Annotated in this window: 53 protein-coding genes and 1 pseudogene (1 of these 54 cut by a window edge); 23 read left to right on the top strand and 31 right to left on the bottom strand. The window is 73.7% G+C overall.

Annotation, left to right across the window (positions count from 1 at the left end; all coding sequences use genetic code 11):
* Both sigJ and ACFWIA_RS22490 read right to left on the bottom strand, forming a co-directional pair.
* Positions 1-96, bottom strand: the beginning of a protein-coding gene (gene sigJ, locus ACFWIA_RS22495; protein ID WP_387007812.1) for an RNA polymerase sigma factor SigJ. 786 nt of this gene lie to the left of the window's left edge; the window shows 96 of its 882 coding nt (coding positions 1-96); its start codon is at positions 94-96; its stop codon lies beyond the left edge, outside the window.
* Between the two features lie 65 nt (positions 97-161).
* The gene (locus ACFWIA_RS22490) at positions 162-1154 is read right to left on the bottom strand and encodes a DMT family transporter (protein ID WP_387007810.1); all 993 of its coding nucleotides are present in this window, start codon (positions 1152-1154) and stop codon (positions 162-164) included.
* Positions 1155-1201: 47 nt separating this feature from the next.
* Between ACFWIA_RS22490 and ACFWIA_RS22485 the strand changes: the two genes are divergently transcribed.
* From ACFWIA_RS22485 to ACFWIA_RS22470, 4 genes are all read left to right on the top strand, one after another.
* The gene (locus ACFWIA_RS22485; protein WP_387007808.1) at positions 1202-2674 is read left to right on the top strand and encodes a PLP-dependent aminotransferase family protein; all 1473 of its coding nucleotides are present in this window, start codon (positions 1202-1204) and stop codon (positions 2672-2674) included.
* A 145-nt stretch (positions 2675-2819) separates the two neighbouring features.
* On the top strand, positions 2820-4241 hold the full coding sequence (locus ACFWIA_RS22480; protein WP_387007806.1) for an SWIM zinc finger family protein: 1422 nt from the start codon (positions 2820-2822) through the stop codon (positions 4239-4241).
* Between the two features lie 68 nt (positions 4242-4309).
* The gene (locus tag ACFWIA_RS22475) at positions 4310-7114 is read left to right on the top strand and encodes a DUF6493 family protein (protein ID WP_387007804.1); all 2805 of its coding nucleotides are present in this window, start codon (positions 4310-4312) and stop codon (positions 7112-7114) included.
* 93 nt (positions 7115-7207) lie between these two features.
* Positions 7208-8668 carry a GNAT family N-acetyltransferase gene (locus ACFWIA_RS22470; protein ID WP_387007802.1) on the top strand — a complete coding sequence of 487 codons (1461 nt, stop codon included), beginning with the start codon at positions 7208-7210 and terminating at the stop codon, positions 8666-8668.
* Between the two features lie 34 nt (positions 8669-8702).
* On the opposite strand, the gene ACFWIA_RS22465 is transcribed toward ACFWIA_RS22470, so the two are convergent.
* Positions 8703-9233, bottom strand: coding sequence for a hypothetical protein (locus tag ACFWIA_RS22465; RefSeq protein WP_387007801.1), 531 nt, complete (start codon positions 9231-9233; stop codon positions 8703-8705).
* A gap of 269 nt (positions 9234-9502) precedes the next feature.
* Between ACFWIA_RS22465 and ACFWIA_RS22460 the strand changes: the two genes are divergently transcribed.
* Together ACFWIA_RS22460 and ACFWIA_RS22455 are read left to right on the top strand one after the other, a co-directional pair.
* Positions 9503-11194 (top strand): DUF885 domain-containing protein, encoded by a 1692-nt coding sequence (locus tag ACFWIA_RS22460; protein ID WP_387007799.1) that lies wholly within the window; start codon positions 9503-9505, stop codon positions 11192-11194.
* Positions 11195-11247: 53 nt separating this feature from the next.
* Positions 11248-12144, top strand: a complete 897-nt coding sequence (locus ACFWIA_RS22455) for an ATP-grasp domain-containing protein (RefSeq protein WP_387007797.1) — start codon at positions 11248-11250, stop codon at positions 12142-12144.
* 10 nt (positions 12145-12154) lie between these two features.
* On the opposite strand, the gene ACFWIA_RS22450 is transcribed toward ACFWIA_RS22455, so the two are convergent.
* Entirely contained in the window at positions 12155-12682 is a 528-nt protein-coding gene (locus ACFWIA_RS22450) for a GNAT family N-acetyltransferase (protein WP_387007795.1), read from the bottom strand.
* Between the two features lie 133 nt (positions 12683-12815).
* Between ACFWIA_RS22450 and ACFWIA_RS22445 the strand changes: the two genes are divergently transcribed.
* Positions 12816-13610: an ATP-grasp domain-containing protein gene (locus ACFWIA_RS22445; protein WP_387007793.1), complete on the top strand. Its 795-nt coding sequence runs from the start codon at positions 12816-12818 to the stop codon at positions 13608-13610.
* Positions 13611-13653: 43 nt separating this feature from the next.
* Here ACFWIA_RS22445 and ACFWIA_RS22440 read toward each other — a convergent pair.
* Together ACFWIA_RS22440 and ACFWIA_RS22435 are read right to left on the bottom strand one after the other, a co-directional pair.
* Positions 13654-13917 (bottom strand): annotated as a pseudogene (locus ACFWIA_RS22440) (SAM-dependent methyltransferase); the annotation flags it as partial.
* Positions 13918-13983: 66 nt separating this feature from the next.
* Positions 13984-14472, bottom strand: coding sequence for a rhodanese-like domain-containing protein (locus ACFWIA_RS22435; protein ID WP_387007792.1), 489 nt, complete (start codon positions 14470-14472; stop codon positions 13984-13986).
* Positions 14473-14632: 160 nt separating this feature from the next.
* Here ACFWIA_RS22435 and ACFWIA_RS22430 point away from each other — a divergent pair, with 160 nt between their 5' ends.
* Complete coding sequence (locus ACFWIA_RS22430) at positions 14633-15079, top strand: Lrp/AsnC family transcriptional regulator (RefSeq protein ID WP_387007790.1); 447 nt, start codon at positions 14633-14635, stop codon at positions 15077-15079.
* A gap of 17 nt (positions 15080-15096) precedes the next feature.
* Here the strand turns inward: ACFWIA_RS22430 and ACFWIA_RS22425 are convergent, their stop codons facing one another.
* On the bottom strand, positions 15097-18186 hold the full coding sequence (locus tag ACFWIA_RS22425) for an AAA family ATPase (RefSeq protein ID WP_387007788.1): 3090 nt from the start codon (positions 18184-18186) through the stop codon (positions 15097-15099).
* On the bottom strand, positions 18183-19346 hold the full coding sequence (locus ACFWIA_RS22420) for an exonuclease SbcCD subunit D (protein ID WP_387007786.1): 1164 nt from the start codon (positions 19344-19346) through the stop codon (positions 18183-18185). The genes ACFWIA_RS22425 and ACFWIA_RS22420 overlap by 4 nt, the downstream gene beginning before the upstream one ends.
* A 204-nt stretch (positions 19347-19550) precedes the next feature.
* On the opposite strand from ACFWIA_RS22420, the gene ACFWIA_RS22415 reads away from it, so the two are divergent.
* The gene (locus ACFWIA_RS22415; protein ID WP_387007784.1) at positions 19551-20636 is read left to right on the top strand and encodes an NAD(P)/FAD-dependent oxidoreductase; all 1086 of its coding nucleotides are present in this window, start codon (positions 19551-19553) and stop codon (positions 20634-20636) included.
* Here ACFWIA_RS22415 and ACFWIA_RS22410 read toward each other — a convergent pair.
* The 4 genes from ACFWIA_RS22410 to ACFWIA_RS22395 all read right to left on the bottom strand — a co-directional run bounded on the left by ACFWIA_RS22410 (position 20609) and on the right by ACFWIA_RS22395 (position 24183).
* Positions 20609-21115, bottom strand: coding sequence for a MarR family winged helix-turn-helix transcriptional regulator (locus tag ACFWIA_RS22410; protein ID WP_387007782.1), 507 nt, complete (start codon positions 21113-21115; stop codon positions 20609-20611). The two genes, ACFWIA_RS22415 and ACFWIA_RS22410, sit on opposite strands and share 28 nt — an antisense overlap.
* A 287-nt stretch (positions 21116-21402) precedes the next feature.
* A complete protein-coding gene (locus tag ACFWIA_RS22405) occupies positions 21403-22491 on the bottom strand; it encodes an SDR family oxidoreductase (protein ID WP_387007780.1) in 1089 nt (362 codons plus the stop codon).
* A gap of 105 nt (positions 22492-22596) precedes the next feature.
* Positions 22597-23460 (bottom strand): helix-turn-helix domain-containing protein, encoded by an 864-nt coding sequence (locus ACFWIA_RS22400; protein WP_387007778.1) that lies wholly within the window; start codon positions 23458-23460, stop codon positions 22597-22599.
* A 96-nt stretch (positions 23461-23556) separates the two neighbouring features.
* Positions 23557-24183 (bottom strand): YigZ family protein, encoded by a 627-nt coding sequence (locus ACFWIA_RS22395; protein ID WP_387007776.1) that lies wholly within the window; start codon positions 24181-24183, stop codon positions 23557-23559.
* Between the two features lie 117 nt (positions 24184-24300).
* Here ACFWIA_RS22395 and ACFWIA_RS22390 point away from each other — a divergent pair, with 117 nt between their 5' ends.
* A complete protein-coding gene (locus tag ACFWIA_RS22390; RefSeq protein WP_387007774.1) occupies positions 24301-24708 on the top strand; it encodes a CoA-binding protein in 408 nt (135 codons plus the stop codon).
* Positions 24709-24723: 15 nt separating this feature from the next.
* On the opposite strand, the gene ACFWIA_RS22385 is transcribed toward ACFWIA_RS22390, so the two are convergent.
* From ACFWIA_RS22385 to ACFWIA_RS22375, 3 genes are all read right to left on the bottom strand, one after another.
* The gene (locus ACFWIA_RS22385) at positions 24724-25281 is read right to left on the bottom strand and encodes a YbaK/EbsC family protein (protein ID WP_387007772.1); all 558 of its coding nucleotides are present in this window, start codon (positions 25279-25281) and stop codon (positions 24724-24726) included.
* Positions 25282-25310: 29 nt separating this feature from the next.
* Positions 25311-25883 carry a helix-turn-helix domain-containing protein gene (locus ACFWIA_RS22380; RefSeq protein WP_387007770.1) on the bottom strand — a complete coding sequence of 191 codons (573 nt, stop codon included), beginning with the start codon at positions 25881-25883 and terminating at the stop codon, positions 25311-25313.
* A gap of 197 nt (positions 25884-26080) precedes the next feature.
* Entirely contained in the window at positions 26081-26845 is a 765-nt protein-coding gene (locus ACFWIA_RS22375; protein WP_387007768.1) for an acyltransferase, read from the bottom strand.
* Between the two features lie 156 nt (positions 26846-27001).
* Between ACFWIA_RS22375 and ACFWIA_RS22370 the strand changes: the two genes are divergently transcribed.
* On the top strand, positions 27002-27577 hold the full coding sequence (locus ACFWIA_RS22370; RefSeq protein WP_387007766.1) for a gamma carbonic anhydrase family protein: 576 nt from the start codon (positions 27002-27004) through the stop codon (positions 27575-27577).
* A gap of 47 nt (positions 27578-27624) precedes the next feature.
* Here ACFWIA_RS22370 and ACFWIA_RS22365 read toward each other — a convergent pair whose 3' ends face one another.
* Entirely contained in the window at positions 27625-28077 is a 453-nt protein-coding gene (locus ACFWIA_RS22365; RefSeq protein WP_387007764.1) for a DUF4442 domain-containing protein, read from the bottom strand.
* A gap of 119 nt (positions 28078-28196) precedes the next feature.
* Between ACFWIA_RS22365 and ACFWIA_RS22360 the strand changes: the two genes are divergently transcribed.
* Both ACFWIA_RS22360 and ACFWIA_RS22355 read left to right on the top strand, forming a co-directional pair.
* Positions 28197-29228, top strand: a complete 1032-nt coding sequence (locus ACFWIA_RS22360) for a hypothetical protein (protein WP_387007763.1) — start codon at positions 28197-28199, stop codon at positions 29226-29228.
* Between the two features lie 127 nt (positions 29229-29355).
* Positions 29356-30696: an MFS transporter gene (locus ACFWIA_RS22355; RefSeq protein WP_387007761.1), complete on the top strand. Its 1341-nt coding sequence runs from the start codon at positions 29356-29358 to the stop codon at positions 30694-30696.
* A gap of 15 nt (positions 30697-30711) precedes the next feature.
* Here ACFWIA_RS22355 and ACFWIA_RS22350 read toward each other — a convergent pair whose 3' ends face one another.
* Positions 30712-31557 (bottom strand): spermidine synthase, encoded by an 846-nt coding sequence (locus ACFWIA_RS22350; RefSeq protein WP_387007759.1) that lies wholly within the window; start codon positions 31555-31557, stop codon positions 30712-30714.
* A 75-nt stretch (positions 31558-31632) separates the two neighbouring features.
* Positions 31633-32802, bottom strand: coding sequence for an elongation factor Tu (gene tuf / locus ACFWIA_RS22345; protein WP_387007757.1), 1170 nt, complete (start codon positions 32800-32802; stop codon positions 31633-31635).
* Positions 32803-33204: 402 nt separating this feature from the next.
* Between tuf and ACFWIA_RS22340 the strand changes: the two genes are divergently transcribed.
* The 4 genes from ACFWIA_RS22340 to ACFWIA_RS22325 all read left to right on the top strand — a co-directional run bounded on the left by ACFWIA_RS22340 (position 33205) and on the right by ACFWIA_RS22325 (position 36990).
* The gene (locus tag ACFWIA_RS22340) at positions 33205-33933 is read left to right on the top strand and encodes a TVP38/TMEM64 family protein (RefSeq protein WP_387007755.1); all 729 of its coding nucleotides are present in this window, start codon (positions 33205-33207) and stop codon (positions 33931-33933) included.
* A gap of 97 nt (positions 33934-34030) precedes the next feature.
* Positions 34031-35260, top strand: coding sequence for an FAD-dependent monooxygenase (locus ACFWIA_RS22335; protein ID WP_387007754.1), 1230 nt, complete (start codon positions 34031-34033; stop codon positions 35258-35260).
* Positions 35261-35566: 306 nt separating this feature from the next.
* Positions 35567-36439, top strand: coding sequence for an undecaprenyl-diphosphate phosphatase (locus tag ACFWIA_RS22330; RefSeq protein ID WP_387007753.1), 873 nt, complete (start codon positions 35567-35569; stop codon positions 36437-36439).
* A 374-nt stretch (positions 36440-36813) separates the two neighbouring features.
* A complete protein-coding gene (locus ACFWIA_RS22325; RefSeq protein ID WP_385494723.1) occupies positions 36814-36990 on the top strand; it encodes a hypothetical protein in 177 nt (58 codons plus the stop codon).
* Here the strand turns inward: ACFWIA_RS22325 and ACFWIA_RS22320 are convergent.
* A complete protein-coding gene (locus ACFWIA_RS22320) occupies positions 36977-37672 on the bottom strand; it encodes a hypothetical protein (protein ID WP_387007751.1) in 696 nt (231 codons plus the stop codon). The two genes, ACFWIA_RS22325 and ACFWIA_RS22320, sit on opposite strands and share 14 nt — an antisense overlap.
* Positions 37673-37790: 118 nt before the next feature.
* On the opposite strand from ACFWIA_RS22320, the gene ACFWIA_RS22315 reads away from it, so the two are divergent.
* Together ACFWIA_RS22315 and lnt are read left to right on the top strand one after the other, a co-directional pair.
* Complete coding sequence (locus ACFWIA_RS22315; RefSeq protein ID WP_387007749.1) at positions 37791-38273, top strand: nuclear transport factor 2 family protein; 483 nt, start codon at positions 37791-37793, stop codon at positions 38271-38273.
* A 121-nt stretch (positions 38274-38394) separates the two neighbouring features.
* Positions 38395-40005 carry an apolipoprotein N-acyltransferase gene (lnt, locus tag ACFWIA_RS22310; RefSeq protein WP_387007747.1) on the top strand — a complete coding sequence of 537 codons (1611 nt, stop codon included), beginning with the start codon at positions 38395-38397 and terminating at the stop codon, positions 40003-40005.
* Here the strand turns inward: lnt and ACFWIA_RS22305 are convergent.
* Complete coding sequence (locus ACFWIA_RS22305; protein WP_387007745.1) at positions 39926-40834, bottom strand: Gfo/Idh/MocA family protein; 909 nt, start codon at positions 40832-40834, stop codon at positions 39926-39928. The genes lnt and ACFWIA_RS22305 overlap by 80 nt on opposite strands.
* A gap of 12 nt (positions 40835-40846) precedes the next feature.
* A complete protein-coding gene (locus tag ACFWIA_RS22300; RefSeq protein ID WP_387007743.1) occupies positions 40847-42046 on the bottom strand; it encodes an FAD-dependent monooxygenase in 1200 nt (399 codons plus the stop codon).
* A 79-nt stretch (positions 42047-42125) separates the two neighbouring features.
* Between ACFWIA_RS22300 and ACFWIA_RS22295 the strand changes: the two genes are divergently transcribed.
* A complete protein-coding gene (locus tag ACFWIA_RS22295; RefSeq protein ID WP_387007742.1) occupies positions 42126-42758 on the top strand; it encodes a TetR/AcrR family transcriptional regulator in 633 nt (210 codons plus the stop codon).
* Between the two features lie 9 nt (positions 42759-42767).
* Here ACFWIA_RS22295 and ACFWIA_RS22290 read toward each other — a convergent pair whose 3' ends face one another.
* From ACFWIA_RS22290 to ACFWIA_RS22265, 6 genes are all read right to left on the bottom strand, one after another.
* Entirely contained in the window at positions 42768-43283 is a 516-nt protein-coding gene (locus tag ACFWIA_RS22290; RefSeq protein WP_387007740.1) for a hypothetical protein, read from the bottom strand.
* 239 nt (positions 43284-43522) lie between these two features.
* A complete protein-coding gene (gene ung / locus ACFWIA_RS22285) occupies positions 43523-44206 on the bottom strand; it encodes a uracil-DNA glycosylase (RefSeq protein WP_387007738.1) in 684 nt (227 codons plus the stop codon).
* 105 nt (positions 44207-44311) lie between these two features.
* Positions 44312-45889, bottom strand: a complete 1578-nt coding sequence (locus tag ACFWIA_RS22280; protein ID WP_387007737.1) for an ABC transporter substrate-binding protein — start codon at positions 45887-45889, stop codon at positions 44312-44314.
* 255 nt (positions 45890-46144) lie between these two features.
* Positions 46145-46906, bottom strand: a complete 762-nt coding sequence (gene fabG, locus ACFWIA_RS22275; protein WP_387007735.1) for a 3-oxoacyl-ACP reductase FabG — start codon at positions 46904-46906, stop codon at positions 46145-46147.
* 222 nt (positions 46907-47128) lie between these two features.
* Positions 47129-47512, bottom strand: coding sequence for a DUF3037 domain-containing protein (locus ACFWIA_RS22270; protein WP_387007733.1), 384 nt, complete (start codon positions 47510-47512; stop codon positions 47129-47131).
* On the bottom strand, positions 47509-48375 hold the full coding sequence (locus tag ACFWIA_RS22265; protein ID WP_387007731.1) for a HipA family kinase: 867 nt from the start codon (positions 48373-48375) through the stop codon (positions 47509-47511). Before ACFWIA_RS22265 ends, ACFWIA_RS22270 begins: the two co-directional genes overlap by 4 nt.
* A 176-nt stretch (positions 48376-48551) precedes the next feature.
* Between ACFWIA_RS22265 and ACFWIA_RS22260 the strand changes: the two genes are divergently transcribed.
* From ACFWIA_RS22260 to ACFWIA_RS22250, 3 genes are all read left to right on the top strand, one after another.
* Positions 48552-49316 (top strand): helix-turn-helix domain-containing protein, encoded by a 765-nt coding sequence (locus ACFWIA_RS22260; protein ID WP_387007729.1) that lies wholly within the window; start codon positions 48552-48554, stop codon positions 49314-49316.
* 236 nt (positions 49317-49552) lie between these two features.
* A complete protein-coding gene (locus ACFWIA_RS22255) occupies positions 49553-50134 on the top strand; it encodes a peptidoglycan-binding protein (protein ID WP_385494738.1) in 582 nt (193 codons plus the stop codon).
* 140 nt (positions 50135-50274) lie between these two features.
* Complete coding sequence (locus ACFWIA_RS22250) at positions 50275-51483, top strand: hypothetical protein (RefSeq protein WP_387007727.1); 1209 nt, start codon at positions 50275-50277, stop codon at positions 51481-51483.
* Positions 51484-51495: 12 nt separating this feature from the next.
* Here ACFWIA_RS22250 and ACFWIA_RS22245 read toward each other — a convergent pair whose 3' ends face one another.
* The 4 genes from ACFWIA_RS22245 to ACFWIA_RS22230 form a co-directional block, all read right to left on the bottom strand.
* Entirely contained in the window at positions 51496-52437 is a 942-nt protein-coding gene (locus ACFWIA_RS22245; protein WP_387007725.1) for a GNAT family N-acetyltransferase, read from the bottom strand.
* Positions 52438-52480: 43 nt separating this feature from the next.
* The gene (locus tag ACFWIA_RS22240; protein ID WP_387007723.1) at positions 52481-53554 is read right to left on the bottom strand and encodes an alkene reductase; all 1074 of its coding nucleotides are present in this window, start codon (positions 53552-53554) and stop codon (positions 52481-52483) included.
* A gap of 30 nt (positions 53555-53584) precedes the next feature.
* Complete coding sequence (locus ACFWIA_RS22235) at positions 53585-54580, bottom strand: LLM class flavin-dependent oxidoreductase (protein WP_387007721.1); 996 nt, start codon at positions 54578-54580, stop codon at positions 53585-53587.
* Positions 54581-54794: 214 nt separating this feature from the next.
* On the bottom strand, positions 54795-55559 hold the full coding sequence (locus tag ACFWIA_RS22230) for a hypothetical protein (RefSeq protein ID WP_387007719.1): 765 nt from the start codon (positions 55557-55559) through the stop codon (positions 54795-54797).
* Positions 55560-55888 lie beyond the last annotated feature (329 nt).

Here is a 55888-nt window from a genome sequence, read left to right as displayed (position 1 = left end):
CTCGGCGTCGACCACCCGGCCGAGCATGCGGTACGCCACGCCCGTCAGGACGGAACGGTGTTCCTCGAAGACCTCGGTCGCGGTGTCGGCAGCCACGCCCCCATCCCACCTCGCGGTCCGACCCGCTGTCCAGCCGGTACCGGTCGGCTCAGGTGCCCTGGTCAGGGGCCGTCGACACCGGTGGGGTCCACCGACCGCCGGGCCGCCGCCGGGGCCTCACCGGTGGACCGGACGCCCCCGGCACCCCTCGGGTCGGGCGGCCCGGCCGTCGCCCCGCCCCGCCGTCCATCGAGGAGGCCCGCCCCGACGGCCACCCCCACCGCCACCAAGCCGCTGCCGACGGCCTGGGCGGTGCCGTAGGCCCCGGCTCCGACCAGGGGTGCGGTGGCGGCGGCAGCGACCGGGATCAGCCCGGAGAACAGCGTGGCCCGCTCCGCCCCGATGCGCTGCACGCCGGCGTACCAGCAGACGAAGCCGATCACCGTGACGACCGCGGCGACCCACCCCAGGGCGAGCGCCTCCGTCAGGTCGGGCATCCGCAGCCAGGCGCCGCCGTCCACCAGCACCCCGAGGAAGGCGGACTCGACGGTGGCGAGCGCGCACACCACCGCCGACAACAGTTTGGGTCCCAGCGGGCGCAGCACGGGCACGGCGAGCACCGCGAACCCCACCTCGCCGAGCAGCGCGCAGACAGAGAACGCCAGCCCGGCCGCGTCGGTGCGCCCCCAGCCCTGGACCGTGAAGGCGCCCACCGCGACCAGGAGGGCGCCGTACAGCGCCGCCCGGCCCGGTCGGCGCCCGGCGAGCGCCGGCACCAGGACGGCGACGACGATCGGCGCGCAGCCGACGAGCACCCCGGGCACCGCGGGTTCGGCGGTGCGCTCGGCCGCGAGCACGGCGAAGTTGAACCCGACCATGCCGACGGCGGCGAGCAGGAGCAGCAACAGCCACTGACGGGCCGCCAAGCCGCGGACCGCGGCCGTGGCGCCCGGTCCCACCAACGGGAGCAGCAGCAGGAAGGCGAGCCCGTAGCGAAGGAACAGGCCGCCCGCGTAGGGGTAGTCCCCGAGGAGGCTGTTGGCGGTGAAGGAGCCGCCGACCAGGACGCAGGCGAGGGCGGCGGACAGGGCTCCGCGCACGGAGTTCGCGTTCATGGGACCGACGTTAGGGACGTGGGTGGACCGGATTAAGGTCCACTTCCATGAGCGTATCGGGGACCACTTCCGGTGACGGTGCGAAGGGCCGGAGCGGCGGGCCCGGTAGCGCCGCGTGGGAACTGCTGCGGCCCGCGGTGGCGGCGCCGGCCCGGTCGCGGGGGCGGGCCCTGCGGTCGGCGCTGCGCGAGGCGGTCCGCAGCGGCCGGTTGGCCCCGGGGACCCGGCTCCCGTCCTCCCGGGACCTCGCCGGTGACCTGGGGGTGTCGCGCGGGCTGGTGACGGAGGCGTACGAGCAGTTGACCGCGGAGGGGTACCTGCGCAGCGACCGCGGGGCCGGCACCTGGGTGGGTGGTGCGGCGCGGGCGGCCCGTCCAGCGGCCCGGGACCGTGCCCCGCGCCGGCCCGGCCCGGGCATCGACTTCCTGCCCGGCACACCGGACCTGTCGCTGTTCCCGCGCGCGGGCTGGGCGACCGCCTACCGTGCGGTCCTGGCGGAGGTGCCGCACGGGGCACTCGGCTATCCCGACCCCGGCGGGTTGCCCCGGTTGCGTACGGCCCTCGCCGGGTTGTTGGCCCGCAGGCGCGGGGTGGTGGCCGATCCGCAGCGCCTGGTGGTGTGCTCGGGCGTCGCCCAGGCCCTGACCCTGCTCGGGCTCGTCCTGCACGCGCGCGGGGAGCGTGCGGTGGGGGTCGAGGATCCGGGCAGCCCGCCGCACGGTGCGCTGTTCGCCGCGACGGGGGTGCGTGCCGTGCCCCTGCCGGTGGACGGGGAGGGGGTGGCGCTCGGTCCCCTCGCGGCGTCGGGGGTGCGCTGCGTGGTGACCACGCCCGCGCACCAGTTCCCGTTGGGGATCGCGTACTCGGCGCGGCGGCGGGCCGATCTGCTGGAGTGGGCGCGTGCGGTGGACGGGCTGGTCGTGGAGGACGACTACGACGGCGACTTCCGGTACGACCGCTCCCCCGTGGGCGCCCTCCAGGGCCTCGACCCGGAGCACGTGCTCTACACGGGTTCGGTGAGCAAGTCGTTGGCCCCCGGGCTGCGGCTGGGGTGGCTGTTGGCACCGGAGCGGCTGGTCGACGCGCTGGTGGAGCGAAAGCGGACCATGGACCTGGGCAATCCCGCCGCCGACCAGGAGGTGTTGGCGCGGTTCGTGGAGAGCGGGGCGTACGACCGTCAGTTGCGGCGGTGCGGGCGGGCCTACCGGGAACGACGGGACGCCCTGGTCGGGGCGGTGCGGGAGGGCTTCCCCGGTGCTCGGGTGACGGGGATCTCCGCGGGGCTGCACGTGATCGCCGCGCTCCCCGGGCGGTTCGGGCCCGAGGCGCGGTTCCTGGGCCGGGCGGAGGCCGCCGCCGTTGCCGTCCGGCCCCTGTCCTCGTACGCGGAGCACGCGTCCTCGGTGCCCGATGACGGCGCGGTGCGTCTGGTGTTCGGTTACGCGCACCTGCCCCCGGCGCGGATCGTCGACGGGGTGCGGCGACTCGCCGCGGCGGTGGGGGCGGCTGACGGGGCGTGACCCCGCCCGGGGTGGGTCGACGGGGCGTGACCGCGCCGGGGCGGCCGGATCGCGGGGGTGCGTGGAGTGGGTCCGCGATCGGCCCGGAGCCCAACGTCCCCGCAGGTCAGGCCGATTGTCAGTGGGGAGACCTACCGTTTTCCCCATGACCCGTTCACTGCACGCCCTGGCCTACGCACGCCCTTCTTCGCTGGAGTCGGTGCCCGGTGGTCGGCGCCTCGGCCTGGAGACCTCCCAGGGCGCGACGCCGACCGGCCGGGAGGCCCACCCCCGGTTCTTCACCGGCTTCCTCACCTCGCCCCAGATCGCTTCGGCCGCCCTGCTCGCGGTGGCCGACGTGGCGGCGGCCCGGTACTACCAGCCGCAGATGCGGGGCTTGCTCGACCCGGTGGTCACGGGCAACGGCGACCGCATCCGGTTCGAGTCGTTCTCGGGGTGCGGCGGGGTGTACGCCCGTCTCGACGTCCTGGCGCCGGGGCTGGACGGCGGCGAGATCGGGCACGGCACGACGAACGTGGACGTGAACAACCCCCTGCGCGAGGCGCTTTCCCGGATCGGCTCGGACGACCCCCTGCACCTGCGGGTCGGCCCGGACGACCTCGCGGTCACCACCCTGGACGGGCCCGTGGTGGAGAAGAAGGTACCGCTGCCGGACCGCTGGCTGCGGGGATTCGCCGAGGCACAGGTGATAGCGGCCGGTTTCGAACTGCGGGCCGAACTGCCCGCCGGCGAGGCCGTGCGCTTCCTCCGGTCGCTGCCGAAGGGCAGTGGGCGGGCGCGTCCGCCGCTGTGGGTGGTGCCCGCCGGCCGGAGCCTGCGGCAGACCACCCGGCCGGTGCCGGGCGCCGTGTGCCTGCCGGGTCCCGATCGGCTGGTCGCCCTCCAGCGGGTGCTGCGGCACGCCACGGCGCTGCGGATCTACGGTCCGGCGGCGGTCGGGGAGGCGGCGGTCTCGGCCGCCTGGGAGGTCGTGCTGCCCGGCATGCGGCTGACGCTCACCCTGTCGCCCGAGGCGTCGCGCGGGTTCTCCGGCGAGGGCGGGGTGTTGGAGGCGCTGGCGACGGACGAGGCCGGGGAGGACGCGGAGCTGATCGGGGTGCTGCTGGCCTGGGAGCCCCGGATCGAGATCGCCGATCTCGCGGCGTCCTCCGGGCTCACCCCGGAGCGGGTGCGGGCCGCCCTGGTGCGGCTCGGCACCTCGGGCCGGGTGGGGTACGACACCGCGGAGGCCGCCTACTTCCACCGCGAGCTGCCCTACGACGCGGCCCGCGCCGAGCGCCACAATCCGCGGCTGCGGTCCGCGCGCGCCCTGCTGCGGGCCGGGGCCGTGACGTGGGAGGGCGCCCTGGGCACGGTCACCGCCGAGGACGGCCATGTGCACCGGGTGCGCGAGGACGGCGGCCGACTGAGCTGCACCTGTCAGTGGTGGGCCGCTTACCGGGGCGGGCGGGGCCCGTGCAAGCACGCCCTGGCGGTACGGATGGCCCGCCGGGAGGTCACGGCCCCCGTCGGCACCGGGCGGACGGCCCCGGCCCCCGCGGTGGAGACGGACACCGGCGTCCGATGACGACCGGCCAGGCAGCGGTGACGAATCCGGTGAACCTCCGACACGACACGACGAAGGCAGCAGGAACGATGAGCACGCAGACGGCACGGACCACGTCATCCCACGACCCGGCGGACCGGCCGGCGCAGGCGGGGCAGTCGGGTCAGGCGGCCCGGACGCCGCAGCAGGCCACGGACGCACTAGTGGCGGCCGTGCGGGACGGAAACGTGTCCTCGGTGGTCACGCTGACCCGGGCGATGACGACGGGCGAGCGCCGTGCGGCACTGTCCGGGCTGAAGGCGCTGCGCAAGGAACTGCGGACGGACTCGTGGTCGCGCCGGTCCCGGCGGACGTACCCGGCCCTGCACGCGGCGGGCGCCGCCTGCCACACCGGCGCGGTGGCCACGGCGACCTGGCTGACCGGCGCGGACATGCGGTGGTCCCCGGCCCCGCCCAAGCTGCTGCTGGAGGTGTTCGCCGACCGCGGTCCCGAGTGGCAGGGCGAAGTGGCCCGGCGGCTCGCGGAGCGCCCGCCGTCCGCGAGGGTGGCGTACGAGTTGATGTCCGGGCTGGTCCGGCTCGCCGACTGCGCGGTGCCCACGACCGAGAGCTACGTGCGCGGGTGGATGGACGAGGTCAGACGGCATCGGTTGGCCGCCGGTCCCGAGCTGCTGGGCCGGCTGCGCTCCGATCCGCATCTGGTGACCATGGTCACCGCCCTGTTCGAGCTGGACGACATCGGCGCGCAGTTGGAGTGGAGCTACGGCAGGGACGGCACCGAGGGCTGGATACCGACGCTGACCTGGCTGACGGCCGAGGGCGCCCTGGAGCGCACGGCGATGCTGGACGCCTGTGTGGCCTGGCTGCTGCGCGGCGGCAGGACCGCCGACCAGCGGGCCTTCCTCACCCTGCTGGGGAAGTTGGCGCCCACGCGGGACGAGGAGCGGCAGCGCACCGCGGACTGGACGGCGCTGGTGGCGGACGCCGGGCCCACGGTGGCCGCACACGCCCAGGCGGTCCTCGGTGCGATGGCGCTGGACGGTGAGTTGACGGCCCGACAGCTGGCGGAGGTGTCGCGGGGCGCCCTGTTCCGTCCGGAGAAGAAGCTCGTACGGTCCCAACTCATCCTGCTCGGCAAGGTGTTCGGCGCCTCGTCGGAGCTGCTGCCGGAGCTGTTGCCCGCGGTCGCCGACGCCTTCGGGCACCAGGACACCGACCTCCAGGAACGCGCCCTCAAGCTGGTGGAGAAGTACGCCGCCCAGGTGCCCGACTCCGTCCGGGAGGAGATTCTGGCGGCGGCCGAGCAGCTGAGCGCTCCTCTGCGCCCGCGCGCCGCCCGCGCCCTGGGCGGTGCGCCCCGGGCCCTGGAGTCCACGGACACGAACACGGAACCGTACGAGGAGTTCCTCCCGCCGGTGCCCGAGCCCGGCCGGCCGGTCCCGCCGATCGGGTCGGTGGCGGAGCTGACGGAGGAGGTGAGCGCCCTCCTGCTGGCGAGCAGTGGCCGCAGCGACGCGGTGACCTTCGAACGCGTCCTTGACGCTCTGGTGCGGTACGCGCACACGGACCGGGAGGCCCTGGTCGAGGCGGTGCGCCCGGTCGTCGTACGGCGCTGGTGGTACCCCGGGGCCTCCGAGCACGGACGGCCCAACATCAACTTCGGTGTGGACACGTACGGGATCGAGGTGGTCCTCGCGAGCCTGTTCGAGGTGGTGCGGACCGCCACGCTGCACACGGCGGCGCGCAGGAGCGCGCAGGGCCTGGACTGCTGCGTGCACGCGGTGCTGGAGCAACCCCGTCAGGCCCGGCTGTGGGAGGCGGCGTACCGGGTGGCCAGCGACCGGCCGCCGTTCCTCCTGGCCACCCCGTCCTGGACCTCGGGGCAGGTCGATCCGGCGGAACTCGTGGCCCGGCTGGACGCGTACCGGCGGCTGGGGGTGAGCCCCGGCGAGGTGGACTTCGCACAGGCGCTGCTACGGGTGCGCCGGGACGAGCGGGCGCAACCCGGGACGGCCACGGGCCCGTCCCCGGAGGCCGCCGCTGCCGTGACCGCAGCTACCGGGCTCGGAACGCCGGAGGGCGACCGTCTCGCCCGCTGGCTGGCCGACGGCGAGCCCCCGCTGCCGTCGCTGCAGGTCGTGACGGACCAGGAGAGCCAAGCCCTGTTGGTCGAGGTGGGCCAGGCGCACAGCCTCTTCGAAGGCCTTCCGGCCGTGTTCCACGCCATGGGCGCCCCGTTGGAGGCCGACACCCACGCGAGCCGGTCCTGCTACCACTGGACCGTCGAGCGCGAGGGCCACGAGCTGCTGGCCGTGCCGGGCCGGCGGGAGCTGGTGGCGGCCCGGCTGGTCGGCCTGCTGTCGCAGACCGCCCGGTACAACGCCAGCGGCGACGTGGCCTATCTGCCGAGCCTCGCCGAGGCGCCCGGGCCGGCCGGCCCCGCGGTCCACCTGTCCGTGGCGTACGGCATCGGTGCGCGCAACAGCGAGGAGCGGGTCGCTGCGGTGGACGCGCTGCTGGTGCTGGCCGCGCGGGGGCAGCTCGACGTCCCGCTGCTGGGGGGCCTGCTGAGCACCCTGATGCTCCGCGGCACGGTCAAGCCGTCGCGTGCCGTGGACAGCGTGCGCACGGCAGCGGCGACGGGCGCGTACCGCACGGTGGGGGCGGTACTGCGGGAGACGCTGCCCGCGCTGCTGGCCGGCCCCGCGCACGACGGCAAGGCCCTGCGGGGAGTGGCGGACCTGTTGGCCGTGGCGGCGGAGTGCGCGGAGCACACCGGGGACCGGGGCACGGTCCCGCACCTCGCGGAGCTGGCGGCCCGCAGCGGCAGCGCCCGGCTGCTCACCCAGGCCCGACGACTGCACGCGGCGCTCGGGGCGGAGTCCACCGGGTGATCCGGGCACGGGGCGGCGCGGCGCGCGGGGTGTTTTACCCATCGGTCACAAACGGTTCGTGATCACGCAACACGGTCCCGCCACAGTGACGGCATGAGCCGAGACCTCCCCGTCCCCCGCCCCGCCGGCCCCGAACGGCGCGCACACCACTGGCGCCGGGACGTGGTGGAGCTGGCCGCCCTGTTCACGGCGGTCGCCGTGGCGGACGCCGTGGCCAATCTGATCGGCCACGGGCCGAGCGGACCCGCGCTGCTGCTGATCTCGGCGGTGGTGCTCCTGGCCACGGCGGGGTTCCACACCTGGTGGGCCCACCGCTCGCGCCGCCACGACCACCCGGCCGGGTCCGACGGGACGGCGCCGCACGCCCTTGCGGACCGGGTGCCGTCCGCGGTCTCCGGTCCGGGAGGGCCGGGGGCGACGGAGTTGTGGCGGCTGCGCACGACGGTCCGCGACACCCCGGGCTCGCTCGCGGCGCTGTGCGCGGCCCTGGCCGAGCACCAGGTGGACATCCTGAGCCTCCAGACCCACCCACTGGCCGAGGGCACGGTGGACGAACTCCTGGTCCGGGCGCCGGCCGGGCTCCCCGCGGGCGAGGTCGCCCGGGCCGCCGCCCGGGCCGGCGGCACCGGCACCCGGATCGAACGGGCCGACCCGCACGACCTGGTCGACGCGTCGACCAGGGCCCTGGGCCTCGCCACCCGGACCGCTCTGGACCCGGCGGAACTCCCGTTGGCGCTCCGTCAGCTCCTGGGCCGTTGTACGGTCCGTTCCCACCCCGCTCCCCGCACCGACGCGCCGGCGGCCGACCCCGCGGAGGCACACCGTCTCGACGCGTCGGCGGAGGGCGTCCTGCCGGGGGACACTGTCCTGCGACTGCGGACCCCGGACGGCGGCCACCTCACCGTGGAACGGCCCCACCTCCCCTTCACCCCGACGGAGTTCGCCCGTGCGCGGGCGCTGGTGGAGTTGGACACCCGGCTGGGCCCCCGGGTGTCACGGCAGCAGGACCGGGTGGCTCTGGCGCGCGGTGGGGAGGTGACCGTTCGCCGGGCCTCGCCGGCGGACCTCGCGGAGGCGAAGGCCCTGCACGAGCGGTGTTCGTCCCAGACGCTGCGGATGCGGTACCACGGCTCCGTCAAGGACGCCGACCCGTACCTGCGTCGGCTGCTGGCCCCGGGCTTCGGCCGCACCCTGGCCGCGCGGACCGCCTCCGGCCGGATCGTCGCGCTCGGGCACCTGTTGTGGGACGGCGACGAGACGGAGGTGGCCCTCCTGGTCGAGGACGCGTGGCAGCGACGGGGCATCGGCAGCGAGCTCCTGGGGCGCCTGGTGACCGCGGCCGAGGAGGCGGGCTGTGCGAGCGTCTACGCGGTGACCCAGGCGTCCAACACCGCGATGGTGGCGGTGATGCGCGGGCTGGGGCTGCCGCTCGACTACCAGCTCGACGAAGGGGTGCTGATCATCACGGCCCGGCTGGACGGGGTCGCGGCCGGCAGCCGTTCGGCGTCGGCTGCCGGTGTCACCGACCGCGGTACCGCGACGCCCGCCCCGTGACGGCTGCCGGCGCCGCCCGGTGTCCGGGGGGCCCTCAGCAGTGGACGTGTTCGTCGTCGTCGAGCGCGGTCTCGGTGCCCACCCAGAAGACTCCGGGGTCGAAGGAGACCCGTAGCAGTACCCGACCGCCGGCCAACTCCTTCTCGAAACAGACGTCGGTGCGCCCCACCTGGGGGTCGCCCGCTGCGCGTGCGGTGGTCACCCGGGTCCAGCCGTCGCCCTCCGCCAACGCGCGGTAGTGGTCCCGGACCACCTGGTGGTCGCCGTCGAACTCGTAGCTGCGGGTGGCCGACAGCAGTTCGTCGTCGCGGCCGTCCCTGCAGCCCACCTCCAGGGTGTGCCAGCCCGTCGCGACCCGCGCTCCTTCGGGCGGCGACCCGAGGAGGGACACCGAGGAGATCTCGTCCGCCCTGGCCTCGGTCCCGAGGCAGTCGTCGTCGTCCAGCAGCAGTCCCCCCATCAGCCGATTGAGTCCGAACAGCAGTGTCAGTCCCACCAGCAGGGCGCCCAGAACGGTCACGACGACCAGCTGCCACAAGGTGAGTCCGGTCGGTTTCGTCGACACCGTCCCGCCCCCAGGTACGTCCCCGGGCGCCTGTACGGTTCCGGATCGCGGCGCCCGGGGCCGAAGTTACACGTCGGACGGGCGCTTCGGTGGCACTGGGTGCATTCCGGGCCACTCCGGTCGGTGGGGCGGACCTACGGAGGAATCGAACGGAGATCCGATCACGGGACCGCGGGCGACGGTTCCGACCGGTCGGCCACCCGGTTGCCGCCGCCGCGCACACCGAGGCCCTCGTGACGACGTACGGGTCCACGTACGAGGATGTTCGCATGTCAGAGACGAAGAGCCCGCTTCCCCGCGAGGTCGCCGACGCCTATGTCGACGACCTCGTCGCCCTCGATCCGGTGACCGGCACCTACCTGGGGGTGCGCGCGAGCCACCGTGCCCTTCCCGACTACTCCCCCGCCGGCCAGGCCGCCCGGGCGGACCTGGCCCGCCGGACGCTGACCCGCCTGGACGCGGCCGAGGCGCTGCCGGGCGCCGGCGCCGACCGGGAACGCCGCTGCGGCCGGCTGCTGCGCGAACGGCTCACCGCGGAACTGGCCGTCCACGACGCGGACGAACACCTGCGGGCGGTCGGCAACATGTTCTCGCCCCCGCACGACGTGCGCGAGGCGTTCTCCCTCACCCCTACCGACACGGACGAGGACTGGGCCGTGCTCGCCGCCCGACTGCGCGCGGTGCCGGCCTCGCTGGCCGGGTACCGCGCGTCGCTGGCCCTGGGCCTGGAGCGCAAGCTGTTCGCCGGCCCGCGCCCCACCGCCACCTTCATCGGCCAGCTCACCGAATGGACCGAACCCGATGCCGCGGGCGACTCCTGGTTCGAGCAGTTCGTGGCCCCCGGCCCGCAGACGTTGCGGACGGAGCTGACCGAGGCCGCCCGGATCGCCCGGACGGCGTTCGCGGAGCTGCGCGACTGGATGGCCGCGGAGTACGCCCCGGCGTTCGAGGGAGCGCCGGACCCGGTGGGCCGCGAACGGTACGCACGGTGGTCCCGCTACTTCAACGGTACGGACCTCGACCTGGGCGAGGCGTACGCGTACGGCTGGTCCGAGTACCACCGGCTGCTGGCGGAGATGCGGGCGGAGGCCGAGAAGGTGCTGCCGGGCGCCGCCACCCCGTGGGTCGCACTGGCCCACCTCGACGAGCACGGACGGCACATCGAGGGCGTCGAGGAGGTCCGGGTCTGGCTCCAGGACCTGATGGACCGCGCGATCGACGCCTTGGACGGCACGCACTTCGAACTCGCGGACCGCGTAAGGGTCGTGGAGTCCAGGATCGCGCCGCCCGGAGGGGCCGCCGCGCCGTACTACACGGCACCGTCGGAGGACTTCTCGCGTCCGGGCCGCACCTGGCTGCCGACCATGGGGCTGGACCGCTTCCCGGTCTACGACCTGGTGTCCACCTGGTACCACGAGGGCGTGCCCGGCCATCACCTCCAGCTCGCGCAGTGGGCCCACGTCCAGGAGGACCTGTCGCGCTACCAGGCGGGCGTCGGCGGGGTGAGCGCCAACTGCGAGGGCTGGGCCCTGTACGCGGAGCGGCTGATGGACGAGCTGGGCTTCTTCACCGACGCGGAGACCCGACTCGGCTACCTGGACGCCCAGATGATGCGGGCGGTGCGGGTCATCGTGGACATCGGCATGCACCTGGAGCTGGAGATCCCGGCCGATTCGCCCTTCCACCCGGGTGAGCGGTGGACCATCGCGCTGGCCGAGGAGTTCACCGGCGCGCACAGCAGCCGGCCGGCCGACTACGTGGCCAGCGAGCTGACCCGGTACCTGTCGATCCCCGGTCAGGCCATCGGCTACAAGCTCGGCGAGCGCGCCTGGCTGCTCGGTCGGGAGCGCGCCAAGGAGCGCCACGGGGACGCGTTCGACGCCAAGGCGTGGCACATGGCGGCCCTCTCCCAGGGCTCCTTGGGCCTGGACGACCTGGTGGACGAGTTGTCCCGGCTGTAGCGGGCGGGCGCCGTCCGCTCCTGCTCGTCCGCCCCCGCTTCGGAGGAACGCCCGTGCGTCCCGGATTCCTGTTCCCGTGCGACCCGCTGCGCCCGACCCGCGTCGACCCGGATTTCGGGCCGCAGGCGGCGGCCGTCCGCGCGGTCGGCGCACCGCTCGCGTTGATCGACCACGAGGCACTCACCACCGGCGCGGCCCACGAGGCGGTGGCCGCCGTCCCCGTCGGATCGGGTGCCTACTGGTACCGGGGGTGGATGGTGCCCGTCGGGCGCTACGGGGAGTTGGCGCGGGCCGTGCAGGAGCGGGGGTGCGTGCTGTTGACCGGGCCGGCGCGGTACGCCCGGGCCCATGAACTTCCCGGGTGGTACGCCGCGTTCACCGGGTTGACCCCGCGCAGCGCCTGGCGGGCCGCCGTACCGTGGGCCCCGCCCGACCGGGCGGCGCTCGGGGAACTGGCGGCTTCGCTGCGACCGGGCGCAGCGGTGGTGAAGGACTACGTGAAGTCCCGCAAGCACGAGTGGGACGAGGCGTGTCACGTGCCCGACCTCGGGGACGCGGAGCGACTGGCCGCGGTGGTGCACCGTTTCTTCGCGCTCCAGGACGAGTCCCTGGCCGGCGGGCTGGTGCTCCGGGAGTTCGAACCGTTCGTCGCGGGCGGCGAGGCCCGGGTGTGGTGGGTGGACGGCGAGCCGGTCCTGGTGACCGCGCACCCCGACACTCCGGGCCGGTGTCCGGCTCCGGAGCTGGCGGGGGTCCGGGCGGCCGTCGCCGCACTGGACTGCCGGTTCGTGACGACGGACCTGGCGCTGCGGACGGACGGGGAGTGGCGCGTGGTGGAGGTCGGGGACGGGCAGGTCAGCGGGTTGCCGCGGGACGGGGCCGCCGGCGGGGCCGTCGACACGCTGGTCGCCGCGCTGTGCCGGGCCCGGGTCGACGGGGTCGTCAGGTAGCGGCTGGTCCTCACGGGGGTGGGTCGCGCAGGTCCCGCACGTACCGGTCGAACCGGGTGGCGTCGTCGCCGTGCGCCCGCGCGCCGGGGGTGAACCCTGCCCGCCGCGCGACCGCCGCGGATGCGGGGTTGGCCGGATCGACCTGGATCACCGCTTGCTCCCCGCCCTCGGTGGCCGCGTACCGGGACGCCAGGAGGACGGCGCGGGTGGCCAGGCCGCGCCCCCGCCACGACGGATAGAGACCGTAGGCGACGTTCACCTGACCTGGAGTCAGGTCCGCTCCCGAGAACCGCAGGTCGACCGTGCCGGCGAGCACCTCGTCGGCGCCCGTCCGGATGCCGAAGGCGCGGAGCGGACCTGCCGTGTTCCATTGTTCCCGGCAGTGCCGGACGTACGCTTCGACGCCCTCGCGCGTGCCCGGACCGCCGTTGAGCCAGCGAACCAGCAGTTCGTCCTCACCCGCGAGGTGCGCCTCTACGTCGTCCGGTCGCAGCGGCGTCAAGGTGACGATCCCGTCGGACAGCTCCACTTCGCGCATCCGCCGATTCTCGACGCCGCGCTCGCCTCGCACCACCGGATTCCGCGGGACGCCTCCCCCGCGCCCATCCGTCACGAGGGGTGCGGGGAAATCCGCTGTCCCCGGGGGGTCGGGATACGGGACCCTGCCCCTCGTGACCTCGACGACGTGCCCACCGCGCACCCTGTTCCTGCCGCCCCAACCGACGGCGACCGGCCGCGCCCTGGCGGCTGCCGCCGAACGGCGCGGGCTCGGCTGCGAGGTGCTGCCGGGGCGGTGGGTGCCGGACGCGGTGCGCGGTGCGCCCGGGCCCGCCCTGTTCGCGGGTCCGGGGTTCGCCGACGTGGTGGCGGTGGAGTTGGGGCTCGGCCTGTTGGAGGCCCCGGTGGACTGGCTGGCGGGGCTTCCCCGGGAGCTGACGGGCCGGCACGTCGCGTGCGTTCCGCTCGCCGCGGCGCGGGCACTGCGGCGGCCGGCGTTCGTGAAGCCGCCCAACGACAAGAGCTTTCCCGCCAGGATCTACCCGGACGGCAGTCGGCTGCCGGGTCCCGACGCCCTGGACGACACCACCCCGGTGCTGGTCAGCGATGTCGTGGCGTTCTCCGCCGAGTACCGCCTCTTCCTGCTGGACGGCGAGGTGCGCACCGGCAGTCGCTACGGGGTGCGGGGCGGCCGGGACCTCTTCCCGCTCGATGCGGACCCCCGCGGTGGTGAAGTGCGGGAGTTCGCCGCCCGGGTGGTGGCTGCGGGGCCCCGGCTGCCGTCGGCGATCGTGGTGGACGTGGGGCGGTTGGTGGACGGCGGCTGGGCGGTGATCGAGGCCAACGCGGCCTGGGCCAGCGGCCACTACGCGGCCGATCCGGACGCCGCCTTGGAGGTGCTGTTGCGTGCCGCCCGGCCCCGGGGGAACGTCACTGCGGCGGATGAACCGTTCCTGCGCCCTCAGTAGGAGCAGGGCGCAGGAACACCGGGCACCGGGCGCTCTCCTCGGGGGCCAGGAGGCCGCCGAGTTGGTGGTCGCCGACCTCCAATGCGGTCATGGAGCCCACAGTGAACCGCAGTTCGGGATGGGCCTCCCGGGCCCACGTCGGCGACCGGCCCGGGTGGGCCCCGGTCCGGACGAGTTCGGCGAACGCGGTCAGCACCGCCCGCGACAGCGGATCCAGCTCGGAGGGCGCCTTGACGTGCTGCGCGTAGTCGGCGGCGACGGCGTCGTAGGACTCCCGGACCGCGGCGAGGAAGGAGTGCTCGGTCACCCCGCCCAATCCAGGGCCTCGACGGGGCCGCGCCCGGTCGCGGGCCGTCCCCCGGTGCTCACCTGCTCAGCAGCCGCAGTGCGGGGCGGCGCGCGGCGCGGTCAGCGGGTCGGGGTCCCGGCGTGCGGGACCCTCGAAGGTCTCGTAGGGGAAGCCCTCCCGGGCCCAGTACTCGAACCCGCCGAGCATCTCCTTGACCCGGTAGCCCCGTTCGGCGAGGGCGAGGGCGGCCCGCGCGGCGCCGTTGCAGCCCGGCCCCCAGCAGTAGGTGACGACCGGCACGGACCGGTCGAGGAGCCGCTCTGCCTGCTCGGGGACCAACGCGGTGGGCAGGTGCACGGCCGAGGGCAGATGCCCCTGGTCCCAGGACTCGGTGGAGCGGCAGTCCACGACGACGAACCCGGGGTCCCCGTCGTCGGCGAGCGCGGCGGCCACGTCCGAGGCGTCCGTGTGGAAGGCGAGGCTCGCCGCGAAGTGGGCGGCGGCCCGCTCGGGAGACGCCGGCGGAACCCGCAGCACGGGGTGCGGTGCGGTGCGGGCGGTGCGGGTGGTCATCGTGGGTTCCTCCGTGGGTCGGTGCTCCCGGCTCCGTCCCCGGAAGGCGGGGCGGTGTCTGCCGGCACCGAAAAATCTACGGATCCCCCGGCCGCGGGTGAACGGTCGATCCACGGGACCGGGCTTGTCCCACCGTGGTTCCCCCTGGTATTCCTCGGTGATGACCGACCATTCCCCCGATGCCACCGACTGGCGCATCCTCGATGTCCTCCAGCGCGAGGGCCGGGCCAGCTACGCGGACCTCGCCCGTGCCGTGTCGATGTCGCCGAGCGCGGTGACGGAACGCGTGCGGCGGCTGGAGGAGGCGGGCGTCATCCAGGGGTACGCGGCGGTCCTCGATCCGCAGCGGTTGGGCCTGCCGATCCTCGCGTTCGTCCGGCTGCGCTACCCGACCGGCAACTACAAGCCGTTCCACGACCTGGTCGCCGCGACGCCCGAGATCCTGGAGGCGCACCACGTCACGGGCGACGACTGCTTCATGATCAAGGTCGCCGCGCGGTCCATGAGCCACCTGGAGCAGGTGTCGGGCCGGATCGGCACGCTGGGTTCGGTGACGACGAGCGTGGTGTACTCGTCGCCACTGGCACGGCGGGCGCTCGCCCGGTGACCGAGGGGCCGCCCGGTTCAGCGGCCCCCGTTCCGCTGGCGCACCGAAGACCCGCCGCGCCCCTTCACGACCTCCAGTTGGGCGTGCACCCGGCGACGCAGATCGGGCACGTGGCTCACGATCCCCACCGACCGGTCCCGTTCGCGCAGCGAGTCGAGCACGTCCAGGACCTCGTCCAGGGTCTGGTCGTCCAGGCTGCCGAACCCCTCGTCGATGAAGAGGGTGTCGAGCCGTACGCCCCCGGCCTCGTCGGAGACCACGTCGGCGAGGCCCAGCGCGAGGGCGAGCGAGGCGAAGAACGTCTCTCCGCCGGAGAGGGTCGCGGTGTCCCGTTCCCGGCCCGTCCAGGCGTCCACCACATGGAGACCGAGGCCCGAACGCCCCCGCCCCGCACGGTCGTCGGAGTGCACGAGGGTGTAGCGGCCCTGTGACATCCGGGCCAGCCGGGCCGTCGCCGCGGCGGCCACCTGTTCCAGTCGGGCCGCCAGTACGTAGGACTCCAAACGCATCCGGCGTTCGTTCGCCGCGGAGGTGCCGGCCGTGAGACCGGCGAGCCGGGCGACCCGCTCGTGCTCCTCGCGCAGCGGGGCCAGTGCACGGGCGGCGGCCGTGGCCCGTGCGGAGAGCCGGTCCAACTGGTCGCGGTCGCGGCCGGCGGCGGCGAGCGCGGTCGTGGCGTCCCGGAGCCGCTGGTCGGCGCGGTGCGCGGTCCGCTCGGCGCCCGACAGGTCCGCGGGGGGCGAGGCTCCCGCCGCGACCGTGTCCGCTTCGGTGAGGACGGCGCGGACCTCGGCGTCCGCCCGCTGCCAGGTGTCGATCCGCTGCTGGAGTTCCCGGTGCGCCGCGGGGTCGAGCCGGGCGCGGTCGGCCTCCTCGTCGGTGGCGAAACCGGCGCGGAAGACGGCGTCCGCCACCCGCGCATCGGCCTCCTTGAGTTGCCCGGCGGCCTCGGCGCCCGCGCGCACGGCGTCGACGGCGGTGTGCAGCGACTCCACGCGGCGTTCGAGGTCGGCGGCGCGGGCGGCCACGCTGACGGCGCCCCCGCGGGACCGGTCCAACTCCTGTGCCAGGGTGGCCGCCTCGCGCTCCAGGGCCTCCCGTCGGGAGGCGCGGGAGGCGGCGCGCCGGGCGGCCTCCTGCTGGGCGGCGAGCCTACGGGCGTGCTCGCCCTCGGCCCGGTCCAGGGCCTCCTGGGCGGCGTGCAGCCCGGCGGCGACCCGGTGGGCGGCGGCGTGCTCCTCACTGAGCGCCGTGACGGCGGCGGCGAGCCGTTCGACGGGTTCGTCCCCGGCGCCGGCCGTCGCGCCGGCGAGTTCCGCGCGGACCCGGGCGCTGCTCTCGACGGCGGCGGTACGGTCCGCGTCGGCCCGCTGGTAGGTGTCGTGGGCGGCGTCCTCGGCTGCGCGGTCGACGTGGCCGGGCGTCCTGCGGGCGGGGTGGGGGTGCTCGGTGGCGCCGCACACGCCGCAGGGCTGCCCGTCGAGGAGGGTCGCGGCGAGTTCGGCGGCGATGCCGTTCAGCCGCTGTTCCTTCAGGTCCAGCCACTGCTGCCGGGCCTCGCCCGCACGGTCGTCGGCCTCCCGGCGGTGCCGTTCGGCCTCGACGACCCGTTCGGCGAGCCGATCGCGCAGCCGGGCGGCTTCCAGGCGTAGGCGCGCGGGTTCCCGCTGTGCCGCCAGGGCATCGGCCCCGGCCACCGCTTCCCGGGCGGTGTCGATGTCCCGGCGGAGTGCCGTACGGGTGGCGTCCCAGTCGTCGAGCCAACCCGTGGCCTCCAGGACGATCTCCTGGTCGGTGCGCTCCTCGCCGCGGGATGCGGTGAGTTCGGCGGTCAGCTCGGTGAGGCGGCGCTCGGCGCGGCGCGCGGATTCCAGGCCGCCGAGTTCTTCGGTGGCCCGACGGGCGGCCGACCGCAGCCCGCTGACGTCGAGGCCGGAGAGGGCGTTGCGAAGCGGCTCGTCCCCGCCGGTTTCCGCATCGGGGACCGCGCCGGCTTCCGCCACGGGTTCCGCGGCGGGGGGCAGCGCGTCGAGGGCCGCACGCGCCTCGGCTTCGGTCCGGGTGGCCGAGCGGTGGCGGTCCTCGGCGGCGGTCCGCAGTTCCAGCGCGGGGGCCACCGTCTCGGCCTTGCCGGCCCGTTCCCGGCGCAGCAGGTCCGTGCGGTGCTCCGCGGCCCGTTCGGCGAGTGCCGCCGCCCGCTGCCTCGCCTGGGCGAACCGGGTTTGGAGTCGGTGGCGTTCGCTCGTCTCGGTCAGGGTCCGCCGAGCGGTGGCGGCGTCGGACTCGGCGGCGGCGAGGGCGATCTCGGCGTGGGCGAAGCGTTCGCGGGCCGCGGTCCGAGCCACGGCGGCCCAGCCGAGGACGTCCGTGCTGAGGCCGGGCTCGCCGGGCGCGGCGTTGGGCAGCGGGAGGTCCGTCGCCCCTTCGCGGAGGGCACCCGCCGCGGTGACCATCTGGTTGGCCAGGGCGAGCAGTGCGGTGTCCGCTTCGCGTACCGCGGCCTCCCCCGCCCGGCGGTGCTCGGCCAGCCACTGTTCCACGCCGGCGAAACGACCGGTGTCGAAGAGTCGGCCGAGCAGCTTGCCCCGGGCTTCGGCGTCGGCGCGCAGGAAGCGGGCGAAGTCGCCCTGGGGCAACAGCACCACCTGACAGAACTGTTCCTTGGTCATGCCGAGGAGTTGACCGACCTCCTCGCCGATCTCCTGGTGGGAGCGGCTGAGGTCCTTCCAGGCACCCGAGCGGTACTCGCGCAGGGCGCTGTACGCCTTCTCGGTGGTGGTGCCGGAGCCGCGTTTCTTGGGGCGGGACCAGGGGGGCCTGCGGGTCACTTCGATGCGGCGACCGGCGACCGTGAGGTCCAGGCTCACCTCGGTGACCGTGGTCGGGTCGGCGTGGTCGCTGCGCAGGTGCGTGCCCTGGCCCTGCTGCCGGGCCCCGGGCACCGATCCGTAGAGCGCGTAGCAGACCGCGTCGAGGACGGAGGTCTTGCCCGCGCCGGTGGGGCCGTGGAGCAGGAAGAGTCCGGCGCGGGCGAGGTCGTCGAAGTCGATCCGGTGGGCGGCGCCGAAGGGGCCGAACGCCTGGACGCGGAGGTGGTGGAGTCTCATCGGGCGACCTCGCGCACGGTGTCGGCGGTCCGGACGGCGTCGAAGGCGTCCCGCAGTACGGCCCGCTCGGGTGCGTCGGGGCCGGCGCCGCGGACGTGGGCGACGAAGTCCTCGGCGATCTCCTGGTCGGTGCGCCCCGACAGGCGTTGCCCGTAGGAGGTCCCCTCGTCCTCGTCCGCGCGGTCCGGAGCGAAGACCAGGCTCAGGGTGTGCGGGAAGCGGGTGAGCAGGCGGGCCATGGGGTCGTCGGGGCGGACCGCGTCGGTGAGGGTGGCTTCGACCCAGGCGTTCTCGTGGGGGGCGAGCCGGGGGTCCTCCAGGAGGTCGGCCAGGGACCCGCGGAGCCGGGCGAGGGGGCGCGGCACCGGGCAGTCGATGCGTTCGGCGCGCACCGCGCCGCCCGCGTCGAGGTCGACGAGCCACAGGGTCTTGCGGTGGTCGACCTCGGAGAAGGAGTAGGCGAGGGGGGAGCCGGAGTACCGCACCCGTTCGCTGAGGGTCTGGCAGCCGTGGAGGTGGCCGAGGGCCACGTAGTCGACCCCGTCGAAGACCTCCCGGGGGACGGAGGCCACCCCGCCCACGGTGATGTCGCGTTCGCTGTCGCTGACGTGCCCGCCGGTGACGAAGGCATGGGCGAGGACCACCGAGCGGGTGCCGGCGGGGCGCTGCGCGAGGTCGGCGCGCACCCGGTCCATCGCGGCGCCGAGCACCTGGTCGTGGCGGGCCCGCTCGACGCCGAACTCGTCCCGTACGAGGCCGGGCTCCAGGTAGGGCAGCCCGTAGAAGGCGACGTCGCCGTGGGTGTCGGGCAGCAGCACCGGGGTTCCCACCGCGGCCGGATCGGTCCGCAGGTGGACGCCCGCCCGGCTGAGGAGCCCCGCGCCGACGCCGAGCCGACGGGCGGAGTCGTGGTTGCCGGAGATCATCACCGTGGGTACGCCCTGTTCGGCGAGCCGGTGCAGGGCCTCGTCGTAGAGCTCCACGGCGGCCAGTGGGGGCACGGCCCGGTCGTACACGTCGCCGGAGACCACGACGGCTTCCACTCCGTGCTCGCGGACCGTGTCGACCAGGTGGGCGATGAACGCGGCTTGGGCATCGAGCAGGTTCACCCGGTGGAACGTCCGACCCAAATGCCAGTCGGAGGTGTGCAGAATCCTCAAGATACCGCTCCGACCTGCATGTTTCCCCCTGCTCATCCCCTGGGCCGAGGACCGGATCGCTCCGAGCCCCGCTGTGCACGTCGACCACGCTAGCGCCTGCGGGCGCCCGGGCCGGCACGGGCCCGGGCCCTCCACCGACACTTGCTAGTTCGCGTCACGAACCAATACAGTTCGCACTACGAACCATCTAGGGGAGTGGGAGACATGGGACGTGTCGTCGCAGTCATCGGCGGGGGCTACGCGGGCTCGGCGGTCGCCAAGGCGCTGGACGAGGAGGCCGACGTCGTGCTAATCGATCCGAAGGACGCCTTCGTCCACTCCGCCGGGGCGCTGCGCGCACTGGTCCGCCCGGACTGGGCGGAGAACATCTTCTTCCCGTACGACACGCTGCTGAAGCGCGGCCGGTTCGTCCGTGCGCGGGCCGCCTCGGTGGACTCCCGCGGCGTCACCCTGGCGTCCGGCCGGCGCATCGACGCCGACTACCTGGTGCTCGCCTCCGGTTCCGGCTATCCGTTCCCCGCGAAGTGGGAGATCGATTCGGCCGGCGAGGCGCTGGCGAGGCTCCGCGCCGTGCACGCGGAACTCTCGGCCGCCGAGCGGGTGCTGATCCTCGGCGCCGGTCCCGTCGGCCTCGAACTGTCCGGGGAGGTCAAGGCGGTCTGGCCGGACAAGCACGTGACCGTCGTCGATCCGACGGAGCAACTCGTCCCCGCGTTCGCACCGGAGATGCGCGAGGAGCTCCGGCGTCAGCTCGACGAGCTGGGGGTGGAGCTGCGGCTGGGCACCCGGCTCACCGCGCAGCCACCGACCGAACCGGGCCGGCGGGCGGGTTTCACCGTCGCCACCACCGACGGCGAGGTCCGGGCCGACATCTGGTTCCGCTGCCACGGGGTGCACATCGACAGCGGCTACCTCGGCGCCGACCTGGCGGCGGCCCGCACGGCGCGGGGGCCGGTCCGCGTGATCGAGACCCTCCAGGTCGACGGGCACGAACGTGTCTACGCGGTCGGCGACCTCACGGACCTCGACGAAGCGAAGATGGCCGCGCACGCGGTGCGGCACGCGGAGGTGGTGGCCCGGAACGTCCGCGCCCAGGTGCGGGGCGAGCGGCCGTCGGCCGTCTACCGGACGTCCCCCGCCTCGATCCTCCTCCCGCTCGGGCCCCGGGCCGGGGTCGGGCAGATGGCCACCCCCGACGGCCCGTCCGTGCTGTTCGCGGAGACCGTCACGCAGTACAAGGGGGCGGACCTGGGCACGGACCGTTACGCGGAGCTGTTCGGCACGCTGTGACGGTCCCCCGCAGGCGCCGGCTCCCCGTCCGACTCCAGGAAGACCACCGGGACCCGGTTGGTCTCGACCACCCTGGCGAGCAGTTCCGCGAGGGCGGTGCGTTCGGCCCCGGAGAGGTCGCCCAGGAGCGCGTCGACGCGTCGGCGGGTGCCCTGGTAGAACTCCTCGGCGAGTGCGGCGCCCTCCTCGGTGAGGGCGACCACGACGGCCCGCCCGTCGTGGTGGCAGGTTTCCCGCCGCACCAGACCACGCCGGGCGGTCCGGTCGACCAGGCCGGTCAGGCTCGACTTCGCCAGCCCGAGGATCGCGCCCAGCTCGCTCATGGGGTAGGGCTGCGGCATCAGCACGCACAGCAGCTGGCCCTGTTGCGGGGGCAGTCCGAGTGCGCGTGCGGATTCGGCGTAGACGGCGTTGACCAGGTACGAGGACCGCACGAGCCCGGTCACGACGTCCATCTGCCCACCCACGCCTCTCACCATCCGGCCAGGGTACGTCCCGCTGGGCGCGCGATCCTGTTCGGGTGCGCGGTGCTCGGGGTGCGTTGTCCTGTGGGCTGCGTCCCACTGTTGCGCAGTTCCCCGCGCCCCTATCGGGGCCCCTCCCGCCGCCGTCCCAGGCCGGTCCCCGAAAGGGGCGCGGGGAACTGCGCGGGCAACCACGACGCACCCGCAGGGGACATCGCACCCCCGCCGGAACAGCCCCGAAAGGGGCGCGGGGAACTGCGCGAGCAACCACGACTCACCCGCAGCAGGACGCACCCGATCCGTCAACCGGGGATGACCCGCTCCCTGCGCAAGGTCTCGAACAGGGCCGTGAAGGACGCGAGGGTGTCGACGTAGTCCGTGAACCCGGCGGCGCGGCTACGCGTCAGATCGCTGAAGCACTCGACGGGCCGGTTGAGGTCCGCGTCCGTGTGCCACCAGGACGCGACCCGCGCCAACTCGGGCTCGACGAGACGCTCCCGCACGGCCAACGCCCGCCAGGGCTCCCCCGCTCCCGCCATCTGCTGCTCCAGCGGACGCGGCCGGTCCGCGTAACCCTCCGGCTCGACGTCCAGGAGTTCCGCGATGCGGGGCCACATCCACCGCCAGCGGAAGGTGTCGCCGTTGGCGGTGTTGTACGCCTGGCTCGGCAGCCCCTGAGCGGTCGCCGCCCAGATCATCTGCCGGGCGAGCAGGCCCACGTCGGTCATGTCGGTGACGCCGTTCCACTGCACCTCGTTGCCGGGGAAGACGAAGGGCCGGCCTGCCGCCCGGGACAGGGCCGCCTGCGCGGCCAGGGTCATCCCCATGTTCATCGCGTTGCCCAGCGCATGGCCGATGATCGTGTGGGACCGGTGGACGCTCCAGGCGAAACCGTGGTCCGCGGCGGCCTTCCAGAGTTCGTCCTCCTGCGCGTAGTAGAAGTTCGGGACGGAGAGCCGCGGCTCGTCCTCCCGGAAGGGGGTGTCCCTGATCTCCCCGACCGCGTACGCGCCGAAGGGGCCCACGTAGTGCTTCATCCCGGTGACCAGGGCCACGTGACGCAGCCGACCGGACCGGCTGGTCTCCTCCAGGACGTGGCGCACCATGGCGGCGTTGACGGCGATGTTCTCGGCTTCGGTCGCCCGCCTGCTCCAGGCGGTGAAGAACACGTGCGTGGGTGCCAGTGGGGCGAGGGCCGCCCGTACGGACTCCGGGTCGGTCAGGTCGGCGGTGACGGTGTGCACGCCGTCCCGGGCGGGCGGGGCGCTCCGGGAGAGGCTGACGACCCGCCAGCCCTGCGCGGTGAGTTCCCGGCACAGGGCGCGGCCCGCTATGCCGGTGCCGCCCACGACGAGGGCGAGCCGGGCGTCCTGCGGTTGGGTGGTGTTCATGGGGGGCTCCTGTTCGCGGGCACGACGGCACGCCGAGCGGCGGTCCGGGCCCGAAGGTGTGGGTGTGGGTGTGCGGTGACGGTCCGCCGCGCGGGCGGGGTGTGCTCAGTGCGCCCGGTGGGCCGCGGGCGGGCTGAGGGTGGCGAGCAGGGCGAGGGCGTCGGCCGATGCGCTGCCGGGCTCGGCGGTGAGGATCTCCAGCCGGTGGTCGGGGCTGTCCGGCTGGAGCCACACCTGGTAGGCCAGCTCCAGCTCCCCCACCACCGGGTGCCGCAGTCGACGGCTGCCGAAGGTGCAGTCCCGTACGTGGCCCGCCGACCACAGGGCGGTGAACTCGGGGCTCTTCATCACGAGTTCACCGATGAGGGCGGTGAGCGCGGGGTCGTCCGGGTGGCGTCCGGCGACCAGGCGTAGATAGCCGACGTGGGTCTTGGCGTAGGTCTCCCAGTCCGCTTCCTGTTCCCGGGCGTGCGGGTCGAGGAAGAGCATCCGCGACAGGGAGGGTCGCCGCGCGGGGTCCTGCGGCGCGTCGTGGTCCAGGTGCCCGGCGAGCAGTGCGTGCCCAAGCCGGTTCCAGGCAAGTACGTCGTTGCGGCGCCCCAGGAGGACGGCGGGCAGTGCGGGGAGGGAGTCGAGGAGGGCGAGCGTCCTCGGGTGTGGGGTCTCCGGGGGCGGCGGGCCCGGGGCCGTGCGACCGGGGGCGCGGGCGAGGTCGTACAGATGGGCGCGCTCGGTGGCGTCCAGGCGCAGCGCCCGGGCGAGGCCGTCGAGGACGGAGTCCGAGGCGTTGCGGCTGTGTCCTTGTTCGAGGCGGGTGTAGTACGCGACGCTCACGCCGGCGAGGCGCGCCACCTCCTCGCGCCGTAGACCGGGGACGCGCCGGCTGCTGCGCACGGTGATCCCCACCCGTTCCGGAATCGTCCCGGCACGTCGAGAAAGGAGGAAATCACCCAGTTCGCTTGGGTTCATAGGGCGAGCCTACGTCGCCGAACAGGGCCGTGGGGGCGGTGAGACTGTCCCTGTGAGTGGTCGGCTGACGGCCGCGTCCGTTGCCGGTGGGCGGGCTCAGACGGTGCCGTACGCTTCGCCGCCCAGTTCGAGGACGGCCGTCCCGGCGGTCGCGTCGGCGAGCCAGCCGCGGAACGCCTCGACCTCCGCGTCGGGCAACCCGATCTCGATGGTGACCGCCTCCGCGTACCGCACCCCGCGCACCTCGCGGCCGGTGGCGCGCAGGTCGTTCTGCACCTTGCCGGCCCGCTGGTGGTCGACGGTGACGGTGGCCAGTCGGAAGCGTCTGCGGGTCACCGTGCCGAGGACGTCCAGTGCTTCTCCGACGGCTCCCCCGTAGGCCCGGATCAGTCCTCCGGCGCCCAGTTTGACCCCGCCGTAGTAACGGGTGACGACGGCGACGGCGTACCGGACGTCGCGGCGCAGCAGCATCTGGAGCATGGGCACGCCCGCGGTGCCACCGGGTTCGCCGTCGTCCGAGGCCCGCTGCACCGAGGCGTCGGCCCCGATGACGTACGCGGAGCAGTTGTGGGTGGCGTCGGCGTGCTCCCGTCGGACGCGGGCGATGAAGTCCTGGGCCTCCCGCTCGGTGGCGGCGGGTGCCAGCGCGCACAGGAAGCGCGAGCGGTTGATCTCGATCTCGTGCACACCCTGTCGGGCGACCGTGCGGTACGCGTCCTGCATCGTCCCAGCGTAGGCGCTGCGCGGCGCGGGGTACGCGGCGGGGGAATCTCCGGCCGCCCCGCTTCGTTCTCGGGTGTGGGACGGCAGCGGGCCGCCCGCCTACGCAGGGAGGCACCCATGTACGGCGACCAGGCGACGGTCGAGAAGATCCTCACCGAGTCCGGTGACACCTGGGCCGTCGTCGGCCTCTCCACCAACGAGTCGCGGGCCGCGTACGGCGTGGCGCGGGTCCTCCAGCGCTTCGGCAAGCGCGTCGTGCCGGTCCATCCCAAGGCCGAGACGGTCCACGGCGAGCAGGGGTACGCCTCGCTCGCCGACATCCCGTTCGACGTGGACGTGGTGGACGTGTTCGTGAACGCGGAACTGGCCGGCCCGGTGGCCGACGAGGCGGTGGCCAAGGGCGCGCGGGCCGTGTGGTTCCAGCTCGGCGTGGTGGACGAGGCGGCGTACGCACGCACCCGGGCGGCCGGGCTCGCCATGGTGATGGACCGGTGCCCCGCGATCGAGATACCGCGGCTGGGCTGAGCCCGCCGCGGCGGTTCAGGCGCGGCCGAGCCCTTCGATGACGGTCGCCCCCGGCAGCTCGGCGAGGGCCTTGCCGGGCACGATCAGCTTCCCCCGACGACGGCCGCTGCCGAGCAGCACGTGCGGGAGGTCGACCACGGCGGCGTCCACCAGCAGCGGCCAGTCGGCGGGCAACCCGATGGGGGTGATGCCTCCGTACTCCATGCCCGTGAGCCCGGTCGCGGTGTCCATCGCGGCGAAGGACGCCTTGCGCGCGCCCAACTGACGGCGTACGACGCCGTTGACGTCGGCGCGCACGGCGGACGGGACGACGCAGGCGGCCAGGGTGGTCTCGCCGCCGCGCTTGGCCGCGACGACCACGCAGTTGGCGGAGGCGGCGAGCAGGTCGGGTCCGTAGTGCTCGGTGAAGGTCGCGGTGTCCGCCCACTGCGGTTCCGTGTCGACGTAGAGGAACTGCTCCACCGGGACGGTGCCGTGCCAGTGGCGGACCGCGTCGGCGATCGGGGCGATGAGTTCGTCCAGGTGGTCGGCAGCGGGGACGGCGTTGCCGAAGGTGCCGATGGGTGCGCGCATACGGGCACGCTAACAGTCCGGCGAACGGGTCAACGCGCCGGTGGAACGGCCACCGCCATGGTCATCTCGACCACTTCGGAGCCGTCGTTGCGGTAGGTGTGGGGCACGTTGGCCTCGAAGGTCGCCGAGGTGCCGGCGGGCATCGCGTGCGGGGTGCCGTCCACGACGAGCGTCAGTCGGCCGGCGGTCACGTGCAGCAGTTCCACGGTTCCGCCGGGGTGCGGGTCGGAGGTGCTGCCCTCGCCCGGCATCAGGCGCCACGCCCACAGTTCCAGGGGGCCGCGGCGTTCGGTGCCGACCAGGAGCAGGGTGTGGCTCCCGGCGTCCGTCGACCACATGCGCACCGCCCGCTCGGGCGGGACGAGCCGGACCTGCGGCCCCGGTTCGTGGTCGAGCAGGGTGGCGATGCTGATGCCGAGGGCGTCCGCGAGCTTCACCGTGGTGCCGACGCTCGGGTTGGTCCTGGCCTGCTCGATCTGGATGATCATCCCCCGGCTGACGCCCGAGCGGGCTGCGAGGGCGTCCAGGGTGAATCCGCGCTCGCCGCGCCACCGCTTGAGGTTGCGGGCGAGGGACTGGGTGAGCTGATCGAGGTCCGACACGTTCCGTCCATGGTGTTGGCCGGGCGGACCGCCGGTACGGTGCGCCACGGTGTGTTTCCGGGCGAGGGCCCCACGGCTGACCGCACTGTACTTCGAGGGCCCCTGAGCGCACCGACAGCACTCCACCGGTGCGGTGCGCCGACCCCCGCGCGGACCCGTGCACCCGGCCCCGGCCCGACCGGTCGCGTCGGTGGCCGTCAAGCGGGCCGCTCGTCCTCGGGGTCTTCCTGCGCGAACACGAGCAGTTGCTCGGGCGTCACGCCCTCCGGTGGGGGTACCGGCGCGGGGGTCCGCAACGGCGGCTGCCAGCCCTCCTGCGCGGTCCACCGCCGGACCACCTTCGCAGGCGCGCCCGCGACCACCGCGTGGTCGGGCACGCTGCCGCGCACCACCGCGCCGGCCGCCACGACCACGTTCCGCCCGATCCGGGCGCCCGGCAGGATCACGGCCCCGGTACCGATCCAGCAGCCGGACCCGATCTCGACGGGCTCCATCCGCGGCCACTGCTTGCCGATGGGCTGGTCGGGGTCGTCGTACGAGTGGTTGGTCGACGTCACGTAGACGTACGGGCCGAAGTAGCTGTCCGCGCCGATGGTGACCGTGGTGTCGGCGACGACATGGCTGCCCCGCCCGAGGACGACGCCGTCGCCGATGCACAGGATCGGGTCGGGGCCGAGGTCGAGACCGGGCAGCAGGCCGGCGGTCAGGGTGACTTGTTCGCCGATGATGCAGTGGGCGCCGAGGTGGATCCAGGGCTCCCCGAAGACGGTGCCCTGGGGGAACGCCAGCCGGGTGCCGGTGCCGATGGACCCGAAGTCCAGACGTCCGGGGTGTTCCGCGGTGACCGCTCCCGCGCGTTGCGCCCAGGCCCAGCCCGCGTGGACGACCTGCTGGGCCGCGCGCCGCGACCAGCGCCCCGGGCCCCGGGCCAGGACGGAGAGCGCGTTCCACCTCTTCGGCACCCGGCCACCCTACTCACGGGTACGACAGGGTGCCGCGGGCACCCGTGTGATCTTCACCCCATCCGCTGGACCGTCCGCGCGCGGCGTCGCCTACCGTGCCGTGGACACGCGCGTCCCACGGCGGCGCCGACCGCATCGACGACAAGGAGACCAGTCATGGCCGAGCGGGCACTGATCGCGGGGGTCGGCGGCAAGGACCCCGAGGTGGACCCGGGCGCGTTCGTCGCCCCCACCGCCGTCGTGATCGGCGACGTGACCGTCCGCACCGGGGCGAGCGTCTGGTACGGCGCCGTCCTGCGCGGCGACTGCGGTCCGATCGTGATCGGTGCGGACAGCAACGTCCAGGACAACTGCACGGTGCACGTCGACCCCGGCTTCCCGGTCACCGTCGGCGAACGCGTCACCATCGGCCACAACGCGGTGGTGCACGGGTGCACGGTCGGCGACGACGCCCTGATCGGCATGGGGGCGACCGTGCTCAACGGTGCGGTGATCGGCGCCGGTTCGCTGGTGGCGGCCGGGGCCCTCGTCCCGCAGGGCATGGAGGTGCCGGCCGGTTCCCTGGTGGCGGGCGTGCCCGCCAAGGTGCGCCGGCCGCTGACCGAGGAGGAGCGGGCCGGCATCACCCGCAACGGTGCCCTCTACGTGCAACTCGCCGGGGCGCACCGCGACGCCCACGCGGAGCGGACCGCGGAGCGGACCGCGGGCGGGGGCGAATCGGCCGGCAGGTGAGCGGTGGGGCGCGGCGGGTTCGTGGAGCCGGGCCCGCCGCACCGCGCTCAGCCGTGCGGTCGCAGCGTCCAGACCACCGTCATCTCCCCGGTGACCGCCCCGTCCGCACGTCGGATGGCGATGTCGACGGGGAACTCGGGACGGCCGCCCGCGTCGAGTTCGGCGATGACGTCGGCGGCCGGCCGCCCCAGGGTGGCAGTGGCGGTGACGGGGCCCATGGCCAGCTTCTTGTAGGCGATCTCGGCGCGCACGGCGAGCGGCACGGCGCGGGAGAGCTGCTCGCCGAACGCCGCGAGCACGATGGCGCCGCTGGCCGATTCCCCGAGGGTGAACATGGCTCCGGCGTGCGGTCCGCCGACGTGGTTGTGGTAGTCGCCCTGGTCGGGGAGGAGCACCACCGCCCGCTGTGAACCGGCTTCCTGGAACTCCAGGTTCAGGGTGCGGGCCATCGGGACGGTGGCGGCGAGCATCTCGCCCACGGACGTGCGGTCTGCGCTCATGCCCGGATGTTACCCGCGGGTAGGAGCGTTGGCCAGGGTCTCCGGGACCACGCGCCGGCCACGGACCCGTCGAGGACCTGTGACTCAGCCGTTGCCCGGCGCCACTATGGTTACTGCCCATGTGGCCAGGACAGCAGCAGCCCGGGGGCGAGCAGAACCCGCAAGCGCAGAACCCCAACCCGTACCAGCAGCCGGGTTATCAGCAGCCCAACCCGTACCAACAGCCCGGGTACCAGCAGCCCAACCCGTATGCGCAGCAGCCGGGTCAGCAGCCGCCCTGGGGGGCGCCCACCGTGCCGGCCGGCCCGGCCGTGCCCGGGGCGCCGGGCGGCGACGGCGGTGGTGGCGGGAGCCGGACCAAGGTCGTCGCGATCGGGGCGGCGCTCGCCGTGCTCGTGGCCGCGGGGGTCACCGGTTTCCTCGTGCTCGGCGGCGAGGACGAGAAGGAACCGGCCGCCAAGGGCGGTGACACGAGCGCATCGGCCTCCGCCCCGGCGCCCCCTCCGGAGCCGTCCGCCACCGAGAACCCGCGCGACAGCGAGGACATCAAGCCGACCATCGCGGGGTGGAAGGTCGTCTACAACCCCAAGCGCGGGGTCGCCTTCGACGTGCCGGCCAACTGGGAGGTCGACCAGCCCGGCATGTCCATCGGCTTCGAGGACACCAAGTCCAAGAAGATCAAGCCGCTGATCGTCATGTCGGCGCCCGCCTACTACAAGTCCAAGTGGTGCGAGTCCGACGACGAGAAGGACGGCAGCCCGGACAGCACCGCGCTCGCCACCGTCGGCACCAAGGGGGCGAACGGGGCCACCAGCGCCGAGGACGCGGCCGTCCGGCAGGCCCCCTGGTGGGTCTACGGCGGCTACACCCAGCCCGACCGCAAGAGCATGACCTTCGACGAGAAGGGCACGCCCTTCACCACCACGTCGGGCATCGAGGGCAGCATCGCGCGCGCCCACTCCACGAACACGCCCAAGAAGGGCAAGTGCGTGACCGACGGCAAGTCCATCGCCTTCGGCTTCAAGAACTCCAAGGGCGACTACGTGGCCTGGAACATGTACGGCGCCAAGGGCGTGAAGGAGGAGGTGCCGGACTCGCTGATCACCCAGATCCTCAAGACGGTCCGGCTGCACGGCGAGCCCACCGACTGATCACCCGCCGCGGTGGGCCCCGATCGGGCGGCCCACCGCACGGCCACGGCGGGGGACGCGGACCCGGCACGGAGCCCACCGGGAAAACCGATTGGGCTCCCGGCCCTTCCCCGGCGATAGTCCAGGGGTGAACACCTCCTCCGCCTCCCCGCGACGCCCACGACTACCGTCCTGGGCGGGCCGCAACTACGTGCTCCTGACCGCCGCCACGGTGATCACCAACCTGGGCAGTCACGGCGCACTGATCGCCTCAGCCTTCGCCGTCATGGAGTGGGGCGGGGACAGCGGTGACGTGGGCCTGGTGGCAGCGGCGCGCGCCGTCCCGCTGGTGGTCTTCCTGCTGATCGGCGGAGCGGTCGCCGACCGACTCCCGCGCCACCGGGTCATGGTGGCCGCCAACACCCTGAACTGCGTGTCCCAGGCGGTGTTCGCGGTACTCGTCCTCACCGGCGAGGCCACCCTCTGGCAGATGATGCTGCTGTCCGCCCTCGGCGGCGCCGGGCAGGCCTTCTTCAGCCCGGCCTCCGAGGGCATGCTCATGTCGTCGGTGACCAGTGAACAGGCGAGCCGCGCCTTCGCGCTGTACCGGATGGCCATGCACGGTGCGGGCATCGGCGGCGCCGCGCTGGGCGGCGCCATGGTCGCCGCGATGGGCCCCGGCTGGGTGCTCGCGATCGACGCCGCCGCCTTCGCCCTGGCCGGGGCGCTGCGCGCCTTCCTCGACGTCCGACACATTCCGGCCCGGGAACCCGGCGAGGGGCTGCTCGCCGACCTGCGGGACGGCTGGCACGAGGTGATCAGCCGGCCCTGGCTCTGGTCGATCGTGGCCCAGTTCTCCATCGTGGTCGCGGTGATCGGGGTCTCCGAAGCCGTGTACGGACCGATGGTCGCCCGGGACGAACTGGGCGGCGCGGCACCCTGGGGACTGGCGCTGGGGGCCTTCGGGGTCGGCACGGTCGCCGGAGCGCTGCTGATGGTCCGCTGGAAGCCCCGGAGACTGCTGTTCGTGGGCACGCTGTGCATCTTCCCGCAGGCACTCCCCGCCGCGGCGCTCGCCGTGCCGACGCCGCTGGTGGTCCTGGTGGCGGTGATGTTCGTGAGCGGCATCGCCATCGAGGTGTTCGGCGTCTCCTGGATCACCGCGATGCACCAGGAGATCCCGGAGGAGAAGTTCTCCCGGGTCTCCGCGTACGACTGGCTCGGCTCGGTGGGGTTGGTCCCGGTCTTCACCGCGCTGGCCGGACCGGCGGAGAACACCATCGGCCGCTCCGCCGCGCTGTGGGGGTGCGCGGTGCTGGTGGTCGTGGTGACCGCCGCGGTGCTGTTCGTGCCGGAGGTGCGCCAGCTGGCCCGACGGGACGCGTCGGCGGCGCCGGAACCGGGTGCGGTGGTCTCGCCCGGCGCCCCGCACGTGGAGGCCGTCCCCGCGGCCCCCGGCGGGAAACCGGTCGGCGACGGCCGGGACTGACGGCCCGCCGCGCGGTCAGCCGACCCGGAAGGCACCGCCCGGCGGTTCGGGTGAGGCCACGGCGTCCGCGTCCCGCACCGGCCTCGCGTCCCCGGTGCGGCGGCGCAGCGCGACCCCGTGCTCCACCCGCGCGGCGAACGCGTCGGCGGCCACCCGGCGCGCCAGCTCGGCGACCGCGACGGGGGCGTGCGAGGCGACCAGCACCAGGTTGCCGAACCGGCGGCCCCGGAGCACTGAGGGCTCGGCGATCAGCGCCAGCTCGGGGAAGACGGCGGCGAAGGTGGCCAGTTGGGACCGGAGGAAGGCGAAGGGCGCCCCGTCCGCGAGGTTCGCCGCGTACACCCCGTCCGCACGCAGCACCCGCTCCGCCGCCCGTGCGTAGCCGAGGGTGGTGAGGTGGGCGGGCACCCGCGAGCCGCCGAACACGTCGGCGATCAGCACGTCGGCCGAACGGGCGGGCGCCCGGACCAGCCACTCCAGGGCGTCAGCCCGGTGCACCTGCACCGCTGCCCCCGGGGGCAGCGGCAGGTGTGCGGCGACGAGCGCGCTGAGGGCGCCGTCCGCCTCCACCACCTGCTGTCGGGAGCCGGGCCGGGTGGCCGCGGTGTAGCGGGGCAGGGTGAGCGCCCCGCCGCCCAGGTGCACCACGTCCAGCGGGCGGCCCGCCGGCGCGGCGGTGTCGATGACGTGTCCGAGCCGGCGGGCGTACTCGAACTCCAGGTGCGCGGGGTCGTCGAGGTCGACGTACGACTGCGGGGACTCGTCGACGGTGAGCAGCCAGGCCCGCGGCCGGTCGATGTCGGGCAGCAGTCGGGCGGTGCCGTGCTCCACGGCGCGGACCACGGGTACGGGCTCCTCCATCCGACCATTGTGCCGTCCCCCGTGGTGCAGCCGTCACGGGGACGGCTGCACCACGGGGCCTCGCACCGTCGTACGTCAGTCGACCCGGGACACCGTTCCCGCGCCGACGGTCCGGCCGCCCTCGCGGATCGCGAAGCCGAGGCCCGGCTCCAGCGGGACGTCCCGGCCCAGCTCGACCGTCACGGAGACGGTGTCGCCGGGCCGCGCCAAGGCCCGCTCGCCGAGGTCGATGTCCCCGACGACGTCCGCGGTGCGGATGTAGAACTGCGGCCGGTACCCGGTGGTGATCGGGGTGCTCCGGCCGCCCTCCGCCGAGGAGAGGACGTACACCTGCGCGGTGAACCGGCGTCGGGGCTCCACGCTGCCGGGCGCCGCGACCACCTGTCCGCGTCGCACGGTGTCCCGTGCCACCCCGCGCAGCAACAGGGCCACGTTGTCGCCGGCCTGCGCCTCGTCCATCGGCTTGCCGAAGGTCTCCACGCCGGTGACGACGGTCTCGACCCCGGCGCCGAGCACCTCGACCCGGTCCCCGACGCGTACGGTGCCGCGCTCCACCGCACCGGTCACGACGGTGCCGCGGCCGGTGATGGTGAGGACGTTCTCGATCGACAGCAGGAACGGCGCGTCGACGTACCGCACGGGCATCGGCACGAACGTGTCCACCGCGTCCAGCAGCGCCACGACGGACTCGGTCCACTGGGGGTCGCCCTCCAGCGCCCGCAGCCCCGAGACCCGCACCACGGGCACGGTGTCCCCGCCGTAGCCGTGCGCGGACAGCAACTCGCGGACCTCCAGCTCCACCAGGTCGGTCAGCTCCTCGTCGCCCGCGTCCGCCTTGTTGATCGCCACGACGATGTGGTCGACACCGACCTGGCGGGCCAACAGGACGTGCTCGGCGGTCTGCGGCATGATCCCGTCGAGCGCGGAGACGACGAGGATCGCCCCGTCGAGCTGCGCGGCCCCGGTGACCATGTTCTTGACGTAGTCGGCATGGCCGGGCATGTCGACGTGGGCGTAGTGGCGGGTGTCGGTCTCGTACTCGACGTGCGCGATGTTGATGGTGATGCCGCGGGCGGCCTCCTCCGGGGCCCGGTCGATGCGGTCGAAGGGCACGAAGGTGCCGGTGCCGCGCTCGGCGAGCACCTTGGTGATCGCGGCGGTCAGGGTGGTCTTGCCGTGGTCGACGTGACCCATGGTGCCGATGTTGAGGTGCGGCTTGGTGCGCACGTAGGCCGTCTTGGACATGGGGGTTCCTCGCATCGCGGAGGTGGGTGAGGGCACGGAGCACGACTCCGGTGCCGGGGACCCCTAGGACCTACCGACCCTCCCCCTGCGGGGTCCGCCGGTCGATCCGGGGAGGGTCAGCGTCGCGCGCCGTCGACGGTCGCGAGCGAGCAGAGGGCGGCAGCCTTCCGAGCATCCGCTGCTGCGGATGCTGCGAGGGGGAAGGTGTGCCGGAACATGGGGAGATCATCGCGGACCGGGGGCGGCGCCGTCGACCGATTAATTCCGGTCGCGGTGTCAACCCGCACCCCGGTCGCGGTACTGGCCCGCGCCCCCGCCGATGCCGATGCCGGCGCCGGTTCCGAGGCGCGACGCCCGCGGACCCGACGGCGATCATATGTACGGGTCGGTTACTCTCCCCGCATGCTGGACACCACCCTCACCCGACCCGCGCCGATCCCGGCGGCGACCTCGACGAGCGTCGCCGCACGGTGCGTCGGGGTCCTGCTGTCGCCCTGGTCCCGGCTCTCCCTGCTGGTGGTCCTGCTGGCGGGCGCGGCCCTCGGGATGCTGGTGTTCGAGCCGCAACGCTTCCTCGCCGACGGCTGGCCGTCCCAGCTGCGGGGCGCCACCGCCGCTCTGGTGTTCGCCGCGGCCTACGGGCTGTGCACGGTGGTGTTCGTGCCCCGCCCCCTGCTCAACCTCGCGGCGGGCGCACTGCTCGGCGCGCGGTTCGGTCTGGGCGCGGCGGTCGCGGGCACCGTGCTCGGCGCGGCCCTCTCCTTCGGCCTCGGGCGGTTGCTGGGGCAGGACGCGCTGCGCCCGCTGCTGCGGGGGCGTTGGCTCCGGGCCGCCGACGGGCAACTGAGCGAACACGGCTTCCGCTCGATGCTGGCGATACGCCTCTTCCCCGGGGTGCCCTTCATAGCGGCGAACTACTGTGCGGCGGTGTCCCGGATGGGGTGGTTCCCGTTCGTCCTCGCCACCGCGCTGGGCTGCGTCCCCAACACGGCCGCCTATGTGATCGCGGGCGCCCGCGCCGAGACCCCGACCTCCCCCGGCTTCCTGATCGCGACGGGGTTCATCGTGGTCACCGCGCTGTTCGGCACGGTGGTCGCCTGGCGCAAGCGCCACCGGCTGCGGAGCCGCTGACCGCTCCTCAGATCCCCGCACGGGGCGATCCGCCGCGGCCGGCCCGCGCGGGACGGGCGACCCCACGCCCACATCCTGCTACCCTACGTTACTCGTCATGCACTTTGCGTCACCCTGGGGAGCGTGTGTGAAGGTCGCCTGCGTCGGCGGCGGGCCCGCCGGTCTGTACTTCTCGATCCTGATGAAGCGCCAGGACCCGTCCCACGACATCACCGTCTACGAACGCAACCCCGCCGGATCGACGTACGGCTGGGGCGTCACCTACTGGAGCGCGCTCCTCGACCGACTGCGAGCGGGCGACCCCGAGTCCGCGCGGGCCATCCGCGAACACTCGGTGAGTTGGCACCAGGGCGTGGCCCACGTGGGCGACTTCACCACCGTGCAACCCGGCGACCAGGGCTTCGGCATCGGACGGCGCCAGATGCTCGCCCTGCTGGCGGACCGCGCCGCCGCCCTGGGCGTGCGGTTGGCGTTCGAGCAGGAGGTCACCGAACCCCCGGAGGCCGACCTGGTGGTGGCCGCCGACGGCGTGCACAGCGCCCTGCGGGAGCAGCACGCCGGCCACTTCGGCACCGAGATCGCCTCCGGCCGGAACGTGTACGCCTGGCTGGGCACCACCCGGGTCTTCACCTCGTTCACGTTCGCGTTCGTGGCCACCGACCACGGCTGGATCTGGTGCTACGGCTACCCCTTCAGCGCCACCCGCAGCACCTGTGTCATCGAGTGCTCGCCCACGACCTGGCGCGGGCTCGGCCTCGACCGCGCCGACGAGGCCGAAGGGCTGAACCTCCTGGAGAAGCTCTTCGCCGCCCCCCTGGACGGGCACCCGCTGATCGGTCGCGAGCAGTCGGACGGACCGGCCCAGTGGCTGACGTTCCGGACCGTCACCAACCGCGCCTGGCACCGGGGCGACCTGGTCCTCCTCGGCGATGCGGCGCACACCACCCACTACTCCATCGGCGCGGGCACGACGCTCGCCCTGGAGGACGCGATCTCGCTGGCCGGGGCGCTGCGCGGCGCGCCCGACGTCCCTTCGGCGCTGGCCCGGTACGAGCGGGAGCGCCGGGCGGCGCTGGTCCCCGTGCAGAGCGCGGCACGCTACAGCGCCCGGTGGTACGAGGACCTGCCGCGGTACATGACGCTGCCGCCCGCACAGATGTTCGCCCTGCTCGGGCAGCGGCACTCCCCGCTGCTCCCGCACCTTCCGCCCCGGTTGTACTACCGGCTGGACCGGGCCGCCGGCCGACTGGAAGCGGTACGACGGTTCAAGCGGTGGGCCGGGCCCCGGGTGGCCCGCACGCTGCACGCACGCTCACGCACCCGTTGAACCGGCCCCCGTCCCCGACGCCGGGCGGGGGTGCGGTGCCCGCCCGACGCCCACCGGCCGCCGCGCGGTAAGCCCCGGTTCACCCGCGGCTCCTACGCTGCGCACCAGGTCGCGGTGGTCACGCCGACCGGGCGCTCGGGGCTCCCTCCGCACCGGACGTCCGGCACCGTCCCGTCCGCAGCCGTACGCCGTGTCCCCGTCCGCATCCGCTCCCGCGGGTGCGCGTCCGCACGGGTGCGCCCTCGTCCGCATCCGGCCCGCGTGCCCGTGGTCGGAGCCCCGATCAGCACTGGATCCCGTTACTCCATGTCTTGGTTCGAAGCCTTCGTCCTCGGACTCGTCCAGGGGCTGACCGAGTTCCTCCCCATCTCCTCCAGCGCCCACCTGCGGTTGACCGCGGCGTTCGCGGGCTGGCAGGACCCGGGGGCCGCGTTCACCGCGATCACCCAGATCGGCACCGAGACCGCCGTGCTGATCTACTTCCGCAAGGACATCGCCCGGATCGTCTCCGCCTGGTTCCGGTCCTTGACGGACCGGTCCCTGCGCAGTGACCACGACGCGCAGCTGGGTTGGCTGGTGATCCTCGGGTCGCTGCCGATCGGTGTGCTCGGCGTGACCCTCAAGGACCAGATCGAGGGCCCCTTCCGGGACCTGCGGCTCATCGCGACGACGCTCATCGTGATGGGCGTCGTCCTCGGCGTCGCGGACCGCCTGGCCGCCCGGGACGAGGCGGGCGGCAAGCACCGGGCCGTGCGCCCCCGCAAGACGCTGAAGGACCTGAGCGTCCGGGACGGCCTCGTCTACGGGTGTTGCCAGGCGCTGGCGCTGATCCCCGGGGTCTCCCGGTCCGGTGCGACGATCAGCGGCGGCCTGCTGATGGGGTACACCCGGGAGGCGGCGGCCCGTTACTCGTTCCTCCTGGCGATTCCCGCGGTCCTCGCCTCCGGCGCGTACGAGTTGAAGGACGCGGGGTCGGGTCACGTGTCGTGGGGGCCGCTCGTCTTCGCGACCCTCATCGCCTTCGTGGTGGGGTACGCCGTCATCGCCTGGTTTATGCGCTTTATTACCACTAAGAGCTTCATGCCGTTCGTCTACTACCGGATCGCCCTGGGCATCCTGCTGTTCGTCCTGGTCGGCGCCGGGGTGTTGAGCCCCCACGCCGGTGAGTTCGGGCACTGAGGCGACGCGGCCCCGCAGGCGCACGACGGCCCCGCCCGGAAGGCGCTGTCCAACCGGGGCGGGGCCTCAGCTCACGCAGCCAGCATGCGCTGACGTTGCTTGCAGCGTAGGCGGCACCACTGACATCGACAGCGGGGCCGAAGACCGCAGCACCTCGCCGCGGACGTTCAAAACCCGCCAGGGACCGGTAAATCGGCCGAGAAGGAGAGAGTTGCCTCACAACCGAACCCGGTCCCCATGACTCACCTGACGCCCGGAAACCACACGTGACCTGCACGTTCTCTCCGCAAAGCGCTCCGCAGCACCTTGCGTACAGTAATGAACTAACGGCAAGGCGTAGCGGATGGTCAGAACGACCGCCTAAGCTTCGTGGCATGTCCCGCATCCAAGAGCACTCCGGTTGCGTGCGTTCCGCCGACTCGCTCAACGAGGAGATCCGTGACCTCTGGCTCCGGACCGGCGGTCGCCTGTCAGCGGAAGAGCGACGCACCTACGAGGCGTTGGTGACCGAATGGGCCGCTGCCGTCAGGAGTGACGTCAGGGCCTGGTGACCACGCCGGTCCCCGGTTCCCCGTGCCACCGCCACGACGTACGCCGTGCACGGTCCGGCAGTTCCGCCCGTCCCGTCGCCCACAACAGGGTCCGCCAGGGATCCGCATCGACCGTGACGTCCGGGAAGAGCCGGGCGAGCACCCGCGTGCACAGGTCGGCGGGCGGCTCCCAGTCGACACCACCGAGCCCGTCGGCGATGTCCCGGGTGTGGACCAGGATCTCCACGACCCCCATCGCGGCGAAGCCCTCCGGGTCCGACACCCCGAACCCGTGGTGCGCGCGGGTCTCCGGTGCACGGGTGTGCACCACTGCGGCGAGCAGGGCACCGCTCGCCTCCAGCACCTGGAGCAACCCGGCCGGGCCCGCCGCCCGGTCGGCGCGCACTGCGAGCGCCGGGGCGCCGGGCCGGCTCCGGGTGAAGAGGAAGGGCAGTTCGGTGTCCAAGGGCGGTGTGCGGGGGCCGAGTTGCACGGCGTAGGCGAACAAGTCGTCGGCGAGGTGCTCGGTGGTCTCCCAACAGTCCCAGTCGAGGGAGGCGGCCCGGACCGACCAGTCCCGGTCGACGGCCGCCGCCAGTGCGTCCACCGACAGGCGTACGGCGGTCGTCACGTCCTCGGCGCCCACCGGGCCGGGGCGTGCGGGGGCTTGCCTGTCGTTCCGAGCTGCGGCGTCCTTGTTCATCGTGCGACCGTACCCGCACCTTCCGACAGCAACGCCTTCCGGCCAGCAGTTCGCCTTGCTCGGCCTCCACGGTGCGCAACCCCTTGGCGTGCGGGCACGGTTGGCCAACACTGATCCAATGACCCAGCGCACGGACCTCGCGACCGTGATGGACCGCCTCGCCATCGACGACCTCGTCACCGACTACGCCCGCGCCCTCGACGAAGGCGACTGGGACGCGCTCCGCCGGCTCTTCGTCCCCGGTGGGCGGGCGGACCACCGCTCGGCCGGCGGAATCACGGGCGACGTGCACGAGGTCACCGCCTGGCTGGCGGGGACGCTGGACGCGTACCCGCTGCGGCAGCACCTCGTCCTCAACCGGCAGTTGCGCTTCGCCGACCCGGAGCGCGACGAGCGCGAGGCCGCGCGGCTGCGGGCGGACTACCTCACCGTGCTGGGCGCGGCACCGGACGGAAGGGGCGTCGCGCCGGACGTCGAGTGCGGGGGGCGCTACGCCTTCGCCCTGGTGCGGACGGTCGACGGCTGGCGGCTGGGCGAGGTCGTCGTCCAGGAACTGTGGCGGCGGAACCGGGTGGACGGAGTGCCCGGCGGTACCCCGTGACGCACCGGGCCGGCCGCGTCGCGGGGTGTCCCCCACTCGCTCCGGGACCCGCGCGCGCCAGGGGGCCGTGCCCCATGCTGGTGGTGTCGGCGTGGACCGGAGGAGGGTCAAGGAGGGCTCCATGAAGTCGCTCTTCGGCCGGGGGCGCGGGCGCCTGGCCCCCGGCCGTGGGCGGGACGTCCTCGCCGGGCCCTGGCGCCGGTCCGCCGTTGCCGCCCTCGCGGGCGCCCTGCCCGCACTGGCCTTCCCGGCGCCTTCCCTGTGGTGGCTCGCCTACCTGGCGCTCGTGCCGTGGATGCTGCTGGCCCGGAGTGCGCCCACCGGCCGCCGCGCCGCCCTGGACGGCTGGTTCGGCGGGCTCGGTTTCATGCTGGCGGTGCACCACTGGCTGCTGCCGAGCCTGCACGTGTTCACCGTGGTGATCGCCGCCCTGCTCGGGGCGCTGTGGGCGCCGTGGGGCTGGCTGGTCCGGCGGTTGTCGGGCGGACGCCCCGGGCCGGGACGGGCGGTCACCGCCCTGCTCGTCCTGCCGTCGGGCTGGTTGGCGGTCGAGGTCGTGCGGTCCTGGCAGGGCCTCGGCGGCCCCTGGGGGCTGTTGGGGGCCAGCCAGTGGCAGGTGACGCCCGCGCTGCGGCTCGCCTCGCTGGGCGGGGTGTGGCTGGTCAGCCTGCTGGTCGTCGCGGTGAACACGGCCCTGGTGCTGCTGGTGGCGGTGCCCACCGCACGGCTTCCGGCGGTGGCCGGACTGACCGTCATCGTCGTCGCGGGCGCCGGAGCCTGGGCCTGGGCACCCCGGCCGCAGCCGGACGGCGGCGCCCGGGTCGCAGTGGTCCAGCCCGGGGTGGTCGACGGGGCGGGCGCCCGCTTCGCCCTGGAGGAGCGGCTCACCCGCTCGCTCGTCGGACAGCGGCTCGACCTGGTCGTCTGGGGCGAGAGCAGCGTGGGTCACGACCTCGCCGCCCGCCCCGACCTCGCCGACCGGATCGCCGCCCTCGCGCGGGACGTGGGCGCCGACGTCCTCGTCAACGTGGACGCGCGCAGCTCGGACCCGGTCGCCGCGCCGGGCATCTACAAGAGTTCCGTGTTGATCGGGCCCGAGGGGCCCACGGGCGACCGCTACGACAAGATGCGGCTAGTCCCGTTCGGCGAGTACGTTCCCGCGCGGTCCGTGCTGGGTTGGGCGACCTCGGTGGGCAAGGCCGCGGGCGAGGACCGTCGGCGCGGCGCACGGCAGGTGGTGATGGATGTCGGCGCCCTGCGGGTGGGGCCGTTGGTCTGCTTCGAGTCGGCGTTCCCGGACATGAGCCGGCGGCTCGCCGAGGACGGTGCCGCCCTGGTGGTCGCCCAGTCGGCGACGTCGACCTTCCAGGGGAGTTGGGCGCCGTCGCAGCACGCCTCGCTGGCGGCACTGCGCGCGGCGGAGACCGGCCGCCCCGTGGTCCACGCGACGCTCACCGGGGTGTCCGCGGTGTACGGACCCCGCGGGGAGCGGGTCGGCCCGCGGCTCGGCACCGAGCGGGTCGCGGCCCAGGTGTACGAGGTGCCGCTCGCGACCGGGGTCACCCCGTACGTGCGGTTCGGGGACTGGGCGGTGCGCGCGGCGCTGCTCGTGCTGGTGGGGTACGGCGCGGTCGCGGGGGTGCGCGGGGTCGTCAGGCGGCGGTCTGCTCCTGGATCGCCAGGACCACGCGCTCGCACAGCTCATGGGTCGCCAGCGCGTCCCGGGCGTTGACCGTACGGCCCGCCCGCACGTCGTCGAGGAAGGCCAGGACGACCTGTTCGATGCCGCGCTGACGGACCACCGGCACCCAGTCGCCGCGCCGCCGGACGCTGGGCTGGCCCTTGTGGTCGATGACCTCCGCCAGGTTGACGACCTGTCGTTTGCTGTCCTGCCCCGCGACCTCCAGGACCTCCTCGACGGAGCCGCTGAGCCGGTTCATCACGCCCAGCGCGGTGAAGCCCTCGCCCGCGAGTTGGAGCACCACGTGGTGCAGCAGCCCGTCCTCGGTCTTGGCCCGCACCGCGAAGTGGTCGACGGCACCCGGCGCCAGGAAGCGAAGCGTGTCGATCACGTGGACGAAGTCGTCGAAGACGAAGGAGCGCGGGTCCTCCGGCAGTCCGACGCGGTTCTTCTGCATGATGATCAGCTCGCGCGGGTGCTCCAGGCACTGGGCGTACCCCGGCGCGTAACGGCGGTTGAAGCCGACGGTGAGGCTCACCCCGCGCTCCTCGGCCAACCGCACCATCCGCTCGCAGGTGGCGTAGTCGTAGGCGAGCGGCTTGTCGACGTAGGTCGGCACGCCCGCTTCGACGAGCCGGGTCACGATCTCGGGGTGGGTGGCGGTGGGCGCGTGCACGAAGGCGGCGTCGATCCCCTGGGCGAGCAGTTCGTCCAGGCCCTCGTGCCGGCGGTCCTCGGGGAGGTGGTACGTCGCACCGATCCGCTCCAGGGTCGCCGCGGTGCGGGTCTGGAGGTGCAGTTCCACGTCCGGCTGGGTGGTGAGTACCGGCAGGTACGCCTTCTGCGCGATGTCACCGAGTCCGATGCAACCGACCTTCACACGTGTCTCCGGCTATGTGGTGCGGGTGGGACCCTCGGAAGCATACGGGTCACCGGGCGGGTTCCAGTCGGCGATCCGGGTGAACCCCCGCAGCATCGCGTCGGGCATCAACTGCGAGGTCAGGGCCAGCGCCGCGGTGCGCAGCGCCACGGCGGGCCGGCTGCGGAGGGCGACCACCCGGGCGACACCCGCCGCCCTGCGGACGACCGCGCCGGTCCTCGGCAGCCGGTCGGCGGTGTACGCGGCGAGCGCGGATCGCAGATCGGCCGCGGGGTCCGCGTGGTGGGCCAGGACGATGCCGTCCTCGATGGCCTGGTTGCCGCCCTGGGCGAGCATCGGGGCCATCGCATGGGCCGCGTCACCGACGAGGACGACCCGGCCGCGGTGGAAGGCGGGCAGCGGGCTCGTCATGTGGTGGACGTCGTGACGCAGGACCGGGAGCCGGGCAGCCGCCCCGAGCAGGGCGGGCACCGGGTCGTGCCAGTCGGCGAACCGTCGCCGCAGTTCGGCGTGTTCGTCGGGGGCGGTCGCGCCTGCGGGGGCGAGGGCGGCGGCGTACGCGTAGACCCGGCCGTCGGCCAGCGGGTGTGCCCCCCACAGGGAGCCGCGCCCCCACGTCTCGTGGGGTGCGAAGGGCCGGCCGGGGGTGGGGGCGACGAACCGCCAGGTGGTGAACCCCGAGTAGCGGGGGCCCGGGTGCTCGGGGAAGAGGACCCGCCGGGTGGCGGAGCGGATGCCGTCGGCGGCGACGACCAGGTCGGCGTGGAGGTCTCCGTCCGGTGTGCGCACCACGGCTCGTGCGGCGCCGGGCGCCCCGGGTGCCACGAGTGCGGCGGGCGAGCCGGTGCGCAGCCGGTCCGGCGGCAGCTCGGCGGCGAGGCGGGCGATCAGGTCGGCGCGGTGCAGCAGCACCAGGGGCCCGCCGAAGCGTTCGGTCACGGCCTCGGCGTCCAGCCGGGTCAGCCAGCGCCCCCGGGGCGTGCGGAGCCCGCCCGAGCCCTGCCAGGCCGCGAGTGCCCGGATCTCGTCGCCGAGGCCGATGACGTCCAGTGCCCGTTGCCCGTTGGGGGCCAGGGCGATGCCCGCGCCGACGGGTTCGATCGAAGGGGCGCGTTCCAGCACGGTGACGTGCCAAGCGCGCCGGTGCAGGGCCACGGCGGTGGTGAGGCCACCGATTCCGCCCCCGAGGACGACTGCGTGCTGCTGTGACACGACCCCTCCGTCTACTACAGGCGTAGTGCTGGATTCCTCGAACGTACTACAGCTGTAGTGAAAGGGGTAGGTTGGGGCGGTGCCCGCATCCCACGCTTCGCCCGACCGCCGGCCCGCTCGCCCGTCCGGGGCACCGTCCGGTTCGGAGCGCGCCGCGCTCATCGCCGACACCGCGCTCGCCCTGTTGGCCGAACGCGGGATGCGCGGGCTGACCCACCGGGCGGTGGACGCGGCGGCCGGACTCCCCCAGGGTTCGACCTCCAACCACGCACGCACCCGACAGGCGCTGTTGGAGGTGGCGAACCACCGGCTCGCGGAACGTGAGGGGCGGGTCCTGAGGGTGCGGGAGCTGGCGGACCCCGCCGGTGGCGTCGAGGCGCTCGCCGAGGGCATGGCCCAGGCGCTGCACCGCTATCTGACGCACCACCGGGACCTGTTGGTGTGCCGCTACGAGCTGGCCCTGGAGGCCACCAGGCGCCCGGCGCTACGGCAGCTCTTCGACGACACGGGGCGACAGTTCCGGGAACCCCTCCTGGCCCTGGTCACCGCGCTCGGCTCGCCCGACCCCGCACGGCACGCACTGGCGCTGATCGCCTGGGCCGAGGGTGTGATGTTCTCCTACGTGGCCGGTTCGGCACACGCCCGGCCCGTCTCGTTGGAGGAGCTGCGGGCCGGGTGCCGGGAGCTCCTGACGGGCATGACGGCGCGTTAGGTCCGTGCGTTACGGCGCGGGCCGAACGGGCCCCGGGTCGGGGGGCGGGTCTCCGTCCAGCTGGCGGCCCAGCCGGACGATGGCCGACCGGACCGCCTCGCCGTGCGCGTCGCGGCCGAGCGCGTCCAGGGCTCCGCTCGACAGTCTCAGATGGCTGCGGGCGGCCTCCCGGCGACCGAGTCGCGCGTAGTCGGCCGCGAGGTTCAGGTGCAGCGTCGGGTAGAAGGCGCGGGCGGCCGGCGCCAGGGCGTGCGGCGGCACCCGGCCGTCGGCGAGTTCCTCGGCGGCGGACAGGGCCCGCAGGTCCCAGGCCAGTTCGGCCTCCGGGTCGTCCTGGGTGTCCGCCAGGTAGTGGGCGAGGGTGCAGCGGTGCAGCGGGTTCCCGTTCTCGACGATCTCCGCCCACAGGGCGAGGAAGCGGTCCCGGGCCTCCTCGCGGTCGCCTCCGTGGTGCAGCATGACGGCCTGCCCGATGCGGGTCATCGTGACCTCGTCCCGTGCTGACCGTTCCTGCGGTTCCGTCACCCTTGCCTCCGCCGTCCACCGGGTCGCCGCCATCGATCGGGCTCCGGCACACCGGGGGACCCGCCGGTCGACGCTAACCCGCCGCGGTCGCCGGTGCGGGGCAGGCGCGGGTGGCGTACGCACCGCTGGTCCATACGCACCGCTGGTCCAGAGGTGCCCTCCGCCGAGCGGGCCGGAGCCCGTGGGACGTGCCGGGACGCGGCCCCCCGAGAAGGGGGAGCCGCGCCCGGGACACGGCGTCAGCCCAGGTCGGGAATCCGCCAGTCGATCGGGGCGTGCCCCTGCTGGGCCACGGCCTCGTCGATCTGGGTGAAGGGCTGCGATCCGAAGAACTTCTTCGCGGACAGCGGGGACGGGTGGGCGCCCTTCACCACCACGTGCCGCTCCTGGTCGATGAGGGGCAGCTTCTTCTGGGCGTAGTTCCCCCACAGGACGAACACGGCCGGGTCCGGACGGTCGGCGACCGCGCGGATGACCGCGTCGGTGAACCGCTCCCAGCCCTTGCCCTTGTGGGAGTTGGCCTCGCCGGCCCGGACCGTCAGCACCGCGTTCAGGAGGAGCACTCCTTGGCGGGCCCAGGGCATCAGATAGCCGTTGTCCGGTACGGGGTGCCCCAGCTCCGCGTTCATCTCCTTGTAGATGTTCCGCAGCGAGGGCGGGGTCTTCACACCCGGCCGCACGGAGAAGCACAGGCCGTGCCCCTGGCCCTCACCGTGGTAGGGGTCCTGGCCCAGGATCAAGACCTTCACCTGGTCGTACGGGGTGGCCTCCAGTGCCGCGAAGACCTCGTCGCGCGGGGGGTAGACGGGGCCGTTCTCCCGCTCCCCCTCCACGAACTCGGTGAGCTCCTTGAAGTACGGCTTCCCCAGTTCCTCACCGAGGACGCCGCGCCAGGAGTCGGGCAGCAGAGCGGTGTCGGTCACGTGAACATCCTCCGGAATACGGTCATTCGGCGACCGTTCGCCACGGCCACCCCCACAACGACAGAACCTACCGGCCTCCACTGACAACGCGCGCCATTCCCGGTACTACCAGCTGGTTTTCCGACGCAGCTCCCACAGCAGCATGACCGTGGACGGATCGAGGGAACGCTCGCTCCCGGAGATCTCCTCGCTCGCCGCGACGTACTGCCGGCCCTGCCACAGCGGCAGCAGCCGGGCGTCGTCCACGAGGATCTGCTGGGCCCGCTCGAAGTCGGCGACCACGGCGGAGCGGTCCGCCTCGCGCCGGGACCGCGGCAGCAGCACGGAGGTGATCTCCGGCACCGGGTACGGGGTGCCGAGCGCGTTGCGTTCGCCGACGAAGGGGGCGATGAAGTTCTCGGGGTCAGGGAAGTCCGGGAACCAGCCCCGTCCGAAGACGGGGTACTCGCCCCTGCGGTACCCGGCCTCGTAGGTCTTCCAGGCACGGCTCTTCAGGGTGACCTCGAACAGTCCGGACTCCTCCAACTGGCTCGCGATCTCCCGGAAGGCGGGCTCGGTCATCGAACCGTACCGGTCGGTGGTGAACCACAGGTCGAGCGGTACCGGTTCGACGATGCCCGCGGCGGCGAGGAGGTCGGCGGCCCGGTCCGGGTCGGGGTCGCCGAAGTCGTCGAAGTACCCGGTGGTGTGGCCGGGCAGCCCGCTGGGGATCATGGAGTAGAGCGGGTCGACGGTGTCCTTGTAGACCTTGTGCGCGAGGGCGCTGCGGTCGATGATCTGGGCCACGGCCCGACGGACGGCGGTCTTGCGGGCCCACCGGTCCTCGGGGTTGAAGACGAGGTAGCTGATCTCGGTGCCGGCCCCCTCGACGAGTTGCACGCCGTCGTCGGGGTCGTTGCTCTGGAGCGCGATGACGTCCTCGGCGGCCAGTCCCCGGTAGGTGACGTCGATCTCCTCGTCGTGCAACGCCTGCACCATGGAGGCGGAGTCCTGGAAGTACCGGAGGGTCACCTCGTCGTTCTTGCGCTGCGCATAACCCCGGTAGTGGCCGTTCCTGACCAACCGGGCCCGTCGTCCCTCCTCGTAGGCGGCGAGGACGTAGGGGCCCGAGCCGGTGACCTCCTGCTCCGTGCGGAGCGCGTCGGCCGGGTACTCGCGCGGATCGACGATCGACATGGCGGGGGTCGCCAGGACGAACGGGAACGTCGCATCGGGCTGCCTGAGGCGGAAGACCACGGTCCGCTCGCCCCGCGTCTCCACCCGGTCCAGGCTGCCCAGCAGCCCCTTGGGGCCGCCGGGGACGTTGATCCGCACGATGCGGTCGATGCTGTGCTTGACCGCGCGGGCGTCGAGGGCGTCGCCGTCGGAGAAGCGGAGCCCCTCCTTGAGGGTGCAGGAGTAGCTGCGCTTCGACTCGTCCGTGAACGCGCACCGGGCCGCGTCGGGTTCGGGCTCGGAGGCGCCCGCCGGATAGCTGAGGAGGGTCTGGTAGACATTCCGGAACAGCTCCCAGGAACCGTCCCAGGACGCTGCCGGGTCCAGGGTGCTGGGAGCGCTGGTCGTTCCCACAGTGATCTTCTGATCGGCGCCCGAGGCACTCTCCGAAACGAACCCGCACCCGGCGACCACGCACATCGACACCACGGCCGCCACGTGCCGCACACACCGGAACCGGACGAACACGCGCACGCTCCTCGATCGGCTGAATCAGGGGGGCCGGCCGACCATATCGCAGCGTCTGCACAGAAGAACCGTCTCTGCACAGGGATGCCGATACCGATGCGATCACGCGGTTACGGGCGCGACGCACCACGTGCCCCGGGCTCCCGCGGACCGCCCGGCGCGGACCGCGAATAGGGCCCGCGGAGTCGACCGCGGGCAGGACCCGTCCGCGGTCGACACCCCCCGGCCGGCGCACGCCGGAGCGCGGCGGTCGGTTCAGTCGAGGGGACCTCCGGCCACGTACAGGACCTGGCCGGAGACGAACCCGGCCGCTTCGCCGGTGAAGAAGGCGATCGCACGGGCGATGTCCTCGGGACGCCCCACCCGTTGCACGGGGATCTGGGTCGCGGCGGCGGCCTGGAAGTCCTCGAAGCCCATCCCGACGCGCTCGGCGGTGGCCCTGGTCATGTCGGTGACGACGAATCCGGGAGCGACGGCGTTGGCGGTGACGCCGAACTTGCCGAGCTCGATGGCGAGGGTCTTGGTGAAGCCCTGGAGGCCGGCCTTGGCGGCGGCGTAGTTGGCCTGTCCCCGATTGCCGAGCGCGGACGACGAGGACAGGTTGACGATCCGGCCGAAGCCGGCGTCCACCATGTGCTTCTGACACGCCCTGGTCATCAGGAACGCCCCGCGCAGGTGCACGCCCAGGACGGTGTCCCAGTCGGCGGCGCTCATCTTGAAGAGCAGGTTGTCCCGCAGGACGCCCGCGTTGTTCACCAGGACGGTCGGCGCGCCCAGCTCCCCGGCGATGCGCTCCACGGCGGCCCCGACCTGTGCCTCGTCCGTGACGTCGCAGCCCACGGCGAGGGCCCGGCCGCCCGCGTCGACGATCTGCGCGACGGTGTCCGCGCACCCGGCCTCGTCGAGGTCCAGCACGGCGACGGCCCGGCCCTCGGCGGCCAGCCGTACGGCCGTCGCGGCACCGATGCCCCGGGCCGCGCCGGTCACCACGGCCACGCGCTGTTCAGTGGTGGACATGCACACTCCTCGTCCTCGGGACGGCCTCGCCGTACGCCGTGCAGCGGGCCGCCACGGCCGGCCCGGGCGACCCGGCGCCACCCCGGAAGGGGTGAGCTACCGCTCAGTACTGTCGGCGGACGTGACGCTAGAAGCCCCGGCACCCGGTGTCAACGGCATCGGGCGCGACACCGCCCGGACCGGCTCCCGACGGGCCGGCCGCTCCCCCGACGGACCGGGGCGTCAGCGCACCAGCGTCTCCACCAGCCGCTCCAACTCGGCCCGTGGATCGGCCGTCAGTCCGGTGTGCACGGGGCCCGGTTGCACCACGGTGGACCTCGGTGCGACGAGCCAGCGGAACCGGCGCCCCGCGTCGTCGCGCGCTGCCTGGCCCGCCGCCTCGCCGCCCGCGCACACCTGCTCCACGGCCCGCAACGCGGCCCGCACCCCGGCCAGGTCGACCGCCGGGTCCAGGGCGAGGAGGCGCGTCTCGTCCAGCTGCGTGCGGGCGGCCACGAACGACCGGGCGCGGCAGTACACGACGACCCCCGCATTGATCAGTTCCCCGCGTTCCACCCGGGGCACCACCCGCAGCAGGGCGTACTCGAAGACGTCCCCCGCGCTCATCGGCCGACCCCCTCGGAGGCGGTCGCCCCGGGGGTCGTCGCCTCGGGGGTCGTCGCCTCGGGGGTCGTCACCGACCAACCCGCCGGGCGTCCGGCCAGACGTGGATCGGGCGGACCGAGGGTGATGCGCCGGTGGACGTCCGGCGCACGGGACAGCAGCGCCGCCACATAGGCGTCCCGCACGGCGTCGGGGCCGTCGAAGCCCTCCTCGCCGACCAGCCAGGCGTCCGGAACGCCGGCGGCCACCTCGTGCAGCAGCTCCGCGGTGACCAGCGGGGCCAACTCCGCCGCGGCGGACACCACGTCGGGGGCGAAGGGGGCGAGTGCGTGCTCCGTCGCGTCGTAGGGCCGGGCCGTCGACGCGCTGACGGTCGGCCAGTTGTGGTGCCAGATCATGCTGGCGCCGTGGTCGATGAGCCACAGGTCGCCGTGCCAGACGAGCAGATTGGGGTTGCGCCAGGACCGGTCGACGTTGTTCACGAGTGCGTCGAACCACACGATCCGTCCGGCCTCCCCGGCGTCGACCGTGTAGGCCAGGGCGTCGAACCCGAGGGCGCCCGACAGGTACGCCATGCCGAGGTTGGGTCCGCCGCTGGCCTTCAGGAGGCCCTGCACCTCGGGGTCGGGTTCGCCGAGGCCGAGCACCGGGTCCAGGGCGAGCACGACGAGTTCGGGGACCCGCAGCCCGAGCCGCCGTGCCAACAGCCCGCACAGCACCTCGGCGACGAGGGTCTTGCGCCCCTGCCCGGCACCGGTGAACTTCATCGCGTACGTACCGAGGTCGTCGGCCTCGACGAGTCCCGGGAGCGAGCCGCCTTCCCGCAGGGGCGTGATGTAACGGGTCGCTGTGACTTCTGTCAGCATTTCCCCAGGCTATACGGCGCAGCTCCCTGCGAATCCGCAGACCGATGCGCACCCCTTCCGCCGGGCGGGTCACGCCCCGAGGAGCCTCGGGACCCGGTCCCGGCCGGATGGGGGCCGATCGGCCGAGCCTACACTTCGGGTGTCGCTGTTCGACCTTGCGGAAGTTGGGGGATTCGTTGGACGAGACACACCCGGAGGACGGACCCCCACCGGGACCCGCGTCGCCCGCCATCCACCCGGACGACGAGTTCATCACCCCGACGGGGCATCCCCTGCACGTCCACGCCTACCACCAGTTCCTGTGGGTTTCGAGCGGGGAGATCGCCGTCAACGCGGTGGGCGAGGAGCACGGGCTGTCGCGGTCGGTGGCCCTGTGGATACCCGCCGGCGTCCCGCACAGTGCGCGCTTCGGCACCGACTCCGTCATCGCGGTGGAGGTCTTCTACGCCTCCTCGTTCCGCCTCCCCTTCCGGCGGGTCACCACCCTGAACACGACGAACGACCAGCGCCACCTGCTGCTCGCCCGCATGCGCAGCAGCACCGGACCCGACAACCCCGACGTGTTCTCCGCACTGACCGCCTGCCGCGCCAACCGTCTGCCACTGCCCCAGCCCACCGGGCTGGCCACGTCCTACGTGGCACAAGAACTGGCCAGGACACCGAGCGACGCCAGGACCGCGACCGAATGGGCCCAGGCGACCTACACGAACTCGACCAGTCTGCGCCGCGCGTTCCGGGCCGAGACCGGCCTGCCCCTGTCGGAGTGGCGGACCCGGCTGCGCCTCAACCACTCCCTGACGCTCCTGGAGCAGGGGCACCTGGTGTCCGCGGTCGCGGCGTGGGTGGGGTTCAGCACCAACGGCTACATCCTCGCGTTCCGCCGGTACTTCGGCCAGACGCCCGGTACCTACGTCAGGAACTGGGAGAACGAACTGGCTTGAGCGACGGTCCCTCCAACACCCCAGCCGGGCCCGGCACTTCCCCCCGGGAAAGCGTTACCGGCGCTTGTTGGCCCGCGCCTTCCGAGTTGTATGCGCGCCGCGGCGGCTTCGTAGATTGACATCGCGTCGGGTGACCCCGGCGGCCCGTCGCCAGACGTGCGCCGCGCCGAGGCGGTCACCCGCGAGAGCCCCGGCCGTTCGAGGCAGGGCCGAGACCGAGCGAAGCAAGGGAACCCATGAACTTCTCCAGCACCCGGCTCAGGACCGCCGCATCCGCCATCGCGGCGCTGACGGCGGCGGTGATCGGCATGAGCGCCACCCCCGCCTCGGCGGCGACCGGCGGCACCTACACCGGTCTGCCCTTCATCAACGGTGGTGGCCACTACCGTGACGACTGGAGCGACGAGGGCATCCTGTCGGTCAACCCCTACGCCGGCCACGCCCGTTCCAACGCCACCTGCCTGTGGCAGCGCATCCTGCACCTCCACGGGCTGCTGGAGCTCAGGGAGGTGGACGGGATCTTCGGCCAGAAGACGGCCAACGCCACGAAGCAGTTCCAACAGCTCATGTGGCTGTCGGCGGACGGAGCGGTCGGCAAGGACACCTTCAACAAGGCCGGGGCGGGCGCGTTCCGGGACTACGGGATCACCTACGTGAGCGGCGACTACAACACGAACGGCGCGATCGTCCAGCTGCGCTACCAGGGGGACAGCACCAACAGCTTCCCCATGGTCCGTACCGGGTCCGGCCACTACCTCTTCCCCGACCGCAACGGGGTCATGAGGGCCGCCTCCTACGACTACCTCACCTGCAGCTGACCCACCGACGGCAGCGGTGCCGGTCGTTCGGGAACTCAAGATCGCCCGCGGACAGCAACAGGTGACGCGACGCGTCCCGGGCCGTGTCGCACGGCCCGGGACGCGTCGTACCACCGAACGTCCCCGTGAAAGGCCCGAGCATGACCGCAACCCACCCGACCCGCCCCCGCCGGACCGTGCGCACCCTGTGCGCCGCCGTCGCGGTGGTCGTGTCGGCCACCCCCGCGTACGCGAACCCGGCGCCGTCCGGAGTCGAGCCGCGCGGCACGTGGACCACGTCGCAGCTGACCGAGACCGACGCCCACGCCTTCGCCGTCACGCGTCCCGACGCCCACACCACCTGGGCGGCGGGCATCCGCTCCGAACGGGAGGGCGAGCGCTATCCGCGCACGGTCCCGACCCTCTGGGAGCGCGACGACCGGACGGGCGGCCACTGGAAGCCGCTGCCGACCGCGTCCCTACCCGGCTCGTACGACGTCCGCTTCAACGACGTCGACGCGTCCTCGCCGCGCAACGCCCTGGTCGTCAGCGACTACGTCCAGGAAGCCGGCGGGATCATCACCCAGCGCTGGGACGGCAGGGCGTGGAAGACCGCCACGGCGCCCGTCCCCGCGCAGACCATGACCGCCGGGTTCCTCTCCGTCGACGCCCGCGACGCCCGGGACGCCTGGGCCGCGGGCTGGTCCTCCGTTCCCGATCCCGAGCACGTGGTCAAGGTGGTCGGGGAACTCCAGCACTGGGACGGCAAGCGGTGGACACCTGCGGTGCTCCCGGACGTCGGGGAGGGACCCGGCGGCAACTGGACCCTCTCCGGCGTCACGGCACGCGCGCACGACGACGTGTGGGCGGTGGGCGAGGCGTTCAACGAAGCCTGGTCGCGGCCGGTCCTGCTCCACTACGACGGCACCGCCTGGCGCAAGGCCCCCGCGCCCGACCTCGGCGCGGAGCGGGTGCGGTTGAACGGCGTGGCGTCCGGGCCGCACGGCGAGGCGTGGGCCGTCGGCCGGGCCAAGGCGCCGGGCGCTGCGGCCCGCGGTCTGGTGCTGCGGCTGAGCGGGGGCACCTGGACGGAGGTGCCGCTGCCCCGGGGCGTCGCTCCGCTGCGGTCGGTGACCGTCAGCGGCGGCCACCCCGTGGTCCTCGCCGAAGGCGGAGGACCGGTGGCGCCGAAGGCGCTGGAGCGCACCGGATCGACCTGGAAGTCGCTGAACCTGCACGCGACCGGGGGCGCGGAGTTCGCCGCGGTGGACATCGCGGCGCGCGGGCGGACCTTCGACGTGGCGGGCAAGTTCCCGGGACCGGACACCGACCCCGTCGGCCCGGCCGTGGTGGTCACCTCGCGCCGCTGAACCGACCGGCCGTCAGGTCTTGATGAGCGGCGCGTCCCGGGAGAGTTCCCGGAACCCGACGCCGTAGTACAGCCCGCGTGCCTGGGGGTGCCCCGGCGCCCCCAGGCACGCGACCGTCATGCGGGCGGCTCCGGCCGCGCGGGCCAGCCCCATCCCGTGCAGCAGCATCGCCCGGCCCAGCCCCAGCCGCCGGTAGTCGGGATGCGTCCCGACGGGCTCGAACTCGGCGGTCCGGTTGGCCTCGTCGAGCCACATGATCGTCGAGGAGGCCATCGTGCCGTCCGGCGCCTCCACGAGGACGTGCAGGTCATCGCGGTACCCCGCCGTCAGTCGGACGCCCTCGTAGCTCTCGGCCGTGTACGTCGAGGGGGCCCAGGCGTCCTGGTGGGCCCGGACCGCGGCCTCGGGCCCGGCCTCGTCGGCGGTGCGGAACCGGAACCCGTCCGGCAGGAGGGGCCGTTCCAGCTCGGTGAGGTCCCGCTCGTTGAGCTGGGTCCAGGAACCGGTGTCGCCGAGCGCGGCCGGGTCGGTCGCGTAGCCGTGTGCCGCCCACCGCTCCAGGGCGTACCCGTCGGCGGCGCTCGGCACCACCGTGCGCTCGACGTTGCCGGCCACGCCCTCGTACCCGTCGATCACCTCGTCCACCAGCCCGGGGTGGTCGGGGTGCACCTGGTACGCCAGATAGGCGTCGGTGACCTCCCGCACCGACCCGTCGCTGCGCCGTACCCGGTACGGCAGGAAGGCCCAGCCCCACGCCACCAGGTCACCGTCGGAGAACCACAGTCGGCGGCGCCAACCCGCGCTGTGGGCGGCCTGCCCCTTGCCCCAGTTCCAGGCCAGCTCGCCGAAGCTCGCATCGGCGTTCACCAGGTCGCGGCGAACGGCGGTGACGCGCTGCGCCAGGCCCTGCATCAGTCGTACGTCGGCGGCCGTCAAGGGTGCGAAGTCCGTCATGGTGCGTCACCATGCCAGGGTCCTCCGGTGCCGTCGATTCAATTTACGGGCCGGCGAGGGTGGGGTAGTCGGTGTACCCGTGGGCTCCCCCGCCGTAGAAACCCGCACGGCGCACTGCGTTGAGGGGTGCGCCGATGCGGCAGCGGGCGACCAGGTCGGGGTTGGCGAGGAAGTCCCGGCCGAAGGAGACGAGGTCCGCGCCGTGCGCGAGGGAGTGTGCGGCGGCCTCCGGTCTGTCCCGGTCGGCCGGGAGCGGGGTGACCATCAGCGCGGTGGGCCACCGTTCCCGTACCGCGCGGTCCAGTTCGGTGCCCGTCTCGCCGTGGTGGAGGTACGCGATCCCCAGCGGGGCGAGGGCGCGGACGAGGGCCGTGTAGGTGGCGTACGGGTCGGCTTCCGTCAGATCGCCGAACGGGTGGGACGGCGAGATGCGCACTCCGACGCGGTGCGGGCCGATGGCCTCGGCCACCGCCTCGGTGATCGCGACGGTGAGACGGATGCGCCCCTCGGCGTCCCCGCCCCAGCGGTCCGTGCGGAGGTTGGCGTTCTCGGCGAGGAACTGGTGGAGCAGATAGCCGTTGGCGGCGTGGACCTCCACCCCGTCGAGCCCGGCGGCGACCGCCCGGCCCGCGGAGCGGCCGAAGCCGTCGATCAGCTCCTCGATCCCGGCGGCGGTGAGGGCGGTCGGGAGCACGGCCGGCGCCCGGCCGCCGGAGGTGTGGACGAGGGCCCGGGCGGCGACCGCCGAGGGGGCGACCGGACGGGCCCCCGCGGGCAGGAAGTCCGGGTGGGCCAGCCGCCCCGCGTGCATGAGTTGGACGAAGAGGCGTCCGCCGGCCGCGTGCACCCCGTCCGCGATCCGCGCCCAGCCGTCCTGGTGCGCATCGGTGAACAGGCCCGGCGCGTCGGGACCGATGGCCCCGACCGCGAGCGGATGGGTGCCCTCGGCCACGATCAGCCCCGCCGACGCGCGCTGCGCGTAGTAGTCCGCCATCAGAGTGCCGGGAGTGCCGTCGACGGCTGCGCGGGCACGGCTCATCGGCGCCATGACCATGCGGTTGGGCAGAGTGAGGTCACCGAGGCGGACGGGTTCGAAGAGGGCGGTGGGCGCGTGCACGACGGGTCCTTTCGTGGGTGCGGGGGGTGGTCAGGGCTGCCAGGTCTCGGCGAGCAGTTCGTACGAGCGCAGCCGGGCGTCGAAGTCCCACGCCTCGCTGACGAGCATCAGTTCGTCGGCGTCCGTGCGGTCGACGAGGTCCTCCAGCCCGCGGCGTACGGTGTGCGGCGCGCCGATGAAGGACTCGGCCAGCATGGCGTTCACCATCCGTGCCTCCTGCGGGGCCCATACGGCGTCGATGTCGTCGACCGGCGGGAGGAACTCCATGCCGCCCCGGAAGTGGGTGAGGAACTTCTGCTGCATCGTGCTGAAGATCCGTACGGCTGCGTCGTCGGTGTCGGCGACGACCGCGTTGGCCGCGACGACGGCGTACGGCCGTGCCAGGGCCGCCGAGGGGCGGAAGGTGGCACGGTAGAGGTCCAGTGCGGTGCCCAGTTGCTCGGGTGCGAAGTGGGAGGCGAAGACGAAGGGCAGGCCCTCCCGGGCGGCGAGGGCCGCGCCGAAGGAACTGGAACCCAGGACGTAGACGGGCAGTTCGACGCCCTCACCGGGGATCGCGCGGACCTTGCACTCCGGGCTGCCGGGAGCGAGGTACCCGCGGAGTTCGGCCAACTGCTCGGGGAAGTCCGCGCCGCTCGGGTGCTCGCGCCGCAGGGCGCGGGTGGTCCAGGGGTCGGTTCCGGGGGCCCGGCCGAGTCCGAGGTCGATGCGGCCCGGGTGGTAGGTGGCGAGGGTGCCGAACTGCTCGGCGACCACGTACGGGGCGTGGTTGGGGAGCATGACGCCGCCCGAGCCGACCCTGATCCGGTCGGTGGCCGCGGCGACCCGGCCGATGATGATCGAGGTCGCGGAGCTGGCCATCGCCGCGGTGTTGTGGTGCTCGGAGATCCAGAAGCGTCGGTATCCGTACGCCTCGGCGGCGCGGGCCAACGCGACGGTGTTCTCCAACGCCTCGGCGGCGGGCCGACCCTTGCGGATCGGGGAGAGGTCGAGGACGGAGAGCGGGGTGTCGGAGTAGCGGGTCATGACGGTTCTCTCGCGGTGGGCGCGGGCCGGGGTGGTCCCCGCGCGGGGGTGGTGGGGTCGGGGCCCGCCCGGTTCCGGGGACGGAGGGCGGGCCGTGTTCGGTGGTCGGCTGCGACGGACTCCGGACGGCCCCGGCCGGAGATCCGGCGGAGGGGCCACCCGGCCGGAACCGTGGGAGGTTCCGGCCGGGTGCCCGTTCCTGCCGGTGACCGGGTCAGATCTGCGGCGTCGGGTGCGGCGGGGACACGTCGAAGGACGAGTGCGCCCCGCCCAGCGCCCGGGACTCCGGCAGCCAGGACGAGATGATCAGGCTGGTCCGGTCCATCAGCTGCTCGGTGCCGAGCTGCGCGGGCAGGAAGCGGCCGAAGGCGTCCAGGCGCTCCAGGTGCTCCAGCCCCTTGGAGACGGCGACGGACTGATCGGCGTCACCGGCCTTCTCGGCGACGGTGAGGATGCCGATCTGCTTCTCCTCCGGCTGGAACATCAGCCAGACGCTGGACAGGCCCTGCTGCTCGGCCTCGTCACGGATGGTCGGCCAGACCTCCGCCAGCAGCTGCTCGACGTTCTCGTCCGTGTAGGAGTAGCGCTCGAACCGGTTGATGTGGTGGGCGGTGGCCATCGGCTTGAAGTCGTGCGCGCCGGTGACCTTCCAGTAGTGCTTGTCCACGCCGGGGAAGCGCGACCAGAACTTCACGCCGGGCTCCGGGAAGAGCTCCTCGTTGGTGAAGTGGTCGTAGTCGAGGACGTTCTCCCAGGTGTCGAAGAGGTAGCGCCCGCCGATGTACTTGACGCCGGTGGCCGGGTCGAAGCGGAGCGGGGTGTACTTGTGGCGCATGCCGGGGCGGATGTCCATGTGGGGGCGCTCGCGCTCCAACATGTCGACGAGGTCCTGGGTGGAGTAGCGGTCGTCCAGGGGGAAGTCGGAGGTGAAGGCCGCTTCCGCCGTGATCGGGCCGGTCTCGTAACCGCGGACGTCCATGGGGGTTTCCTCTCTCACTGCGTGTTGCCGCTCCCCGGGTCGGGTGCCCCCGCTCGTGGCGGGCCCCGCCGTGACACCGGCGGGGCGGGGAGGTCTGATCGGGCGCCGGCCCCGTCCGGGGCGGCGCAAAGACCCGCGGCGCTCGGCCCTGGGGCCGTCGTGTGCCGTGCGGCCGGTTCGAGGGGCCGCGGACCCACCGGGCTCCCCCGCGTCCGGCCCGTCGACCCCGGCCGGCCCGCGGCCCCCCCCCGGGTTCGCGCCCCCCCCCGTTAAACACAACCCCCCCCCCCGGGATGTGTGGTAACAATCACAACAAAAACACACACTGC

Source organism: Streptomyces sp. NPDC127068, assembly GCF_042724695.1.
Lineage (GTDB): Bacteria > Actinomycetota > Actinomycetes > Streptomycetales > Streptomycetaceae > Streptomyces.
Note: the sequence above shows the minus strand (reverse complement) of the source record. Positions and strands in the feature narration are given on the sequence as shown.

Coding starts and splice junctions, on each gene's coding strand:
- ACFWIA_RS22435 (WP_387007792.1), bottom strand. CDS start 14,472: ATGACCACCCGCACCGCCCGCACCGCACCGCACCCCGTGCTGCGGGTT.
- lnt (WP_387007747.1), top strand. CDS start 38,395: ATGAAGTCGCTCTTCGGCCGGGGGCGCGGGCGCCTGGCCCCCGGCCGT.
- ACFWIA_RS22385 (WP_387007772.1), bottom strand. CDS start 25,281: ATGCGCGCACCCATCGGCACCTTCGGCAACGCCGTCCCCGCTGCCGAC.
- fabG (WP_387007735.1), bottom strand. CDS start 46,906: ATGTCCACCACTGAACAGCGCGTGGCCGTGGTGACCGGCGCGGCCCGG.
- ACFWIA_RS22425 (WP_387007788.1), bottom strand. CDS start 18,186: ATGAGACTCCACCACCTCCGCGTCCAGGCGTTCGGCCCCTTCGGCGCC.
- ACFWIA_RS22390 (WP_387007774.1), top strand. CDS start 24,301: ATGTACGGCGACCAGGCGACGGTCGAGAAGATCCTCACCGAGTCCGGT.
- ACFWIA_RS22315 (WP_387007749.1), top strand. CDS start 37,791: ATGACCCAGCGCACGGACCTCGCGACCGTGATGGACCGCCTCGCCATC.
- ACFWIA_RS22325 (WP_385494723.1), top strand. CDS start 36,814: ATGTCCCGCATCCAAGAGCACTCCGGTTGCGTGCGTTCCGCCGACTCG.
- ACFWIA_RS22360 (WP_387007763.1), top strand. CDS start 28,197: ATGTGGCCAGGACAGCAGCAGCCCGGGGGCGAGCAGAACCCGCAAGCG.
- ACFWIA_RS22350 (WP_387007759.1), bottom strand. CDS start 31,557: ATGGAGGAGCCCGTACCCGTGGTCCGCGCCGTGGAGCACGGCACCGCC.
- ACFWIA_RS22230 (WP_387007719.1), bottom strand. CDS start 55,559: ATGGACGTCCGCGGTTACGAGACCGGCCCGATCACGGCGGAAGCGGCC.
- ACFWIA_RS22395 (WP_387007776.1), bottom strand. CDS start 24,183: ATGCAGGACGCGTACCGCACGGTCGCCCGACAGGGTGTGCACGAGATC.
- ACFWIA_RS22475 (WP_387007804.1), top strand. CDS start 4,310: ATGAGCACGCAGACGGCACGGACCACGTCATCCCACGACCCGGCGGAC.
- ACFWIA_RS22255 (WP_385494738.1), top strand. CDS start 49,553: ATGAACTTCTCCAGCACCCGGCTCAGGACCGCCGCATCCGCCATCGCG.
- ACFWIA_RS22265 (WP_387007731.1), bottom strand. CDS start 48,375: ATGCTGACAGAAGTCACAGCGACCCGTTACATCACGCCCCTGCGGGAA.
- ACFWIA_RS22270 (WP_387007733.1), bottom strand. CDS start 47,512: ATGAGCGCGGGGGACGTCTTCGAGTACGCCCTGCTGCGGGTGGTGCCC.
- ACFWIA_RS22450 (WP_387007795.1), bottom strand. CDS start 12,682: ATGCGCGAAGTGGAGCTGTCCGACGGGATCGTCACCTTGACGCCGCTG.
- ACFWIA_RS22335 (WP_387007754.1), top strand. CDS start 34,031: ATGCACTTTGCGTCACCCTGGGGAGCGTGTGTGAAGGTCGCCTGCGTC.
- ACFWIA_RS22490 (WP_387007810.1), bottom strand. CDS start 1,154: ATGAACGCGAACTCCGTGCGCGGAGCCCTGTCCGCCGCCCTCGCCTGC.
- ACFWIA_RS22400 (WP_387007778.1), bottom strand. CDS start 23,460: ATGAACCCAAGCGAACTGGGTGATTTCCTCCTTTCTCGACGTGCCGGG.
- ACFWIA_RS22245 (WP_387007725.1), bottom strand. CDS start 52,437: ATGACGGACTTCGCACCCTTGACGGCCGCCGACGTACGACTGATGCAG.
- ACFWIA_RS22235 (WP_387007721.1), bottom strand. CDS start 54,580: ATGACCCGCTACTCCGACACCCCGCTCTCCGTCCTCGACCTCTCCCCG.
- ACFWIA_RS22370 (WP_387007766.1), top strand. CDS start 27,002: ATGGCCGAGCGGGCACTGATCGCGGGGGTCGGCGGCAAGGACCCCGAG.
- ACFWIA_RS22250 (WP_387007727.1), top strand. CDS start 50,275: ATGACCGCAACCCACCCGACCCGCCCCCGCCGGACCGTGCGCACCCTG.
- ACFWIA_RS22415 (WP_387007784.1), top strand. CDS start 19,551: ATGGGACGTGTCGTCGCAGTCATCGGCGGGGGCTACGCGGGCTCGGCG.
- ACFWIA_RS22405 (WP_387007780.1), bottom strand. CDS start 22,491: ATGAACACCACCCAACCGCAGGACGCCCGGCTCGCCCTCGTCGTGGGC.
- ACFWIA_RS22320 (WP_387007751.1), bottom strand. CDS start 37,672: ATGAACAAGGACGCCGCAGCTCGGAACGACAGGCAAGCCCCCGCACGC.
- ACFWIA_RS22340 (WP_387007755.1), top strand. CDS start 33,205: ATGCTGGACACCACCCTCACCCGACCCGCGCCGATCCCGGCGGCGACC.
- ACFWIA_RS22470 (WP_387007802.1), top strand. CDS start 7,208: ATGAGCCGAGACCTCCCCGTCCCCCGCCCCGCCGGCCCCGAACGGCGC.
- ACFWIA_RS22410 (WP_387007782.1), bottom strand. CDS start 21,115: ATGGTGAGAGGCGTGGGTGGGCAGATGGACGTCGTGACCGGGCTCGTG.
- tuf (WP_387007757.1), bottom strand. CDS start 32,802: ATGTCCAAGACGGCCTACGTGCGCACCAAGCCGCACCTCAACATCGGC.
- ACFWIA_RS22460 (WP_387007799.1), top strand. CDS start 9,503: ATGTCAGAGACGAAGAGCCCGCTTCCCCGCGAGGTCGCCGACGCCTAT.
- ACFWIA_RS22330 (WP_387007753.1), top strand. CDS start 35,567: ATGTCTTGGTTCGAAGCCTTCGTCCTCGGACTCGTCCAGGGGCTGACC.
- ACFWIA_RS22480 (WP_387007806.1), top strand. CDS start 2,820: ATGACCCGTTCACTGCACGCCCTGGCCTACGCACGCCCTTCTTCGCTG.
- ACFWIA_RS22365 (WP_387007764.1), bottom strand. CDS start 28,077: ATGAGCGCAGACCGCACGTCCGTGGGCGAGATGCTCGCCGCCACCGTC.
- ACFWIA_RS22430 (WP_387007790.1), top strand. CDS start 14,633: ATGACCGACCATTCCCCCGATGCCACCGACTGGCGCATCCTCGATGTC.
- ACFWIA_RS22485 (WP_387007808.1), top strand. CDS start 1,202: ATGAGCGTATCGGGGACCACTTCCGGTGACGGTGCGAAGGGCCGGAGC.